Origin of the sequence: Sphingomonas gei (assembly GCF_004792685.1) — a bacterium.
Taxonomy (GTDB): domain Bacteria; phylum Pseudomonadota; class Alphaproteobacteria; order Sphingomonadales; family Sphingomonadaceae; genus Sphingomonas; species Sphingomonas gei.
The window spans coordinates 55,801-108,575 of record NZ_SRXT01000007.1; the positions used below are offsets into that span (position 1 = coordinate 55,801).

At 65.9% G+C, this 52,775-nt stretch carries 66 protein-coding genes and 1 riboswitch (2 of these 67 only partly in view); of the genes, 44 read left to right on the forward strand and 22 right to left on the reverse strand.

What is annotated here, in order from left to right; translation table 11 throughout:
- From E5A73_RS17160 to queE, 3 genes are all read left to right on the forward strand, one after another.
- On the forward strand, positions 1–341 hold the 3' portion of the coding sequence (locus tag E5A73_RS17160) for a DUF3617 domain-containing protein (protein WP_135965079.1). Its footprint begins 64 nt before the window's first position; the window shows 341 of its 405 coding nt (coding positions 65–405); its start codon lies beyond the left edge, outside the window; its stop codon occupies positions 339–341.
- Between the two features lie 150 nt (positions 342–491).
- On the forward strand, positions 492–1,175 hold the full coding sequence (gene queC / locus E5A73_RS17165) for a 7-cyano-7-deazaguanine synthase QueC (protein ID WP_135965080.1): 684 nt from the start codon (positions 492–494) through the stop codon (positions 1,173–1,175).
- Positions 1,172–1,804 (forward strand): 7-carboxy-7-deazaguanine synthase, encoded by a 633-nt coding sequence (queE, locus tag E5A73_RS17170; protein WP_135965081.1) that lies wholly within the window; start codon positions 1,172–1,174, stop codon positions 1,802–1,804. Before queC ends, queE begins: the two co-directional genes overlap by 4 nt.
- A gap of 39 nt (positions 1,805–1,843) precedes the next feature.
- Here queE and E5A73_RS17175 read toward each other — a convergent pair whose 3' ends face one another.
- The 3 genes from E5A73_RS17175 to lipB form a co-directional block, all read right to left on the reverse strand.
- Complete coding sequence (locus E5A73_RS17175; protein ID WP_135965082.1) at positions 1,844–2,530, reverse strand: hypothetical protein; 687 nt, start codon at positions 2,528–2,530, stop codon at positions 1,844–1,846.
- Between the two features lie 157 nt (positions 2,531–2,687).
- Positions 2,688–2,951, reverse strand: coding sequence for a hypothetical protein (locus E5A73_RS17180; RefSeq protein WP_240700238.1), 264 nt, complete (start codon positions 2,949–2,951; stop codon positions 2,688–2,690).
- A gap of 108 nt (positions 2,952–3,059) precedes the next feature.
- Entirely contained in the window at positions 3,060–3,704 is a 645-nt protein-coding gene (gene lipB / locus E5A73_RS17185) for a lipoyl(octanoyl) transferase LipB (RefSeq protein ID WP_135965083.1), read from the reverse strand.
- A 97-nt stretch (positions 3,705–3,801) separates the two neighbouring features.
- Between lipB and E5A73_RS17190 the strand changes: the two genes are divergently transcribed.
- A complete protein-coding gene (locus E5A73_RS17190; RefSeq protein WP_135965084.1) occupies positions 3,802–4,638 on the forward strand; it encodes a DUF7847 domain-containing protein in 837 nt (278 codons plus the stop codon).
- Positions 4,635–5,369 (forward strand): hypothetical protein, encoded by a 735-nt coding sequence (locus E5A73_RS17195; protein ID WP_135965085.1) that lies wholly within the window; start codon positions 4,635–4,637, stop codon positions 5,367–5,369. The genes E5A73_RS17190 and E5A73_RS17195 overlap by 4 nt, the downstream gene beginning before the upstream one ends.
- On the opposite strand, the gene E5A73_RS17200 is transcribed toward E5A73_RS17195, so the two are convergent.
- Genes E5A73_RS17200 through E5A73_RS17210 form a run of 3 tightly spaced genes read right to left on the reverse strand, consistent with a single transcriptional unit; the run spans position 5,336 to position 7,268 of the window.
- Positions 5,336–5,932 (reverse strand): GNAT family N-acetyltransferase, encoded by a 597-nt coding sequence (locus E5A73_RS17200; RefSeq protein ID WP_135965086.1) that lies wholly within the window; start codon positions 5,930–5,932, stop codon positions 5,336–5,338. The genes E5A73_RS17195 and E5A73_RS17200 overlap by 34 nt on opposite strands.
- Positions 5,923–6,765 (reverse strand): oxygen-dependent coproporphyrinogen oxidase, encoded by an 843-nt coding sequence (hemF, locus tag E5A73_RS17205; RefSeq protein WP_135965087.1) that lies wholly within the window; start codon positions 6,763–6,765, stop codon positions 5,923–5,925. The genes E5A73_RS17200 and hemF overlap by 10 nt, the downstream gene beginning before the upstream one ends.
- A 53-nt stretch (positions 6,766–6,818) precedes the next feature.
- Positions 6,819–7,268, reverse strand: coding sequence for a tRNA (cytidine(34)-2'-O)-methyltransferase (locus E5A73_RS17210; protein ID WP_135965088.1), 450 nt, complete (start codon positions 7,266–7,268; stop codon positions 6,819–6,821).
- 178 nt (positions 7,269–7,446) lie between these two features.
- On the opposite strand from E5A73_RS17210, the gene E5A73_RS17215 reads away from it, so the two are divergent.
- From E5A73_RS17215 to E5A73_RS17240, 6 genes are all read left to right on the forward strand, one after another.
- A complete protein-coding gene (locus E5A73_RS17215; protein WP_135965089.1) occupies positions 7,447–8,193 on the forward strand; it encodes a hypothetical protein in 747 nt (248 codons plus the stop codon).
- Between the two features lie 224 nt (positions 8,194–8,417).
- The gene (gene petA, locus E5A73_RS17220; RefSeq protein ID WP_135965090.1) at positions 8,418–9,002 is read left to right on the forward strand and encodes a ubiquinol-cytochrome c reductase iron-sulfur subunit; all 585 of its coding nucleotides are present in this window, start codon (positions 8,418–8,420) and stop codon (positions 9,000–9,002) included.
- 12 nt (positions 9,003–9,014) lie between these two features.
- The gene (locus E5A73_RS17225) at positions 9,015–10,304 is read left to right on the forward strand and encodes a cytochrome b (RefSeq protein ID WP_135965091.1); all 1,290 of its coding nucleotides are present in this window, start codon (positions 9,015–9,017) and stop codon (positions 10,302–10,304) included.
- 15 nt (positions 10,305–10,319) lie between these two features.
- Positions 10,320–11,153 (forward strand): cytochrome c1, encoded by an 834-nt coding sequence (locus E5A73_RS17230; protein ID WP_135965092.1) that lies wholly within the window; start codon positions 10,320–10,322, stop codon positions 11,151–11,153.
- Between the two features lie 81 nt (positions 11,154–11,234).
- Entirely contained in the window at positions 11,235–11,774 is a 540-nt protein-coding gene (locus tag E5A73_RS17235; protein ID WP_135965093.1) for an adenine phosphoribosyltransferase, read from the forward strand.
- Between the two features lie 65 nt (positions 11,775–11,839).
- Complete coding sequence (locus E5A73_RS17240; RefSeq protein ID WP_135965094.1) at positions 11,840–12,364, forward strand: hypothetical protein; 525 nt, start codon at positions 11,840–11,842, stop codon at positions 12,362–12,364.
- A gap of 110 nt (positions 12,365–12,474) precedes the next feature.
- Here the strand turns inward: E5A73_RS17240 and E5A73_RS17245 are convergent, their stop codons facing one another.
- A complete protein-coding gene (locus tag E5A73_RS17245) occupies positions 12,475–12,924 on the reverse strand; it encodes a MaoC family dehydratase (RefSeq protein ID WP_135965095.1) in 450 nt (149 codons plus the stop codon).
- 226 nt (positions 12,925–13,150) lie between these two features.
- On the opposite strand from E5A73_RS17245, the gene E5A73_RS17250 reads away from it, so the two are divergent.
- From E5A73_RS17250 to E5A73_RS17270, 5 genes are all read left to right on the forward strand, one after another.
- Positions 13,151–14,710 (forward strand): putative bifunctional diguanylate cyclase/phosphodiesterase, encoded by a 1,560-nt coding sequence (locus E5A73_RS17250; RefSeq protein ID WP_168355970.1) that lies wholly within the window; start codon positions 13,151–13,153, stop codon positions 14,708–14,710.
- A complete protein-coding gene (locus tag E5A73_RS17255) occupies positions 14,707–15,441 on the forward strand; it encodes a LysM peptidoglycan-binding domain-containing protein (RefSeq protein WP_135965097.1) in 735 nt (244 codons plus the stop codon). Before E5A73_RS17250 ends, E5A73_RS17255 begins: the two co-directional genes overlap by 4 nt.
- Before the next feature lie 57 nt (positions 15,442–15,498).
- Positions 15,499–17,157, forward strand: coding sequence for a serine/threonine-protein kinase (locus E5A73_RS17260; protein ID WP_135965098.1), 1,659 nt, complete (start codon positions 15,499–15,501; stop codon positions 17,155–17,157).
- 8 nt (positions 17,158–17,165) lie between these two features.
- Positions 17,166–18,152, forward strand: a complete 987-nt coding sequence (locus E5A73_RS17265) for a type VI secretion system-associated FHA domain protein (protein ID WP_240700239.1) — start codon at positions 17,166–17,168, stop codon at positions 18,150–18,152.
- Between the two features lie 71 nt (positions 18,153–18,223).
- The gene (locus tag E5A73_RS17270) at positions 18,224–18,883 is read left to right on the forward strand and encodes a PP2C family protein-serine/threonine phosphatase (RefSeq protein ID WP_240700240.1); all 660 of its coding nucleotides are present in this window, start codon (positions 18,224–18,226) and stop codon (positions 18,881–18,883) included.
- 42 nt (positions 18,884–18,925) lie between these two features.
- On the opposite strand, the gene E5A73_RS17275 is transcribed toward E5A73_RS17270, so the two are convergent.
- From E5A73_RS17275 to E5A73_RS17335, 13 genes are all read right to left on the reverse strand, one after another.
- Entirely contained in the window at positions 18,926–19,846 is a 921-nt protein-coding gene (locus E5A73_RS17275; RefSeq protein WP_135965101.1) for a right-handed parallel beta-helix repeat-containing protein, read from the reverse strand.
- Between the two features lie 46 nt (positions 19,847–19,892).
- Positions 19,893–20,771 (reverse strand): 3-hydroxyisobutyrate dehydrogenase, encoded by an 879-nt coding sequence (mmsB, locus tag E5A73_RS17280; RefSeq protein WP_135965102.1) that lies wholly within the window; start codon positions 20,769–20,771, stop codon positions 19,893–19,895.
- 110 nt (positions 20,772–20,881) lie between these two features.
- Positions 20,882–21,655 (reverse strand): enoyl-CoA hydratase, encoded by a 774-nt coding sequence (locus tag E5A73_RS17285; protein ID WP_135965103.1) that lies wholly within the window; start codon positions 21,653–21,655, stop codon positions 20,882–20,884.
- A 13-nt stretch (positions 21,656–21,668) separates the two neighbouring features.
- Entirely contained in the window at positions 21,669–22,712 is a 1,044-nt protein-coding gene (locus E5A73_RS17290) for an enoyl-CoA hydratase/isomerase family protein (RefSeq protein ID WP_135965104.1), read from the reverse strand.
- A 97-nt stretch (positions 22,713–22,809) separates the two neighbouring features.
- Positions 22,810–23,955 (reverse strand): acyl-CoA dehydrogenase family protein, encoded by a 1,146-nt coding sequence (locus E5A73_RS17295; RefSeq protein WP_135965105.1) that lies wholly within the window; start codon positions 23,953–23,955, stop codon positions 22,810–22,812.
- 34 nt (positions 23,956–23,989) lie between these two features.
- Positions 23,990–24,427 carry a hypothetical protein gene (locus tag E5A73_RS17300; protein WP_135965106.1) on the reverse strand — a complete coding sequence of 146 codons (438 nt, stop codon included), beginning with the start codon at positions 24,425–24,427 and terminating at the stop codon, positions 23,990–23,992.
- Entirely contained in the window at positions 24,424–25,356 is a 933-nt protein-coding gene (locus tag E5A73_RS17305) for a polysaccharide deacetylase family protein (RefSeq protein ID WP_240700241.1), read from the reverse strand. The genes E5A73_RS17300 and E5A73_RS17305 overlap by 4 nt, the downstream gene beginning before the upstream one ends.
- 4 nt (positions 25,357–25,360) lie before the next feature.
- Positions 25,361–25,744, reverse strand: a complete 384-nt coding sequence (locus E5A73_RS17310) for a RidA family protein (protein ID WP_135965107.1) — start codon at positions 25,742–25,744, stop codon at positions 25,361–25,363.
- Positions 25,745–25,748: 4 nt separating this feature from the next.
- Entirely contained in the window at positions 25,749–27,278 is a 1,530-nt protein-coding gene (locus E5A73_RS17315; protein ID WP_135965108.1) for a CoA-acylating methylmalonate-semialdehyde dehydrogenase, read from the reverse strand.
- A gap of 210 nt (positions 27,279–27,488) precedes the next feature.
- Positions 27,489–28,265, reverse strand: coding sequence for an ABC transporter ATP-binding protein (locus tag E5A73_RS17320; RefSeq protein WP_135965109.1), 777 nt, complete (start codon positions 28,263–28,265; stop codon positions 27,489–27,491).
- Positions 28,256–29,227: a FecCD family ABC transporter permease gene (locus E5A73_RS17325; protein ID WP_135965110.1), complete on the reverse strand. Its 972-nt coding sequence runs from the start codon at positions 29,225–29,227 to the stop codon at positions 28,256–28,258. Before E5A73_RS17325 ends, E5A73_RS17320 begins: the two co-directional genes overlap by 10 nt.
- A gap of 115 nt (positions 29,228–29,342) precedes the next feature.
- The gene (locus E5A73_RS17330) at positions 29,343–30,167 is read right to left on the reverse strand and encodes an ABC transporter substrate-binding protein (protein ID WP_135965111.1); all 825 of its coding nucleotides are present in this window, start codon (positions 30,165–30,167) and stop codon (positions 29,343–29,345) included.
- Positions 30,167–32,056 carry a TonB-dependent receptor plug domain-containing protein gene (locus E5A73_RS17335; RefSeq protein ID WP_135965112.1) on the reverse strand — a complete coding sequence of 630 codons (1,890 nt, stop codon included), beginning with the start codon at positions 32,054–32,056 and terminating at the stop codon, positions 30,167–30,169. Before E5A73_RS17335 ends, E5A73_RS17330 begins: the two co-directional genes overlap by 1 nt.
- A gap of 118 nt (positions 32,057–32,174) precedes the next feature.
- Positions 32,175–32,359, reverse strand: a riboswitch (cobalamin riboswitch).
- A gap of 102 nt (positions 32,360–32,461) precedes the next feature.
- On the opposite strand from E5A73_RS17335, the gene E5A73_RS17340 reads away from it, so the two are divergent.
- Together E5A73_RS17340 and E5A73_RS17345 are read left to right on the forward strand one after the other, a co-directional pair.
- Complete coding sequence (locus E5A73_RS17340) at positions 32,462–33,775, forward strand: methyl-accepting chemotaxis protein (RefSeq protein ID WP_135965113.1); 1,314 nt, start codon at positions 32,462–32,464, stop codon at positions 33,773–33,775.
- 71 nt (positions 33,776–33,846) lie between these two features.
- Positions 33,847–34,443, forward strand: a complete 597-nt coding sequence (locus E5A73_RS17345) for a DUF4142 domain-containing protein (RefSeq protein ID WP_135965114.1) — start codon at positions 33,847–33,849, stop codon at positions 34,441–34,443.
- A 201-nt stretch (positions 34,444–34,644) separates the two neighbouring features.
- Here E5A73_RS17345 and E5A73_RS17350 read toward each other — a convergent pair whose 3' ends face one another.
- Entirely contained in the window at positions 34,645–35,010 is a 366-nt protein-coding gene (locus tag E5A73_RS17350; protein ID WP_135965115.1) for a bactofilin family protein, read from the reverse strand.
- Between the two features lie 73 nt (positions 35,011–35,083).
- Entirely contained in the window at positions 35,084–35,689 is a 606-nt protein-coding gene (locus E5A73_RS17355; protein WP_135965116.1) for a hypothetical protein, read from the reverse strand.
- Between the two features lie 258 nt (positions 35,690–35,947).
- On the opposite strand from E5A73_RS17355, the gene rpsL reads away from it, so the two are divergent.
- The 26 genes from rpsL to secY all read left to right on the forward strand — a co-directional run.
- Entirely contained in the window at positions 35,948–36,319 is a 372-nt protein-coding gene (gene rpsL, locus E5A73_RS17360; RefSeq protein ID WP_029936467.1) for a 30S ribosomal protein S12, read from the forward strand.
- A 134-nt stretch (positions 36,320–36,453) separates the two neighbouring features.
- Complete coding sequence (gene rpsG, locus E5A73_RS17365; protein WP_044333405.1) at positions 36,454–36,924, forward strand: 30S ribosomal protein S7; 471 nt, start codon at positions 36,454–36,456, stop codon at positions 36,922–36,924.
- A 64-nt stretch (positions 36,925–36,988) separates the two neighbouring features.
- Entirely contained in the window at positions 36,989–39,085 is a 2,097-nt protein-coding gene (gene fusA, locus E5A73_RS17370) for an elongation factor G (RefSeq protein WP_135965117.1), read from the forward strand.
- Between the two features lie 78 nt (positions 39,086–39,163).
- Positions 39,164–40,357 (forward strand): elongation factor Tu, encoded by a 1,194-nt coding sequence (gene tuf / locus E5A73_RS17375; RefSeq protein ID WP_135965118.1) that lies wholly within the window; start codon positions 39,164–39,166, stop codon positions 40,355–40,357.
- Between the two features lie 155 nt (positions 40,358–40,512).
- Positions 40,513–40,824, forward strand: a complete 312-nt coding sequence (gene rpsJ, locus E5A73_RS17380; RefSeq protein WP_010545719.1) for a 30S ribosomal protein S10 — start codon at positions 40,513–40,515, stop codon at positions 40,822–40,824.
- A gap of 312 nt (positions 40,825–41,136) precedes the next feature.
- On the forward strand, positions 41,137–41,994 hold the full coding sequence (gene rplC, locus E5A73_RS17385) for a 50S ribosomal protein L3 (RefSeq protein ID WP_135965119.1): 858 nt from the start codon (positions 41,137–41,139) through the stop codon (positions 41,992–41,994).
- Between the two features lie 2 nt (positions 41,995–41,996).
- Positions 41,997–42,623 carry a 50S ribosomal protein L4 gene (gene rplD, locus E5A73_RS17390; RefSeq protein WP_135965120.1) on the forward strand — a complete coding sequence of 209 codons (627 nt, stop codon included), beginning with the start codon at positions 41,997–41,999 and terminating at the stop codon, positions 42,621–42,623.
- Positions 42,616–42,936, forward strand: a complete 321-nt coding sequence (locus E5A73_RS17395) for a 50S ribosomal protein L23 (protein WP_135965121.1) — start codon at positions 42,616–42,618, stop codon at positions 42,934–42,936. Before rplD ends, E5A73_RS17395 begins: the two co-directional genes overlap by 8 nt.
- Entirely contained in the window at positions 42,936–43,787 is an 852-nt protein-coding gene (gene rplB, locus E5A73_RS17400) for a 50S ribosomal protein L2 (protein ID WP_135965122.1), read from the forward strand. The genes E5A73_RS17395 and rplB overlap by 1 nt, the downstream gene beginning before the upstream one ends.
- 1 nt (position 43,788) lies before the next feature.
- Positions 43,789–44,064 carry a 30S ribosomal protein S19 gene (gene rpsS, locus E5A73_RS17405; RefSeq protein WP_077511491.1) on the forward strand — a complete coding sequence of 92 codons (276 nt, stop codon included), beginning with the start codon at positions 43,789–43,791 and terminating at the stop codon, positions 44,062–44,064.
- Positions 44,064–44,441, forward strand: a complete 378-nt coding sequence (rplV, locus tag E5A73_RS17410) for a 50S ribosomal protein L22 (RefSeq protein WP_135965123.1) — start codon at positions 44,064–44,066, stop codon at positions 44,439–44,441. Before rpsS ends, rplV begins: the two co-directional genes overlap by 1 nt.
- Positions 44,441–45,148: a 30S ribosomal protein S3 gene (gene rpsC, locus E5A73_RS17415; protein ID WP_100283864.1), complete on the forward strand. Its 708-nt coding sequence runs from the start codon at positions 44,441–44,443 to the stop codon at positions 45,146–45,148. The genes rplV and rpsC overlap by 1 nt, the downstream gene beginning before the upstream one ends.
- A gap of 12 nt (positions 45,149–45,160) precedes the next feature.
- On the forward strand, positions 45,161–45,592 hold the full coding sequence (rplP, locus tag E5A73_RS17420) for a 50S ribosomal protein L16 (protein ID WP_135965124.1): 432 nt from the start codon (positions 45,161–45,163) through the stop codon (positions 45,590–45,592).
- A 5-nt stretch (positions 45,593–45,597) separates the two neighbouring features.
- Entirely contained in the window at positions 45,598–45,801 is a 204-nt protein-coding gene (gene rpmC, locus E5A73_RS17425) for a 50S ribosomal protein L29 (protein WP_135965125.1), read from the forward strand.
- Positions 45,802–45,811: 10 nt separating this feature from the next.
- The gene (rpsQ, locus tag E5A73_RS17430) at positions 45,812–46,081 is read left to right on the forward strand and encodes a 30S ribosomal protein S17 (protein ID WP_135965126.1); all 270 of its coding nucleotides are present in this window, start codon (positions 45,812–45,814) and stop codon (positions 46,079–46,081) included.
- Positions 46,082–46,245: 164 nt separating this feature from the next.
- On the forward strand, positions 46,246–46,614 hold the full coding sequence (gene rplN / locus E5A73_RS17435; protein ID WP_100283867.1) for a 50S ribosomal protein L14: 369 nt from the start codon (positions 46,246–46,248) through the stop codon (positions 46,612–46,614).
- The gene (rplX, locus tag E5A73_RS17440) at positions 46,614–46,931 is read left to right on the forward strand and encodes a 50S ribosomal protein L24 (RefSeq protein ID WP_135965127.1); all 318 of its coding nucleotides are present in this window, start codon (positions 46,614–46,616) and stop codon (positions 46,929–46,931) included. Before rplN ends, rplX begins: the two co-directional genes overlap by 1 nt.
- A complete protein-coding gene (rplE, locus tag E5A73_RS17445; RefSeq protein ID WP_135965128.1) occupies positions 46,924–47,508 on the forward strand; it encodes a 50S ribosomal protein L5 in 585 nt (194 codons plus the stop codon). Before rplX ends, rplE begins: the two co-directional genes overlap by 8 nt.
- A 15-nt stretch (positions 47,509–47,523) precedes the next feature.
- On the forward strand, positions 47,524–47,829 hold the full coding sequence (rpsN, locus tag E5A73_RS17450) for a 30S ribosomal protein S14 (protein WP_100283870.1): 306 nt from the start codon (positions 47,524–47,526) through the stop codon (positions 47,827–47,829).
- A gap of 10 nt (positions 47,830–47,839) precedes the next feature.
- Positions 47,840–48,235 carry a 30S ribosomal protein S8 gene (gene rpsH / locus E5A73_RS17455; protein WP_100283871.1) on the forward strand — a complete coding sequence of 132 codons (396 nt, stop codon included), beginning with the start codon at positions 47,840–47,842 and terminating at the stop codon, positions 48,233–48,235.
- A 1-nt stretch (position 48,236) separates the two neighbouring features.
- A complete protein-coding gene (gene rplF / locus E5A73_RS17460; RefSeq protein WP_135965129.1) occupies positions 48,237–48,770 on the forward strand; it encodes a 50S ribosomal protein L6 in 534 nt (177 codons plus the stop codon).
- Positions 48,770–49,129, forward strand: coding sequence for a 50S ribosomal protein L18 (rplR, locus tag E5A73_RS17465; protein ID WP_206366541.1), 360 nt, complete (start codon positions 48,770–48,772; stop codon positions 49,127–49,129). The genes rplF and rplR overlap by 1 nt, the downstream gene beginning before the upstream one ends.
- A gap of 2 nt (positions 49,130–49,131) precedes the next feature.
- Positions 49,132–49,923 (forward strand): 30S ribosomal protein S5, encoded by a 792-nt coding sequence (gene rpsE, locus E5A73_RS17470; RefSeq protein WP_135965131.1) that lies wholly within the window; start codon positions 49,132–49,134, stop codon positions 49,921–49,923.
- Between the two features lie 6 nt (positions 49,924–49,929).
- On the forward strand, positions 49,930–50,109 hold the full coding sequence (gene rpmD / locus E5A73_RS17475) for a 50S ribosomal protein L30 (RefSeq protein ID WP_135965132.1): 180 nt from the start codon (positions 49,930–49,932) through the stop codon (positions 50,107–50,109).
- 1,293 nt (positions 50,110–51,402) lie between these two features.
- On the forward strand, positions 51,403–51,942 hold the full coding sequence (rplO, locus tag E5A73_RS17480; protein ID WP_135965133.1) for a 50S ribosomal protein L15: 540 nt from the start codon (positions 51,403–51,405) through the stop codon (positions 51,940–51,942).
- 155 nt (positions 51,943–52,097) lie between these two features.
- Positions 52,098–52,775: the beginning of a preprotein translocase subunit SecY gene (gene secY / locus E5A73_RS17485; RefSeq protein ID WP_135965134.1), read on the forward strand. It continues 684 nt past the right edge of the window; the window shows 678 of its 1,362 coding nt (coding positions 1–678); the start codon lies at positions 52,098–52,100; the stop codon falls past the right edge of the window.

The window sequence follows — 52,775 nt, forward strand, 5'->3', positions numbered from 1 at the left end:
GCGCACCCGCCCAACGTAGCGCCGCGCCGAATGCGCTCGGTGGGCTCGAGCATGGCCAATGGCAGCTCAAGAGCGGCGAGGGCGAAGTGCGGCGGCTTTGCCTGGGCAATCCGGCGACGCTCATCCAGATCATGCACGGCAACAGCCAGTGCGAGCATTTCGTGATGGAGAACACGCATCGCTCGGCGACGGTTCGTTATACCTGCCCCAGCCACGGCCATGGCCGGACGACGATCTCGCTGGATACGCCGCGCGTGGTCAATATCGAGACTCAGGGCGTCGCCAACGGCGCGCCATTCTCCGAGCGGTTCGAGGGCCGGCGGATCGGTGCCTGCAGCTGAGGCAATGCGGTTACGCTTCGTTAACCTTGCTCGTTTAGAAGTGTCCTCGCTCCTTCGTGGAGCATTTCCTCTCTGGCAATCTTTCCTAACTGGGCCGCTTCACCGCGGCCCATTTTGCGTTGCAGCGCGAAACCGGCTAGCGGCGGGGTCATGACCGACAGCGTAGCAGTTGCCCTGATTTCGGGCGGGTTGGATTCGATGGTCTCGGCCGCGCTGGCACGCGAGGCCGGACATCGGCTGCTTGCGCTTTCGATCGACTATAACCAGCGCCACCATGTCGAGCTCGCCGCCGCGCGCCGGATCGCGCAGGTGCTCGGCGCCGAACGCCACGTCGTGCTGCCGCTCGACTTGCGGGCGTTCGGTGGCTCGGCGCTGACGGCGGAGATCGATGTGCCGAAGGACGGCGTGGGCGACGACATTCCGGTGACCTATGTACCCGCGCGCAACACGATCTTCCTGAGCCTCGCGCTCGGCTGGGCCGAGGCGGCGGGTGCACGCGACCTGTATATCGGAGTCAATGCGCTGGATTATTCGGGCTATCCCGATTGCCGGCCCGAATTCATTGCCGGGTTCGAGAAGCTCGCCGAGCTGGCGACCAAGGCCGGGGTCGAAGGCGAGCCCTTCCACATCCGCGCGCCGCTGCAGGACATGACGAAGGCCGATATCGTCCGCGAGGGCATGCGGCTGGGGCTCGATCTGGGGATGAGCTGGTCGTGCTACGATCCCGCCCCGGGCAGCGTGCATTGCGGATTGTGCGACAGCTGCCGGCTGCGCGCGAAAGGCTTCGAAGAGGCCGGCGTTCCCGATCCGACGGGCTACGCGACCGCACCATGAGCTACGCCGTCAAGGAGATGTTCCTCACGCTCCAGGGCGAGGGCGTGAACGCCGGCGCACGTGCGGTGTTCGTGCGGTTCGCCGGGTGCAACCTCTGGTCGGGACGTGAGCAGGATCGCGCGGCGGCGGTGTGCCGCTTCTGCGACACCGATTTCGTCGGGACCGATGGGCTGGGCGGCGGCAAGTTCGCCGATGCGGATGCGCTAGCCGACGCGGTCGTCGGGCATTGGGGGGCGGATCCTGAGCGGCGCTTCGTGGTGCTCACCGGGGGGGAACCGATGCTCCAGGTCGACGATGCACTGGTCGACGCGCTCCACGCCCGCGGATTTCGCATCGCCATCGAGAGCAACGGCACCTTGCCCACGCATCCGGGCATCGACTGGGTGTGCATCAGCCCGAAGGCCGGCAGCGTGGTGGTGCAGCGCTCGGGTGACGAGTTGAAGCTGGTCTGGCCGCAGGCGGGGAGCGATCTGGACGCGATCGAAGGCTGGGATTTCGCCCATTTTCTCGTTCAGCCGATGGACGATGCCGCGGGAGAAGCCAATATCCGCGCCGCGGTGGCGCTGGTGATGGCGCGGCCGCGCTGGCGACTGTCGCTGCAGACGCACAAGCTGCTGGGATTGCGGTAATTCAACTCCCTCTCCTGATGGGAGAGGGAGTTTCGATCGCTACCGGGTCGCCACTTGCAGTGCGCCGCATTTTTTCGCCTGGTAGCTGCCCTTGCGCCAGCATTTGTTGTTGCCGAACGGCGGCAACAGCGGCGTGACGTTCAGCGCCGCATAGTTGACGCTGCGGCGAAACTGTTCGCCCCACGGCGAAAGGCTGTCGCGGAGTTCGCGCATACGGTTCTGGGCGAGATCGCCAAGCGCGCCGCGACGCGTGAACAACGCATCATGACCGATTGTGGCAGACGTCTGGCAAAATGTCAGCTGGCCCGAGACAGTAGAAAAACCCGAATAGACACGCGTTCCAAACCGATCGAGTTCGGTTTGGCCTGCCTTCTTGTTCTTGTACGCGCGTGTGAAATATTTCTCGAGCGTAACGTATGATTCACGCAGTTCGACTTCGTGATCTTTAAGGATCGCATTGTAATTGCCCAACGTCAGCAGCGTCGGCTCGAACTGACATTGCAAGGCAGCGACGTTGAGCGCGGCGCGCAGATTCCATACCAGGGCGGCGCGAAGCTCGGCCGGCGTGGCATCGGGAAGCGCGGGGCCGGTCATGCCGGGTTCGGCACCCGTCACCCGCGCGCCCGCGAAATCTCGCGATTTGAGGAAGAATTGCGCCGATGCGGGAGCAGCGGCGAACAGGCAGGCCCCTAGGGCCATGGTCGATACAATACGCGGAACGAGCATCACGCCCTCTTTTTAGCTGGTTCCACGCGTGGTTAAGGATTTTTGACTCCGCGCCCAAGCTCTTTTTTCGAGAGCCGCCGCGCGCCGGGGCGGCGCCCAACGAAAAGGGCCGCCCGGTTGCCCGGACGGCCCCTTCAAACACGCCGAAGCGCGATGATTACATCGCGTTCCCGGTGGTCGTCGTGGTATTCTCGGTGGTGGTCATCGAGGTCGAGTTTGCCTCGGCGCCCATGTTGTCCATCGGAGCAGCCGCGTCGATGTTCGTGACCATCGTGTCGGTCGTGGTGACGTTCTCGGTCGGCACGACTTCGGTGGTGTTGGTGATGTTGGTCGACGATTCGTTGCTGGTGCACGCCGAGGCCAGAAGGGCCGCGCCGGCGATCATCGAACCTGCAACGATCTTGGAAAGGACTGCACGCATGTAATAGCTCCCTAGATAGTGGATTTGGACAGCGGATGCGCCATTAATACCCAAACCGAACTCGACATTAGTCGGTTTAGGGCACGCCCTCAAGACACGATTTGGCCTTCAGGCATTCAGGGCGTTCAAAAAAGGCGAAAATGTGACGTGAAGCGCGGAATCGAACGCGGAGGCGGAGATGCTTTTCCCCAGCGCAGCGGCGCTCGTGACGGGGAATTCGGCGATGCCGCAGGGCACGATGCCGGCAAAGTGATTGAGATCGGGCGAGAGGTTCACCGCGAAGCCGTGGAGCGTGACCCATTGCCGGATGCGCACGCCGATCGCGCCGATCTTGGCCTCCTGGCCGGCCTGGTCGAGCGTCCAGATGCCGATCCGGCCGGATGCGCGAAACGCCTCGATGCCGCATTCGCCCAGCGCGGCGATCACCCAGCCTTCGAGCGCGTGGACATAGCAGCGCACGTCGCGGCGCCGCTCGCGCAGATCGAGCACGACATAGCCGATGCGTTGGCCAGGGCCGTGATAGGTATAACGCCCGCCGCGGCCGGTCTTGTGCACGGGGAAGCGCGCGTCGAGCAATTCGGCGGCGTCGGTGGCGCTGGTGCCGGCGGTGTAGACCGGCGGGTGTTCGAGCAGCCACACCAGCTCGCGTGCTTCGTGGCGCGTGACCGCGGCGGCGCGCGCTTCCATCTCGGCCAATGCCTCGGCATAGTCGATCCGGCCGGGCTCGACCCGCCATTCGATATCGGATGTCATTGCCGCCGATAGCGCCCGGCGCCAGCTTTTCGCAAGCATTGGCAACGCCCCGGCGCGGGGCTAACACGGCGGCAGTGCGGCGAAGGAACGGGACGACATGGTGAAGATGGGAACCGTCTGGGATCGGACGGCCGAATTCCTGAGCGACAATATTGCCGCCATCCTGCCGATCGCCTTGCTCACTTTTTTTGTGCCTGCGTCGATCGAAGGCAATTTCGAAGCGGCGCGGACCGGCGCAGGCGCGGGTTTCACGGCGCTGCTTTATGGCTTGCAGCTCCTGTTCGCTCTGGTGTCGCTCTGGGGTGGGCTGGCGATCACGGCGATGGCGCTCGATATCGCGTCGGAGCGCAGCGCCTCGAATATCGCGACCCGGCGCTTCCTTCCGGTGCTGGTCGTCTCGATCGTGATATTCGGCGGCGCCTGCGTGCTGGCGCTGCCGATTCCCGGAGTGCTGGTGGCGAACGGCTATGACATGGCGACGCTCGCCCGCGGCGGCGATCCCACCGCGATCAGCATGCAGATGGCCGGCTTCATCGCGCTCTATGCGCTCGCGCTGCTGATCCTCGGCCTGTGGCTGGCGGCGCGGCTGATGGTCACGACGCCGGTGGTGGTGCGGGAAAACCGGATGCTGAGCGCGCTCGGCCAGTCCTGGGCGCTGACCCGCGGGGCGGCGCTTCGCATCGTCGGCGTCGTCATCCTCTTCGTGATCGTCAGCTGGGTAGCCGAGCTGGCGGCGAAGACCGTGTTCGGCAGCATCTTCGCATTGGTCGCGAGCAATGACGGCGACGGCGTGACGCTGGCCACGGTGATGACGTCGATCGTCGTCGCAGCGGTCCAGTCGGCCTTCATGGTGATCCCGCCGGCCTTCACTGCCAAGCTCTACCTCGCTTTGACTGCGCAGGCGGGCCTCCGTCACACCGAAGCCGGCGCATGACTTTGTCCCTCGCCGGCGTGCTCGCCGATGCCCGCGCTCTCTGGCGCAGCGAACGCGAATTGCTCCTGCCGATCGCCGGCATGTTCTTCGTCGTGCCGATGCTGGGCATCGTCCTGCTGCTCGCCGGCAGCGGCTTCGCCGAAGTCGCGCCGGACAAATTGCGCGACGCGGTGATGGCGTTCTACGTTGCCAATCTGCTGCCGATCCTGCTCGCGAACCTCGCGATCGATTTCGGCACTTTCGCCGTGCTCAATCTCTATCTCCAGGGCGGCGGGCGGACGCTGGGCGAAGTGCTGCTGCTGACCTTGCGGCGCTTCCTGCCCTTTCTGGTGATCGACATCGTCGCCGCCTTGCTGTTCAGCCTCGGCTCGTCGCTGTTCCTGCTGCCGGGGCTGTTCGCGTTCGCGCGGACCTGGCTGGCCGGGCCCGCCTTCGCCGCGGCGCCCGAACGCGGCGTGATCGAGGCTTTCCGGCAGGGTTGGCGGCGCAGCAGCGGGTTCGGCTGGATCGTGCTGCTCGCCGCGGCGGGGGTGACGTTCCTCGTCGCGATGATGCTGATCGTGGTGTCGAGCGGATTGTTCGGCGGGCTCGCTACCCTGGTCGGCGACGAACGGGTGGGCGTGGTGACCGGCTATGTCGTCGCGGCGCTGATCGGCGGGGTTGCCTGGTCGGCACTCGGCGTGCTGCGCGTCGCCGCCTATCGCCGGAGCGAGCCCAGACAGGGAATGTGAGGCGCGGCGTCGGGTGCGAGGATCCCGGCGATCCGCGGATCGGCAAAGCTCTCGACGGTGCGCTTGCACGCGACGAAGCCGTGGCGGCGATAGAAGCCCAAGGCGGCGGGATGATCGAGCGTGCAGGTGTGCAGCCAGACGCGCGCGACGCCCTTGCGCCAGGCGAGGCCCAGCGCCTGCGCCATCAGCCAATTGCCGTGTCCCTTGCCGGTGAGCTCGGGAACCAGCGCGAAATAGGAAAGCTCGCAAATGCCTTCGACGCGGAAGTCGAGCTCGACCATGCCGAGCTCGACTCCGGCGCGGTCGGTGGCGGCATAGACTTCGACCCGCGCGTCATCGAGGATCCGGCGCAGCGCTGCTTCGGGGATCACCAGCCGCGAGAACCACAGCCAGGGCTCGCCGACCCGGCGGAACAGGGCCTTGTATTTCTCGCTCGCCGGCGCCGGCCAATGGGTAAGGCGCAGCGGCGAGGGCGGGGCGGGGCGTAGCGGCGGCTTGGTCCGCATCTCGAGCGACGTGACGATCGTGGCGATCTGGTCGTTGGGGACCGGGGTCAGCCCCATGTCGCCATCGGCGGCAGGCTCATCAGGATCGCGTCGACATTGCCGCCGGTCTTGAGTCCGAACAAGGTGCCGCGATCGTAGATCAGGTTGAACTCGGCATAGCGGCCGCGCCATTCGAGCTGCTGCGCGGTGTCGTCCTCGGTGAATTGCTGGTCCATCCGTCGGCGGACGATGCGCGGAAACGCGTCGAGGAACGCGCGGCCGACATCCTGGGTGAACGCGAAGTTCGCGTCCCAATCGCCTTCGAGATGATCGTAGAAGATCCCGCCGACGCCGCGATGGACCTTGCGGTGGGGGATGTAGAAATAGTCGTCGGCCCATTGCTTGAACCGCGGATAATGCGCTGGGTCGTGCGCGTCGCAGGCCGCCTGCAGCACCGCGTGGAATTCGGCGGTGTCATCCGCCACCGGGATCGGCGGGTTGAGATCGGCGCCGCCGCCGAACCAGCGCTTGGTGGTGACCAGGAAGCGCGTGTTCATATGCACCGCGGGGACGTGCGGGTTGGCCATGTGCGCGACGAGGCTGATCCCGGTGGCGAAGAAGCCGGGATCCTCGGCGGCGCCGTGGATCGTCTTGGCGAACTCGCCTTCGAAGCTTCCGCCGACGGTCGAGACATTGACCCCGACCTTCTCGAAGACCTTGCCCTTCATCACCCCGCGCACCCCGCCGCCGCCGGGTTCGCCCGAGGGATCGGTGCGATCCCAGGCGAGATAGTCGAACGTCGCATTCGAGCCGGCCTCGGCCTCGATCGCCTCGAATTCGGCGCAGATCGATGTGCGCAGGCTTTCGAACCAGGTCCGGGCGGCTTGCTGCTGGGGGTCGAGCTCTTGCATGGCGGCCTGATAGGCGGGGGCAGGGAAGCGTGTCGAGAGGACAGAATGTCCGCTCAGTCGGGCCAGCCATTGGTCTGGCGGAGCGCCTCGCCCAGCGCGATGCCCGCTGCGACCGAGAGGTTGAGCGAGCGGAGCCCGGCGGCGAGCGGAATGCGCACCGAGAGATCGGCGGCGCGATGGACGAAGTCGGGCGCGCCGGCGCTCTCCGACCCGAGCAGTAACGTGTCGTCGGGCTGGAAGGCTGCGTCGGGCAGCCGCGTGCCGCCTTGGGTGGTGAGCAAGATCAGCCGGCCGGGCACGCACGCCCTGAACGCATCGAAATCGGCGTGGCGGGTGACCTGGACCTTGTCGTCATAGTCCATCGCCGATCGCTTGCGGGCCTTGTCACTCCATGGGAAGCCCATCGGCTCGACGATGTGGATAGGGACCTGGAAACAGGCGCCGAGGCGAAGCACGGCACCGACATTGCCGGCGATTTCGGGCTGGAAGAGGGCGAGGCGCATGCTGGGGGAGGATAGCGGCCCGCATCGCGCCCGTCATCCAGATTGCTGCGCCTGGCGGCCATAGGGCGAATGGCGAGCGTTGGTGGTTAGCGGTCATTCCCAGCTCGGGCTCCTGCGAAGCAGGAGCCCAGGATGATGGAGGACCGCATGACCTGGGCTCTTGCCTTCGCTGGAGCACTTGAGGGCTGAAACGAGGCGTAGCCGACTGGCTGCCTTCCGTTTCGAAACCCGCCGTTGTCCCTTAGGCGTCGAGAAACGCTGGCATTTCGAGCGGCGGCAAGATGTGGATTTGCCACATTGCTCCGCTGGCGCCAAAATCGTGAGAGCGGAGGGCCCGCCCGTAAAGCACAGGCGCGATCGCATCGCCTGCGTTCGGATATTAGCGAGTGGAAAAGAGGCGATGGTCGGTATTTTCAAAAGGCTGTTTGGCGCCCAAAATGATCAGGCCGGGCACGCGTCGGCAATGCGACCGGCCAACGGGCAGGGCGGTATGCCGGATGGCATGCCCGCAAGCATCGAGCAGGGAATGGAATGGCAAGCTGCCGATTTCGTAAACGCGTTCTCGCCCGCCGGCTCGCCAATCGACGGGAGCAAGCTCGATTATAGCGAGGCATCGCTCGAATTGGTCGATCGGGTCCTGGACGATTTCTACCGCAAGGAAGCGCCCCTTCCGGACGATCTCCACTTTCTGATATCGGCTTATGTCTTCGAAGTCGCCCGCCGCGCATTTGGTGGGCGGTATCTGCGCGGCGATGAGGAGAACCCCTTCGTGCTCGTGATCGGCGAAAAGCCGGCAGAAGTCGGAGTCTGCGTCATGTCGAAGGTGCACGGCCGTGCGCTGAACGGACCGGAGGACGGCATTCCGTTCTTCTACGCCGGGATCGCACCGCTCGTTTCGGCCGGGACTTCGGCGACGCTGATTTGACGGTCCGCGGGGCGGGGGCGTCCCGATCGCCCCGCGCGTCCGACACCCGCGGCGCGGCAGCCGGCCGGTGCGGGACAAAATCCTTGTTGGCAAAGCCGCTTCGCCACGTCTATCAGGCCGGCCAAGCCACCGGGGGCAACCGGGCGGCTCCGGGCGTGCATGCGCCCGCGTCCCGTTACCCCGCGCGGTCGTCGCGGTTTGTTCTGAAGTGCAAGGGCTGAAGCATGGCAACGCTTGAAGACGGTGTTTCCCCGACCCAGACCGTGGTCCCCACGGGCGATGTGATCGAGAACCCGCGTCGCCGCGACTATCTGAAGGTTGCCGCGGTTTCCTTTGCGGGCGTCGGCGCCGCGGTGACCGTGTTGCCGCTGATCAATTCGATGAATCCCTCGGCCGACGTGCTCGCGCAATCGACCACCGAGATCGACGTCACCGCGATCGAGCCGGGGCAGGCGATCAAGACCAGCTTCCGCAAGCAGCCCTTGTTCGTGCGCAACCTCACTCCCGCGGAGATCGCCGCCGCCGACGCGGTTCCCGTGTCGAGCCTGCGCGATCCGCAGACGCTGGCCCAGCGCACCAGGGAAGGTCATGGCAATTGGCTGATCACCCTGGGCGTGTGCACGCATCTCGGCTGCGTCCCGCTGGGCGCGGGCGAGGGCGAGAATCGCGGACCGTTCGGGGGCTATTTCTGCCCGTGCCACGGCTCGGCCTATGACACTGCCGGCCGCATCCGCCAGGGTCCGGCACCGAAGAACCTCGAGGTTCCGAACTATGAATTCACGTCGCCCACTGTCGTCGTGGTCGGTTGAGGATAGAGAAGCATGAGCTTTCCCTGGGCACGCCATTACGAACCCAAGAACGCGCTGACGCAGTGGATCGACAGCCGTCTTCCGCTGCCGCGCTTCGTCTATAACGCGGTCGGCGCCGGCTATCCGGTGCCGCGCAACCTGAATTACTTCTGGAATTTCGGCGTGCTCGCCGGGGTGTGCCTGGTCATCCAGATCGTCACCGGCATCGTCCTCGCGATGCATTTCCACTCGTCGGCGGCGGGCGCGTTCGAATCGATCAACGGTACGATCATGCGCGACGTCAACGCCGGCTGGTTCCTGCGCTTCGCGCACGCCAACGGCGCGAGCATGTTCCTGGCCGTGGTGTATATCCACATCTTCCGCGGGCTTTATTACGGCTCGTACAAGGCGCCGCGCGAGATGGTGTGGCTGATCGGCGTGGTCATCTTCCTGCTGATCATGGCCACTGCGTTCATGGGCTATGTGCTCCCCTGGGGTCAGATGAGCTTCTGGGGCGCGCAGGTGATCACGGGCTTCTTCTCGGCGATCCCGGTGGTCGGCGAATGGATCCGCGTCTGGCTGCTCGGCGGCTATGCGCCCGACGATGCCGCGCTCAACCGCTTCTTCTCGCTCCACTATCTGCTGCCGTTCGTGATCGCCGGCGCAGTGATCCTCCACATCTGGGCGCTCCACATCCCCGGCTCGGGCAATCCGACCGGCGTCGAAGTGAAGGGCGAGCAGGACACCGTGCCGTTCCACCCATATTATACTGCGAAGGACGGCTTCGGCGTCGGGGTGTTCATGATCATCTTCGCGATCCTGATCTTCTTCCTGCCGGATTATCTGGGCCATCCGGACAACTATATCCCGGCCAACCCGCTCTCGACTCCGGCGCACATCGTCCCCGAATGGTATTTCTGGCCGTTCTACGCGATTCTGCGCGCCTTCACCGCCGACTTCATCATTCCGGCGAAATTGTGGGGCGTGGTCGCGATGTTCGGCTCGATCCTGCTGCTGTTCTTCCTGCCCTGGCTCGACAAGTCGCCGGTGCGCTCGGCGAACTTCCGTCCGATGTACCGCATCGCCTTCTGGGTGCTGGTGCTCGACGTGCTCGTGCTCGGCTATTGCGGCGGCTCGGCGGCGACTCCTGCGGTCGTCATCGCCAGCCAGCTCACCGCCGCTTATTATTTCGCGCACTTCCTCATCATCGTGCCGATCATCTCGCGCCTCGAGCGTCCGAAGCCGCTGCCCAACTCGATCACCGAGGCAGTGCTGGGCGACCATGGCGGCTCGCGGATGAGCGAAACGGCGCTGAGCGCGTAAAGGGGAAACGAGAAAATGCTTCCGCTGTTCATGCGCTCGATCAAGTTCATCGTCGGTCTCGGCTTCGTCTTCGTCCTGTTCCTCGCGTTGATCGGGACGATTACCGGCCTGATCAAGGAACCCCCGCAGGCGACCGCCGAGGAGGAATTCCATCACCATCCGAAGGAGCTCGCGCTCAAGTCGGACGGCCTGCTCGGCAAGTTCGACAACCAGCAGCTGCAGCGCGGCTTCCTGGTTTACGAAAAGGTCTGCGCGAGCTGTCATTCGCTGAGCCTCGTCTCGTTCCGCGACCTCCGGCAGATCGGCTATAGCGAAGCCGAAGTGAAGAAGATCGCCAAGGACTGGCCGATGAAGCAGCCGGCGCAGGACCCCAAGGCGGGCACCTGGGGCGAGCGCGACAATTTGCCGTCCGACCGCTTCCCGAAGGTCTATTATCCCGGCACCGGCACCCCGCCGGACCTCAGCCTGATGACCAAGGCGCGCCATGGCGGCCCGGCCTATGTCTATTCGCTGCTGACCGGTTACGAGGAAAAGCAGCCGGCCGAATTGCTCGCGAGGTTCCCGGGCGCCAAGACCCCCGAGGGTTCGCACTTCAATCCGTATTTCGCCAACCTCAACATCGCGATGCCGCCGCCGCTGACCAGCGAGAATCAGGTCACCTATTCGGACGGCACGCGCGCGACGGTCGACCAGATGGCCAAGGACGTCTCGGCGTTCCTCGTCTGGACCGCGGAGCCGACGATGCAGACGCGCCACCAGGCGGGTCTCGCGGTGGTGCTGTTCCTGCTGATCGCGACGGGACTCGCTTATGGCGCGTACCTGACCGTATGGCGGGGCGTGAAGCACTGAGGCGGCGGCCTGATCGCATCGCTGCACTAACGGGACCCGCCGGAGCATCGCTCGGCGGGTTCCTCTTTTGAGGGTCCGGCTATGGCGAACGACAATGACGATATCCGGCGGCGCATCCGGACGATCCCAGATTTCCCCAAGCCGGGGATCATGTTCCGCGACATCACCACGCTGCTGCTCGACGCCGAGGGGCTGAAGCTGACGATCGACCGCATGGCCGGGCAGGTCGAAGGCAAGGTCGATCTGGTCGCCGGGATCGAGGCGCGCGGCTTCCTGTTCGGCGCGGCATTGGCCGTCAAGCTCGGCACCGGCGTGCTGCTGGTCCGCAAGGACGGCAAGCTCCCCGGCGCAACGATCGCCGAGGACTATGCGCTCGAATACGGCACCGACCGGATCGCCATCCATGCCGATGCCTGCACGCCCGGCGCGCGCGTGCTGCTGGTCGACGATCTGATCGCCACCGGCGGGACGGCACGCGCCGCGGTGCGGCTGCTGCGCAAGGCGGGTGCGGTGGTGACTCAGGCCGGGTTCGTCGTCGACCTGCCCGAGCTCGGCGGCGCGGCGGCGTTGCGTGGCGACGGGATCGAAGTGAACGCGCTGGTGGCATTCGAGGGCCACTGAGGCCCCTGCGGAACCCCGCTTTCGCCGCAGACGTTCTCAGGCAATACGCTCGAGAGGATTGTCCCATGTGGATTCGCCGCATCTCCACCATCGGCCTGCTGGCCGCGCTCGGCCTCGGCACGGCTGCCTGCACCGACGGCTATGGCTATTCCGGGGTGTCGCTCGGCTATTCGAGCGCCGGCTATTATGACGACGATTATTACGGCGGCGGCTACGGCAATGGCTATGGCGGCGGCTACGGCAACGGCTTCGCCAGTTCTTATTATGGCTGGTACGGCGACTATTATTATCCGGGCTCGGGCTATTACGTCTACGATCGCGACCGCCGCCCGCATCGCTGGAACGGTGGCCAGCGGCGTTATTGGGAGACCCGCCGCAACAATTGGCGCGGCGACCGAGGCGGAATCCGCGAGAATTGGGGCGGGTTTCGTGGCGAGCGGGGCGACGACAGGCAGGGCTATCGCAGCGACGATCGCCGCACCTACCGGCAGGATCAGACGACACGTCCGGAACGACGCGAGCGCGGAGATTGGAACCGCGGCGAGCGGCGCGGCGGGGATCGCTCGAGGCGCAGTTCCCGGCGCGATTGAGCATCATAGAGCTCCTGCGAAAGCAGGAGCCCAGGGCCACGAACGAGTCGCGCGTTACCCTAGGCTCCTGCTTTCGCAGGAGCCCGGATAGCGAGGGTGCGGGACTCGTATCAGGCCACTGGGCGCCGCCGCATCAGCGCCAGCGCAGTGAAGCGCAGCACTGGCTCGTCATGCTGGTTGAACGTCGTCATGCTGTTGCGCACGCTGCCCATTTCGGGGCGGCTCTGTGACGGTCGCACTTCGAGCACTTCGCTTTTGCAACGCAGCACATCGCCCGGATAGACCGGCTTGAGCCAGCGCAACTCGTCGACCCCGGCGGCGCCGAGGCTCGCTTGCGGGTGCTTCTTCATGTGCGCGACGAACATTGCCATCGTCATCGCGCAGGTATGCCAGCCGCTTGCCGCCAGACGGCCGAAATGCGTCTCGGCGGCGGCTTCGTCCGAGAGATGGAAGGGCTGCGGATCGTATTTTTCGGCGAAGGCGAGCACTTCGTCGCGGGTCACCTCATAGCCGCCGAAGCTGCGCTTCATGCCGACTTCGATATCGTCCAGATAGAGCATGCGGTGAGTTTCGTAGAGAAACCGAAATTTGGCAAGCCTCGACGGATCCCGAGATCGGCAGCGGACCGGGCATGCGTTTTCCCTGTCGCGCCGCGCAAAAGCGATACTCTGACCGCGCCTTCCTTAACCCCTTCGTATGAGTCGCGGCGTTAGCAAGCTCCTCATGCGGCGTGTTTATTTGCCCGACGGTAGCGGCTCGAGCCGGTTTTTGCGTGCCAGTGGCTCCATGCTGGTGGGCGCCGCAGTCGTCGCGGCCGCCTTCTGGGGTTATCCGGTGATTGCGTTCGCCGCGCTGGCGACGGTGTCGTTGGGCGCGATTCTGTCGATGCGATGGCGCGTTGGGGTGCTCGCAGCCCGGCTTGCGGAGCTGGCCAGGGTCGATCCGCGCACGTCCCGCTGGCAAACGCTGGATGACGCGATCGGCCTCCTCGAAGATCGCATCCGGAGCAGCGAGGATCGGCTCGATCAGCGCCACGCGCTGACGGGCCTGCCCACCCGCGAACCGCTGCTGGCGCGGATGGCAAGCGAAGGCGCCGGGACGCTGGGGCTGATCGCGCTCGGCGATTTCGATCGACTCTGCGCATTCGATCCGGCGCTTGCCGATCGCGCGCTCAAGCATTTTGCCGAGCGGATCACCCGGATGGTCGGCGACGGCCGGATGGTCGCGCACGTCGATCGCTCGCATTTCGCCTTGTGGCTCGGCGCGAGCGTGTCGAGCGAGGACGCCGAGCGCCAGCTCGTCGCGATCAGCTATGCGCTGGGTGACGTGATGCACGAGGAGGGGCGCGAACTGGTGCCCGAGGTGCGCGTGCATCACACTGCCTGGGCGGCGCCGCAGGAAGCCGCCACGGCGACGCTCGCGCGCCTGATCGCGGCATGCGCCGCCGGGCCCGAGGGACCGCTGCACGTCCAGCGAGTCGACGCGGCGTCGGCGGCGGCCGAGCGGGATCGCTATGCGCTCGAGCAGGATCTGCGCGGGGCGCTGCACAATGGAGAATTCGCGCTGCGCTATCAGCCGCAGGTCGATGCCGCGAGCGGGCAGGTGATCGGTGCCGAGGCATTGCTGCGCTGGCACAACCCGGCGCGCGGGATGGTCTCGCCGACCCTGTTCATTCCGATACTCGAGAGCGCCGGGATGATCGAGGAAGTCGGGCTGTGGGTGCTCAACGCTGCCTGCCGCGAGGCGCGGGCATGGCACCGGCTGGGGCAGGGGCCGCTGACGGTGGCAGTCAACGTTTCGGCGCACCAGCTCGATCGCCCCGACATCCATACCCTGATCAAGCGGACGCTCGAGCGCCATTCGCTGCGTGCCGGCCTGCTCGAGATCGAGCTGACCGAGAGCGCCGCGGCGGCGGACGTCGGCCGCGCCGAACGCTTGTTCGAAGCATTGCACGGGCTCGGCATCCATATCGCGATCGACGATTTCGGCACGGGCTTTTCGAGCCTTTCGGCGCTGCGCGCGCTCGCCTTCGACAAGATCAAGATCGATCGGCAGTTCGTCACCGAAGTCGAGCGTCGCCGCGACAGCCAGGCGATTTGCCAGAGCATCATCGCGCTCGCCCGTGGCCTGGGGATCCGCGTGCTCGCCGAGGGCGTTGAGCGCCAGGAGGAATATCTGTGGCTGCGCCGCCATGGCTGTTCCGAGTTCCAGGGTTATTATTTCTCGCCGCCGCTGGGCGGTGCCGAGTTCCAGGCTTTCGTCCGCAACCCCGCCCCGCTTCGCGACCGGCTCGTGCTCGACGCGCGGCAAGTCCAGACAACCCTCTCCCAAAGGCTCGCCCGATGAACCACCGCTCGTTCCTGCGCCTGGCCGCGCTTGCCAGCCTCGCAGCGCTCGCCGCCTGCGCCAAGGGGCCGGCACCGCAGCCCGTCGCAGTCGCCGCGCCGCTGGCCGAGAGCGAGATCGAAGGCGTCCAGGCGCTGCTGATGCGCGGCGACCCCAAGGGCGCCGAGAAAAGCCTCAAGCCGCTGCTGAAGCGCGCGCCGATGAATCCGAAACTGCAATTGCTCCGCGATTCGATCGCAGGCGATCCCAAGGTGCTGCTGGGGCCGGCCAGCTATCCCTATACGGTGCGTGCGGGCGAGACGATCGAGCAGCTCGCCGAGCGTCTGCTCGGCAATCGCCTCAAGGCCTATCAGCTCGCGCGTTACAACGACCTCGCCAATCCCTCGGCACTCGCCGCGGGTCAGATCCTCCGGATTCCCGGATCGCCGCCGAGGCCCAAGCCACAGCCCGCTCCGGAGCGCCCGTCACGGCCGGCGCCTGCCGCTGCTACTCGCCCCAAACCGGCGGCACCGGCGCCTGTACCGGCCGCGCCAGCCACCAAGCCCGCGGCCAATCCGGCGGCGGCGCAGCGCGCGCGTTCCGCCGGGCTGGCCGCGCTCAATCGCGGTGCGGTCCAGCAGGCAGTGGGCTTGCTGCAGCGCGCGCATGCGCTCGATCCGGGCAACGCGGTGATCTTCCGCGACTTGCAGCGGGCACAGCGCATCGCCGCGACGGTGCGCGCCCGCCAATAGGAAGAAATCCTTAAGTTCCCGCCGCTAAGCTGAGTCTCTCAGCGAGTGGAAGACGTGATGGACAGGCTGGGCCGGTACAGGATCGAAGCGCGGATCGGCGAGGGCGCGATGGCCGACGTGTTTCGCGCGCACGATCCCGATATCGGCCGCGTCGTCGCGATCAAGGTGCTCAAGCCTGACTACCGCCGCGATCCCGAACTCGGCGCCCGCTTCCTGCGCGAAGCGCGCGCGGCGGGGGCGCTCAATCATCCCAATATCGCGACGATCTACGATGTCGGCGAGGCGGACGGCGTTCCCTATATCGCGATGGAACTGATCGAAGGCCGGCCGCTCGACATGGTGCTCCAGGCGCAGGGCCGAATGCCGTTCGAGCGCGTCCTCGCGCTCGGCGCCCAGCTCGCCGACGCATTGTCCTGGGCGCATGCGCAGGGCGTCGTCCACCGCGACGTCAAGCCATCGAACATCCTGCTCTCGTCGGACGGCAAGACCGCCAAATTGCTCGATTTCGGCGTGGCCCGGATCGGCGAGAGCGACGGCCATCTGGCACGCACCCAGGCCGGGCAGATGATCGGCACGCCGCGCTATATGAGCCCCGAACAGGCGCTCGGTCTGCCGGTCGATCCGCGCTCCGACCTGTTCTCGCTCGGCGCGGTGCTGTACGAGATGGTCACCGGAAAGGTGGCGTTCGATGCGACCGGACTTGCCACGCTCGCGCTGCAGATCGCGCAGGCGAAAGTTGCGCCGGTCGAGCGCTCGGCAGCGGACTGTCCGCCGGGCCTGCGCCAGATCATCGACAAGTTGCTCGCAAAGAAGCCCGACCAGCGCTTCGCCGATGGCGCGCAGCTATTGCAGGCGCTGCGCCGCGAGTCCGCGGCACTGACCACCGAAGACAGCGTGACGCGCCGCGGGCTTTCGCTGCGCTTCAAGCTGCCGCTGGCGCTGGTCAGCATTACCTTGATCGCTTTGGTGCTCAGCATCTCGACGATCCTGACCCGCCAGCAGCACGCGCTCGAGCATATGGCGATCGCGTCGGGCGAGACGATCGCCACCTTCGTGACCAAGAACGCGGCGGTCTCGCTTGCCGACAATGCCGGGCTGCCGCCCGACCAGCAGGACTGGACCCCGCTCCAGGCGTTCGTCGCCGCCGCCAGCCAGGACGGCGGCGTCCGCGGCATTGCCGTGGTCGACGCCGGCGGCACGATCCGCGCGGCCAGCGACGGCCGGCGCGTGGGGCAGCGTTATGCGGCGCCGACAGGCGAGCAAAGGCTCGACGCCGGCGGCCTTGCGGTGACCAATGCGGCGGATGGCAAGGGAGGCGCGCTGCGCTTCGTGCGGCCGATCCGCTATGCCGGTGCCGATTTCGGCTCGGTCGATATCCTGTTGCCGCGAACTTCGCTCGATGCGGCGATGGCCAATGCGCGCACGCTGATGATCGCATTGGCCTCGATCATCATGCTCGTCGTGCTGGCGATCGGCTATATGAGCGGCGCAATGGTGGTGCGGCCGCTGCGCCGGCTCGAGCAGAGCTTCGACGAAGCGCGCGCACACGGCTTCGCGTTGCGCATCTCGCATCGCCGCCGCGACGAGATCGGCGCATTGTTCGACGGGTTCAACCGGCTCGCGGCCGAGATCGAGCCGCGGCTGCACGGCACCGCCACCGAAGCGCCTGCGCTCGACGCCACGTGCATCCAGATCGTGCCGAAACGAGCCGCATAGACATGTACATGCTCCAGCTCTTCGACATGGACGATACGGTCCAGCCGATCGACGCGCGGCTGCTGCGCGACGGTGCGATCAGCATCGGTCGCGACACCAAATGCGACTGGCCGATCGCCGATCCCGACCGCGCGCTTTCGCGCGAGCATTGCGAGATCGCGGCATCGACCGACGGGCTGATCATCCGCCCGATCGGCACCAACGGGGTGTTCGACGATTCTACGGGGGATCGGCTTCCCGATCTGGTCGATGTTCCGGTCGGGGTGCCGTTCACGCTGCGCATGGGGCGCTTCCGGATCGCCGCGACGCGCGCGCCGCTCGACGACGAAGTCACCGATACGTCGCGCACGATGGTGCTGACGCCGCCGCTCGGCGCGTCGATCGAGATTCCCACCGACTGGGTCGATGCGCAGCCAATTGCCAATTCGGGGGGCGAATCGCTGCTCGAGGCGTTTTGCCGCGGAGCCGGGCTCGATGCGTCGCTGTTGTCGAGCGAAGAGCCGGTCGAAGTGATGGAGCGCGCCGGCGCGGTCTATCGCCAGATGGTGCTCGGCATCGCCGATCTGATGGTCGAGCGCAATCGCGCGCGCGGCCGCTACAATCTCACCCGCACGACGATCGGCGGCTCGGGCAACAATCCGTTCAAATGGGCGCCTACCCAGCGTCTTGCGATCGACTTGCTCCTCTCCGGCGTCGGTGGCTTCCTGTCCGGGCCCACTGCGATCAGCAGCTCGCTGCAGGATGTGAAGCGGCATCTGATCGCAACCTTTGCCGGGCTCCAAGCCTCGCTTCTCCAGGCAGTGACGACGTTCGACCCGCGCGAAATCGACGCTGCCGTTTCCAGGAACAGCTCGCTGCTCAAGAGCAAGCATGCGCTCCAGACCCAGGAAATCGAGTCGCGGCACGCCGACCTGGCGAAGCAGCTCGACGGTGCCGAGGGCACGCTGGATCGGGCGTTCGTCCAGGCCTATGCCGCTGCCGAGCAGGGCAAGTGAAGGCGACCCTGGCGCGATCGGGCGCTTCTCCGCTTGCATTCCTCTCGGTATCGCGAAGCCATGTCGGACGGGTGCGCAAGGTCAATGAGGACCGCGTTCTCGACCGCCCGGATCGGAGCTTGTGGGCCGTGGCCGACGGCATGGGCGGGCACCGCGGTGGCGACATCGCCGCCGATCTGGCGATCGCCGCGCTCCGCGGCCTGGCCGACGCACCAGCCCCGATCACGCGAGCGGTCATCCTCGCGGCGCTCGATCAAGCGAACGCCGAAATTCTCGCGCGTGGCGCGGAGGCCGGCGGCGTCATCGGCTCGACGATCGTGGTGCTGCACGTCGCCGACGGGGAGGCGCAGATCTTCTGGGCAGGCGACAGCCGCGCCTATCGCGCGCGAAACGCCGCCTGGGAACAGCTCACCAGCGATCACAGCCTGGTCCAGCAACTGCTCGATCAGGGGCTGATTGATCGCGCGCAGGCGGCGCGACATCCGCAGGGCCATGTCATCACGCGCGCCCTGGGGGTCGAGAGCGTGGTGGAAGTGGAGGCGATGTCGTTCGCCGCGGAGGCCGGGGATATCCTGCTCCTCTGCTCGGACGGATTGAGTCGGTCGCTTCGCTGGGAAATCCCCCGGGAGCTCGACCTGATCGATCCGCGCGCGGCGGATCGGATCCTTGCAGAAGCGCTGGAAAATGATGGCAGCGACAATATCAGCTTCGTGATCGTTGCCGCGACTTGAGTCCGTCCTGCGACATCCCGCGGCCTGCGTGCCTACCTCTCGCTAGCGCCGTTCGAATGCGCGCATCCCGCTCAGCCGGTTGTTGGACAACTCGATCGTCGAGCCGCTGAGGTCGGCCACGAACGCCGGGTTCGGCGGCGCGCCGGGCGCCATGCTCGCGACATTGTCCTCGATGCGCAGGCCCGCGGAGGGATAGGTCCGGCCTTCGGCGGCGACGACGATCAGCCCCGAATGGTTGTCCTTGCTCTTGCCCTGGACGAAGGTGTTGCGCGCGATCAGCCCGGTGCCGCCTTCGGACAAGTCGATCATGTAATTGGTCTTCTTGCCGGCGCTGTCGTCGAAGCTCGAATCGGTGATGTTGACCCGGCGCGCGCGTAATTTGACGTAGTGCCCGCCGGTGCCGCGCTCGAAGCGCGAGCGGGTGACCGAAACCTCCCCGTCGACCGCGAGATAGATCGCATGGCTGCAATTCTCGGTCTCGCACTGGCCGAGCCCGGCGAAGGTGGTGCGATCGATACTGACTCGGCGGACGGTCTCATGGCCGCCGCCGAGAATGCCTTCCTGGCTGTCGAGGAACATCGAATTGGTTATGGTCAGGTCGCCCATCTCGTGGCGGATGCCGGCGCCGTTGCCGTCGGACACGGCGTAGCCGCGAAAGACCACGCCATCGATCGTCGAGCCGCGGCCGCGCAGCACGAAGCCGGCTTTGTCCTCGCACACGGTCTTTTCGAAGATCACGGTGCCGGGCTGCCGCGCCTTGAAGACGATCTTGCCGCCGGTCTGGACGGTGCATTGGCGATAGGTGCCCGGCGCGATCAGGATCGTCGCATCGTCGTCGCGGATCGCAGTGACCGCTTCGTCGATCGTGGCATAGCCCTGGCCGGTCTCGGCGACGACGAAGGGAGCGGGGCGCTCCTGCGCGGCGGCAGGGGCGGCGAGGGCGAGAAGTAGGATGGCGCGCATGCTGTTGTTATGCGCCCGACCGGCAAACACCGGGTTAATCCTCGTTTCAGCCCTTCAGCATCTTGATGATCCCCGAGAAATCGAGCGTCGCGCCTTCGCCGTTGGCGAACTTCTCGTAGAGTTCCTCCGCCCGCGCCGCCATCGGCGTCTCGGCATCGACGCTGGCGGCCGCCTCGAGCGCGAGCTTCAAGTCCTTGAGCATCAACGCCGCGGCGAACCCGCCCTGATAGTCGCGGTCGGCGGGGGTTTCGGGGCCGACCCCGGGGACCGGGCAATAGCTCGTGATCGACCAGCTTTGCCCCGAGCTCACCGAGGCGATATCGTAGAGCTTCTGCAAGTCGAGCCCGAGCTTTTCGGCGAGCGCGAAGCTCTCGCAGGTGGCGATCATCGTCGCGCCGAGCATCATGTTGTTGCAGATCTTGGCGCCCTGGCCCGCGCCGCTGGTGCCGGCGTGGATCACTGCCTTGCCCATGTCCGACAGGAAGGGCTCGGCGCGCGAGAATGCCGCCTCGCTGCCGCCGACCATGAAGGTGAGCGTGCCGGCATTGGCCGCCGCGATCCCGCCCGAGACCGGGGCGTCGACCGCGGCGAGGCCATGCGCGGCTGCGGCCTCGGCGACGCGGCGCGCGGTGGCGACGTCGATCGTCGAACAGTCGATCAGGACCGCGCCGGCATCGGCATGGTGGAGGATGGCGTCGGTATAGACCGCTTCGACATGGCGGCCGGCGGGGAGCATGGTGATCACGGCCTCGGCGCCGAGGATCGCGGTATTGGCGTCCTCGGCGGGGAGGCAACCGGCCTGCTTCGCCTTGTCGAGCGCGTCGGCGGAGAGATCGAAGGCGCGGACGTCGTGGCCGGCCTTGGCGAGGTTGGCGGCCATCCCGCCGCCCATATTGCCCAGCCCGATAAATGCGATGCGTGCCACTATCCCGTCCTCTTTCCTAATCCGTCATCCCGGCGAAAGCCGGGATCCAGAGCCGCTGGCGTCGCGCCGGTGACTCTGGGCCCCGGCTTTCGCCGGGGTGACGATGATAGTTACTTGCCCGTCCAATTCCCCGGGCGCTTCTCGACAAAGGCCGCCATGCCTTCCTTCTGGTCCGCCGTTCCAAACAGCGCGTGGAACAGACGGCGCTCGAACTGTACGCCCTGGGTCAACGTCGTCTCGTACGCCGCGTTGACCATTTCCTTGTTCGCCAGCACCGCGAGCGGTGCCATGCCGGCGATCGCCGCCGCGGTCTTCACGGCCTCTTCGACCAGTTCCGCGGCGGGGACGATCCGCGCGACGAGCCCGGCGCGCTCGGCCTCCGCTGCGTCGATCATCCGTCCGGTGAGGCACATCTCCATCGCCTTGGCCTTGCCGACCGCGCGGGTGAGGCGTTGCGACCCGCCCATGCCGGGCGAGACCGCGAGCTTGATCTCGGGCTGGCCGAACCTGGCATTGTCCGCGGCGAGGATGAAGTCGCACATCATCGCCAGCTCGCAGCCGCCGCCGAGTGCATAGCCGGCGACCGCGGCGATGATCGGTTTGCGGGTGCGGGTGAACGCGTCCCAGCCGGCGAAGAAATCATAGCCGTACATGTCGGCAAAGCCCTGCGCCTGCATCTCCTTGATGTCGGCGCCCGCGGCAAATGCCTTTTCGCTCCCGGTGATGACGGCGCAACCCTGGGAGGCGTCCTTGTCGAACGCGGCCATCGCTTCGAGCAGTTCGGACAACACTTGCCCGTTGAGTGCGTTGAGCGCCTGGGGGCGGTTGAGCGTGACCAAAGTAACGGCGCCGCGCTGTTCGACGAGGATGGTTTCGTACGACATTATTTCCTCCGGTTTACGCCGGCGCCCATGCCTGGTCGTCGGGCAAGGGCGCGAAGATCTGGTCGATGACGTGATCGGTGACGCCCTCGACGGTGGCGGGCTGCCAGCGCGGTGCGTTGTCCTTGTCGACGATCACGGCGCGGACGCCCTCGGCGAAATCGGGGCGCTGGACGACGCGGGTGGCGACGGCGAATTCCTGCCGCATCTCGTCCTCGAAGCTCGGCATATGGCGGCCCTGGCGGACGAGATGGAGCGAGACCTTCATCGCCTGCGGGGATTTGGTGGCAAGGATCGCCAACTGCTCCTTGGCCCATAGCCCGCTATCGGCGGCGAGCGCGGCGAGGATCTCCTCCAGCGTGTCGGCGGCGAACAGACGGTCGATATTCTCGAGATCGGCGAGGATCTTCGCTGCGTCCGGCGCTTCGCTGAGTGCGTCGAGGGCAGCGGTGATCGCCTGCGGGTCGCTGGCGACGTCCGCCTTGACCCGATCGAGGAGTTCGGCGGGAAGGTAATGCGTGGCGAGGCCGAGGGCCAGGCAATCGGCCCCGTCGAGCCGCGCCCCGGTCAGCGCGATATACTCGCCGAGATGGCCCGGAAGCCGCGACAGATGCCAGCCGCCGCCGACATCGGGGAACAGGCCGATCCCGGTCTCGGGCATGGCGAATTTGGTGTTCTCGGTCGCGACGCGGCACTTGGCCGGCATCGCGATGCCGACGCCGCCGCCCATCGTGATCCCGTCCATGAACGCGACCACCGGCTTGGCGAATGTGAACAGCGCGTGGTTGAGCTGATATTCGACACGGAAGAAATCGCGCGCCGCGGCGCCGTCGCTCGCGCCGCTGCTCGCGATCATGCGGATGTCGCCGCCGGCGCAGAAACCGCGGCCTTCCGCATGATCGATCAGCACCGCTTCGACCGCGGAATCGATGCGCCACGCAGTCAGCGCGTCGAGCATCGCCGCGCACATCGCGGTGTCGAGCGCGTGGATCGCCTTGGGCCGGTTGAGCCGGATGCGGCCGATGCGGCCTTCGACGAAGGTCAGGACCTCGGTGGTCATGCATTGTGCTCCTGCGAAAGCGGGAGCCCAAGGCGACAAGCGACGCGCCCGTGACCCGGGGTTCCTGCTTTCGCAGCAACCCGCGCGGTGGGTTTTCTCATTGCCGCGTCAGCTCGCGTCCGACGATCATCCGCATCACCTGATTGGTCCCTTCTAAAATCGAATGCACCCGCAAATCGCGCCAGAAGCGCTCGATCGGATAGTCCTGCAGATAGCCGTAGCCGCCATGGAGCTGGAGCGCGCGATCGACAACGCTCGATCCGGTATCGGTGGCGAGGCGTTTGGCCATCGCGGCGAAGCGAGTCTTGTCCGGCGCGCCGGCGGTTACCTTGGCGGCGGCGAGATAGAGCAAGGCGCGGGCGGCTTCCAGCTCGGTCGCCATGTCGGCGAGGGTGAACTGGGTGTTCTGGAAGTCGGCGATCGGCTTGCCGAATTGCTGGCGGTCCTTGGTATAGCGGATCGCCTCGTCGAGGCAGCGCTGCGCCCCGCCGAGCGAGCAGGCGCCGATGTTGAGCCGGCCGCCGTCCAATCCCATCATCGCGATTCGGAAACCGTCGCCCTCGCCGCCCACCAGATTTTCGGCGGGGACGCGCACTTGCTCGAGGATCACCGCCGCGGTCGGCTGCGAATGCCAGCCGAGCTTCTTTTCCTGCGCGCCGAAGCTCACTCCGGGCATGTCCTTCTCGATCACCAGGCACGAAATGCCCTTGGGGCCTTCCTCGCCGGTGCGGACCATAGTGACATAGATTTCGTTCTCGCCGCCGCCCGAGATGAACTGCTTGGTGCCGGTGACGATATAATCGTCGCCGTCCCTCACCGCGCGGGTCTTGAGCGCCGCTGCATCGGACCCCGACGAGGGTTCGGTGAGGCAATAGCTCGCCAGCCGGTCCATCGTGATGAGGCTTGGGAGATACTTGTCCTTGACCCCCGGCGAGCCGAACCGGTCGATCATCCAGCTCGCCATGTTGTGGATCGAGATGAATGCACTGGTCGACGGGCAGCCATAGGCCATCGCCTCCATGATCAGCGCCGATTCGAGCCGGCCGAGACCGATCCCGCCGCTCTCCTCGGAGACATAGATCGACGCGAAGCCGAGCTCGGCCGCGGCGCGGATCGTGTCGCGGGGGAAGATGTGCTTCTCGTCCCACTCGCCGGCATGCGGCGTGATGCGATCGGCAGTGAAGGCGCGCGCCATTTCCTGGATCTGGAGCTGCTCGTCGGTGAGGTCGAACTGGCTGGTCATTCTTTCATGCCTATGCTCTGCGGACGAGCCACGCTCATTCCCACGAAAAAATCGTCCTGAGTTTGCAACCCACGGGTTCCTCGCCTTCCTCGAACAAATCGACGCGGTCGATTGCAGCGAGCTGTTGGCGCGTGAGGCGGTGCGGCGTGCTGAAGTAGGCCACCCCGTTCCGGCCATTCCAGAGTGCTACGCGATAGCGACCGCGTTCGCGTCGGGGCGGGAAGAGCAGATGCCCCTTGGAGGTCCGCTTCGCCTTGCCGGCACTGTCGGGAGGGCTGGCCCAGCCGATGCCGATGACGTCGAGCTGGCCGAACGCGCCTTCCCAACGAAAGGTGCCGCTGTGAATGCCGCCTCCCAGCGTGACGACACGCTCGCCGGCGATCAGATCGATGATCGGCGCATAGCCGCAGAAGCGTCCGGGGCCTTCCAGGTCGCTGGCGGCGGCTAGGGCGAGTGCAACGGCGAGGCTCATGGCGCCGGCTTCTCGTGCAGTACGCGCTCGGCGAAGAATGCATTGGCGATCTTGAGGTCGTTGCGCGCATACCAGCGCGGTGCGAGGAGGCCCTTTTCCCAGGCGAGCAGCTCGGTGAGCGTGCCGTTGGCGCTTGGGACGTCGGGCGCGGCGGTCTTGAGCGGATCGGCGTAGGCTGTGTCGGCGGTGACGATCTCCCAGCCGTCGGCGCGCAATGCTCCGACGAGGTCGGCGATGTAAAGCGCCGCCAGGTCGGTCTCGTGGAGCAGCATGACGTGCGGCGGCGAGCGGCCGATCGCCTTGATCACCAGCGCGTCGGCGAAGTCGGCCGCCTCGACGTGGGTTTCGACATAGAGATCGCGCAAGCCGGCCATGTCGATGGTCTTGCCGGCCTTCTTCGCGTCGATCGTCAGCTGCTCGAGGTTCCAGTCCGAGCCTTCGGCGGTGACATAGCCGTTGGTCAATCCGCGCGCGGCGAGCCCGGCGCGGACCGCATCGCGCTTGGCCTTGTCGCTTCCACCTTCGTCGAGAAAGGGATAGCGGAACCACGGACGATAGCCGTGGCGCGGCTTGAGCCAGGCCTCGGCCTTGTCGATATCGGCGAGATAGGCGGCGACGCTGGACTGGTTGAGATGCGGATGGCTGAAGCCGTGATTGGCGATGACGTGGCCGGCCCGGACATAGCTTTCGACGAGCGCTTCGTCGGCGGTGGCGCGTACATTGCCGGGATTGACGAAGAACGCAGCCTGCGCGACGCGCGCCTTCTTCAATTCCGTGATCAGCCGTGCGCTGCGTTCCTGCTTGGTGAAGAACGCGCCGACACTGCGTGGGGTGTCATCAAAGGTGAGCGCGATACGCTTCTGCGCGCTCGCCGCGGGGGCGAGCGTCAGCAGCAAAAGCGCCATGATCGAGAGCAGCCCGCGCAACATCGCCTCAGCCTGCCGCCACGATTTCGAGCTCGACCAGCCAGTCGCTCTCCAGCGTCTGGACGACGATCGCCGTGGTGGGGATTCGGCGCTCGCCAAGCGCGACGTTGCGCGCCCGGGCATTGGCCTCGGCAAAGGCAGGGTCGCGCAGGTAGCTGGTCAGGCGGACGATATTGTCCGTCGTCATCCCCGCGCTGGCGAGGATCGCGCGTAGATTGTTCCAGACGCAGTCGAGCTGTCCCTCCAGCGTCGGCGGCGCCGTGAAGTCGGGCCTAAGGCCCATCGTCCCGCTGACGAACAGCAGCCGCTCGGCGCCGCGCACTTCCATGGCGTGGATCCAGTCGCCGGTCGCGTAGACGCCCTTGTCCGGATTGTGCGCGATCAATTGCATTGGCTCACCCCATCGTCGGGATGACGAACGCATCCTGGATACGCGAGGGACCGCCATCTTCGCTGCCGCCGGGTAGCGCCGAGCCGTCGGGCCAGCGCTGGGTGACGGTCTTGACCTTGGTCCAGAAGCGGACGCCCTCCATGCCGTGCTGGTTGACGTCGCCGAACGCCGACCGCTTCCAGCCGCCGAAGCTGTGATAGGCGACGGGGACGGGGATCGGCACGTTGATCCCGACCATCCCGACATTCACCCGCGCCGCGAACTCGCGCGCGGCATGGCCATTGCGGGTGAAGATCGCGACGCCGTTGCCATATTGATGCTCGCTGGGCAGGCGCAGCGCAGTCTCGAAATCGGGGGCGCGGACGATCTGGAGGACCGGACCGAAAATCTCTTCCTTGTAGGACTGCATCTCCGGCGTGACTCGGTCGAACAGCGACGGGCCGATGAAGAAGCCCTCTTCGTGCCCCTGCAGCTGGAAGCCGCGGCCGTCGACGACGAGCTCGGCGCCTTCGTCGACCCCGGTCTGGATCCAGTTCTCGACGCGCTGCCGGTGCGCGGCGTTCACCACCGGGCCGTAATGCGCATCGTTATCGGTCGAAACCCCGACGCGCAGCGAACGAATCGCAGGAAGCAGCTTTTCGCGCAGCGCATCGGCGGTCTTGTCGCCGACGGGGACGACCACCGGCAGCGCCATGCAGCGCTCGCCCGCACTGCCGAATGCCGCGCCCGACAGATCGGCGACGACCTGGTCGAGATCGGCATCGGGCATGACGATGCCATGGTTCTTGGCGCCGCCCATCGCCTGGACGCGCTTGCCGGCCTCGACGCCGCGGCGATAGACATAATGCGCGATGTCCGACGAGCCGACGAAGCTGACCGCAGAGATCGCAGGATGATCGAGGATCGCGTCGACCATTTCCTTGTCGCCATGGACGACCTGGAGGATGCCTTCGGGCAGCCCCGCCTCGAGCATCAGTTCGGCGAGGCGGACCGGGACCGACGGGTCGCGCTCGCTGGGCTTGAGCAGGAAGGCGTTGCCGCAGGCGATCGCCACGCCCGACATCCAGAGCGGGATCATCGCCGGGAAGTTGAACGGCGTGATGCCGGCACCGATGCCGAGCGGCTGGCGCATGCTGTAGACGTCGATGCCGGGGCCGGCGCCCTGGGTATATTCGCCCTTCAGGACGTGCGGGATGCCGCAGGCGAATTCGATCACTTCGAGCCCGCGCTGGATGTCGCCCTTCGAATCGGCGATGACCTTGCCGTGTTCGGAGGAGAGCAGATGCGCGAGCGAATCCATGTTCGCTTCGACCAGCTCCTTGAACTTGAACATCACGCGGGCGCGGCGCTGCGGATTGGTCGCCGCCCAGCCGGGCTGCGCGGCTTGCGCGGCAGCAATCGCGCGATCGAGATCGGCGCTGGTGCCGAGCGAGACGCGCGCCTGGACTTGCCCGGTATTGGGATCGAACACGTCCGACATGCGCAGCGCGCCGCCGCCTGCAGGACCCGCGATGAGATGGTCGATCGTGCGCATAAACTCTCCTGCGGCGGGCACGTTGGCCCGACTCGTCGTGTAATTTTATTGCGCAATGGCACAGGGGCGAGCGGTTCTCAATCCTCCCTAGCGAAGCGGGGGAGGTGGCGCCGAAGGCGACGCAGGGGGACTCTCAACAAGCGATGTCGCCCGCGGAGAGGCCTCCGCCAGGCTGCGCCTGCAACCTCCCCCGCTTCGCGAGGAGGGTTTTTAGCGGGTACGCCCGATCGGCACGGGTAGCAGGCGGCCCTGTTCGTCGGGGACGATCATCACTTCGACCCCAAACGCGTCGCGCAACGGTTGATGTGCCAGCGCCTGCGAGGCGGGGCCGAAGGCCACCACTTCGCCAGCCTTGAGCAGCAGCACATCGTCCGCGGCGCGCGCGGCCTGGATAAGGTCGTGGAGCACGATCACCACGCCCATGCCGGTGGCGGCGAGCGCGCGGAGCTGGTCGAGCAGCCCGAGCTGGTGAACGGGGTCGAGGCTGGCGAGCGGCTCGTCGGCGAGCAGCCATTGCGGTTCACCGGCAAGGACCCGCGCCAGCAGCACGCGGGCACGTTCGCCACCCGAAAGCTGGTCGGCGCCGCGATCGGCGAGAGCGTGCGTGTCGGTCGCGGCGAGCGCGGCGCCGATCGCCATTGCGTCGTCCTGCGATGCGCCGGCGAAGGGCGAGCGATGCGGCAGCCGGCCGAGCGCGACGAGATCGCGGACCGCGAGGTTCCAGTGGACGATCGGGTCCTGCGGCAGATAGCCGATCAGCCGGGCGCGCTCGCGCGGCTCGATCCGGGCAATGTGGCGGGTGCCAAGCTTGACGTGACCCGCATCGGCGTCGAGCAGCCCGGCGAGCGTCTTGACCAGAGTCGACTTGCCCGAACCGTTGGCACCGAGGATCGCAGTCACGCGGCCGGGCTGGAAGGCGGCAGTGACGTGGCTGAGCACCCGGCGATTGCCGAGGCTCACCGCCAGATCGCTGACGCTCAGCTCCATGCCGAACGCCGCATCTTGAGGAGCAGCAGGAAGAAGAATGGCGTGCCGAGCAGCGCCATCGCCACGCCGAGCCGGATTTCCGCCGCGCCCGGACCGAGCCGGACGAGGCTGTCGGCGGCAAGCACCAGCACCGCGCCGCCAAGCGCGCTGGGGAGGAGCAATGCCGAGGGCTTGGCGCCGGTGAGCGGGCGCAGCAGATGCGGGACGATCAGCCCGACAAAGCCGACGACGCCGGTCACCGCGACGCTGGCGCCGACCGCAAGCCCGGCGCCGAGCACGATGAGCAATTGGGTACGCGCGAGACGGACGCCGAGCGAGCGCGCCGCGGCCTCGCCGAGCGTGAGGGCGTCGAGCGCGCGGCCAGTGAACAGCAGGAGTGCGCAGCCGATCGCAATGAACGGCGAAGCGAGCTGGACCTCGGCGAAACTGCGGTCGGTGAGCGCGCCCATGATCCAGTCGATGATCTCTGCGGTCGCGAACGGGTTGGGCGCGATCGAGATCAGGAAGGCAGTGAGCGCGCCCGCCAGGCTGGCGAGTACGGTGCCGGCGAGGATGAAGGCGACCTGGCTGTCGGCGCGCCAGGCGAGCCCGGCGAGCAGCAGCATCGATCCGCACGCGGCGAGCATCGCGGCGCCGAAAATCACCAGCGGGGCGTTCGCCGCGAAGACGACGATCGCGGCGACCGCGCCGAGCGCGGCGGAGGAGGAGACCCCGACCACCGCCGGATCGGCGAGCGGGTTGCGCAGATAGCCCTGCAGCACGGCGCCGGTCAGGCCGAGCGCCGCGCCGATCGCGAGCCCGAGGATCGCGCGGGGCAGGCGCAGCTCGGCGACGATCCACCAGCGCGGGTCGCCGGTGAACCACACCGAAGGGGGCACCCAGATCTTGCCGGCGACCAGCGAGCCGGCGAACAGCAGCGCGACGAGGGCTGTCAGGAGGATTAGGAGGAGGGGGCGGTTCATTGAGGATCACCCTCACCCTTCCGGCGCTTCGCGCCTCCCTCCCTCTCCCAACGGGAGAGGGAAGGGGCCCGCCCGGCATAGCCGGGTGGGAAGGGTGAGGGTAATCCGATCTTGATCATTCGCCCACCTCGCGCCGCACTTCCGCAAGCCGCGTCATCGCCCGGGCAATCACCGGTCCGCCACAATTGACCAAGCTCCGATTGAACCGCGCCTGATCGACCTTGGCGCCCGAACGCGCGAGTGCCCAGCCGCGCATCTGCGCCGCGCGCGAGCCGGCATCGCGGCCGGCCTCGTCGGGAACCAGCATCACGCGCGGGGGATCGGCGACGACATGTTCGATCGGAAGATAGCCGGTGCCCTGGAGTCCATAGTGCGCAGCATGGTCGCTGAAGCCGGCCTTGACCATCATTTCGTCGAGCAGGGTGCCGCTGCCATTGACGGTGTTGCCGCCGATCCAGAGCAAGGCGGAGAGCGGTGGGCGGTCGGTGCGGGCGGCAGCGATAGCGCCGTCGATCCGCGCGACCATCGCGTCGCCCGCGGGCCGCGCGTTAAGCGCGGCGGCGAGTTCGCGGACCTGCTTCTTGCTGTCTTCGATCGTGCTCGCCCAGCCGAGCGTCAGCGTCTTCACGCCGGCGCGTGCGAGCGCTTCGCGAGTCGACACCGAAGCGAAGCTGTCGATGATCGCCAGATCGGGGCGAAGCGCGATGATCTCCTCGGCGGTGCCATTGTTGGTGCGATAGCGCGCCGCGACGTCCGGCGCGATCGATGAGGCGCCGGGATCGCGCGAATAATGGCTGATCGCCGCGATGCGCGCGGGCGGGACCAGTTCGACCAGCATCGCATCGGCGCACGGGTTGAGCGAGACGATCCCGCCGCCCTTCGCGGAGGGTTGCGCCGCGCATCCGGCCGCCAGCAGGCACAGGAGCGCGGCGCCTCGCATCAGTTGAAGCGCAGCCGCACGCCGGCATAGGCTGCGCGGCCGTACGTGCCGTAGCCGGAGACCACCTGATACTTCTCGTCGGTGACGTTCTCGACGCGGCCGTACACCGCGAAGCGGTCGCCGATCGGCATCTCGGCGCGGATGCTGCCGAGCGCGAAGCCGTCGAGCCGCGTGAAATTGCCTTGGTCGTTGAAGCTGTCGCCGACGATCGTCACCGTTCCTCCCAGCGCGAGCCCGAACGGCAGGCGGTAATCGGCCGAGAGGCTGGCGGTGTCCTGCGGACGCCGCGCCAGCTGGTTGCCTTCAAAGCCCGCCGAGCGGTTTTCGGTGTCGGTATAGGTGTAGTTGGCAGTGACGGTAAACGCCTCGACCGGCTTGAGCGCGAGTTCGACCTCGACACCCTCCGCGCGGGCGCGGGCGATATTGGCGTAGGTGCCGAAGGGACGGTCGAAGCAGATCGACGCGGGATTGGTGACGTCCGCCGTGGGGCACGAGAAGAAGTCGATCTGGTTGCGCGTGTCGCGGCGGAACCATGTCACGCCCAGCTTCGCCGCGCCGTTCAGCGCGCTCTGCTCGACGCCGACTTCCCAGCTCTTGGCGGTCTCCGGATTCAGCGACTTGGTGCCATAGTCCGAGAACAGCTGGTAGAGCGTCGGTGCCTTGAAGCCTTCACCATAGCTGGCGCGCAGCAGCGTGCCGTCGAACGGCCGGGCCGCGGCGCTGGCGCCCCAGGTGACGTGGCTGCCGAAGCGACTGTGGTCGTCATTGCGGATGCCGGCGGTGAGCGTCACCTGCTCGACCGGCGTGACGATCGCCTGGCCGTAGACGCTCGTGATGTCGGCGCGGTTGGTCTCGAATCCGTCGTAGAAGCGAGTGTTTTCCCGCTCCGCGCCGAAGGTCAGTCGAACCTGCTCGACCAGCTTCGCGTCGCCGCGATATTCGTAGCGCTCGCTGCGGCCGCGATAGAGATAATGCGGCGTGAAGGCGCCGGGCGCCGGATCATAGCCGTCGCGATTGATGTCGGCGATGGTGAAGGCGACGCGGTTCGACAGCGGCCCGAAATCGGCGAACAGCCCGGCATAGCCGTACAGCTCCTTCGCAGTCGAATATTCGTCGGTGTCGGCGAAGCTGTAGCCGGCCGACGCCGGGAAGCCGTCGAGTTCGAGCCGCGAATCGGCGTAATAGCCGCGCAGATCGATGCCGAAGCCCGGCGCGAACTCGGCGCGCAGCCGGCCGCTGGCATTATATTGGCGATAGCCGTCGGCCTCCGTGCCGACTGCCGCCTGCGACACGCCGTCGGTGGTAAAATAGCCGCCGGTCAGCGCGCCCTGGAAACGGTCATTGCCCGCGGCGATGGCGGCGTTTGCCGAGATCTGGTCGGCATAGCCATATTCGGCGTTGGCGCGCGCAGCCACGCCGTCGACCGGCGCCTGAGTTACGACATTGACGACGCCGCCGATCGCCTGGCTGCCCCAGATCACCGAATTGGGGCCGCGCAGGATCTCGACGCGCTCGATTGCGCCGGTCAGCAGATTGCCGAAATCGAACGCCCCACTGGTCGAGGACGGATCGTTGACGCGCACGCCGTCGATCAGGATCAGCGTCTGCCCATCCTCGGCGCCGCGGATGCGCACTGCGGTGAGGGCGCCGGGTCCACCGGTGCGAGTCGTGCTGACACCGGGCGTGGTGGCGAGCAAGTCGGAGAGCGAGACGGTCTGACGAGTCTCGATCGTCTCGCGGTTCAGCACGGTGATCGAGCGGCCGGTGGTGTCGGCCTCCTGCTCGACGCCCGAAGCGACGACGACGATCTGGTCATCGTCCGACTGGGCATGCGCGGCGGCCGGCAGCAAAGCGGCGGAAGCGTAGAGAAACAGCTTGAACTTGGTCACGGCAAAGACACCTTTGTCAGGGGTCGTCTCGCCGATGAAACTGGCGCGGCGACCCGGTTAACGGTGTCGCTCACGCGAGGGCACGCCCTCGTTCGCCCGGTGCACCCCGCCCGCGCAAAGGAATCGACTGTGACGGGCAGGTCTCCTGGCTCCCGGGTCATCACTTTCGCGCCGCCTTCCCGGATGTGCTCCAGTGGCATGATGGCGCGAACGCTCGCCGGTTACAGTTGCGGGGGCAGCCTCGGGTTTGAACCGAGTTCCCTTTTCATCCCTTGCGGGGACACCTGTCACGGCGGCGCCTCTACGCCGCGCATGCGTTCGCTGCAACTGCGAAAAACACGGTTTGTCACGCAGGTGTAACCAACGGTGAAGCTCCCCTTTACCAACTGCGCCTAGGGCAGGGGCATGAAGGTCGCACAACTTCCCCCGCGGTCGGACCCGAATCCGGGCTGGCTCACCGAAATCGAAGCCGATCCGCCGTGGCTGACGCTCGACGATTCGCTGTTCAAGGCAGTCGAGCAGTTCAACTCCGATATCGATCTGCGATTGATGCCGGTCGTGGACAGCGCGCATCGGCCGGTCGGCGCGATCTTCGAGAAGGACGTGCGGCGGCTGCTGCTCAATCCGTTCGGCCACGCGCTGCTGCGCAATCCCTATTTCGGGCACGGCGTGGCGCGCCACGTCCGGCCCTGCCCGGTGGCGGAGATCACCACCGATGTCGGCACGCTGATTTCCACCTATCGTGCCGCCAATGGCAGCGAGGGCATGATCCTCACTCGGGATGGCCGGCTGGCGGCAGTGATCGGCAATCGCCGGCTGCTCCATCTCGCCGCCGAATTCGAGCGCAGCACCGCCGCGATGCGAATCGCACGCGCCGAGCGGATCGAGCGCGCCAGCGAGCGCTTCGAAGGCGAAGTGGCGGCACTCGCCCGCGCTTTGGCCGCATTGTCGGCGCAGGTGCAGAGCAGTGCCGCGTCGAGCGCGGACCGCGCCGCCGAAGTGGGCAATCGTGCCGTCGCGGTCGCTTCGGCCGCGTCGCAGACCAGCGACAATATGCGCGAGATCGCCGCGCGCGGACGCGAGCTGGCGACCGCGCTCGAACGCGTCGAAGACAATACCGACGCGGCCGAGGCTGCGGCGGGCAGGGTGTCCGCGCTGGTTCGCGCCGGTGCCGCGCGGACTCGCGAGCTGCGCCGCGCGGCGCAGACGATCGATTCGGTGATCGGGCTGATCACCGACATCGCCGGGCAAGTGAATCTGCTCGCGCTCAACGCGACGATCGAAGCGGCGCGCGCGGGCGAGGCGGGGCGCGGCTTCACCGTGGTCGCCAACGAAGTGAAGCAACTGTCGAACCAGACTGGCGTCGCGGCGGGCAGGATCGCCACGCATGTCGACGAGATCCGTCGCGGGATCGACGAAGTCACGCTCGGCCACGAACAGGTCGAGGATGCGATCGCGGCGATGGTCGATCTGGCGGCGGGGGTGCAGGCAGCGGTCGCGGCGCAGGAGGATGCGACGCGAACGATCGCGTGGAATGTCGAGGAAGCAGTCGGGGCCAGCACGGCGATCCGCCACGAAGTCGAGGCGATCGGCGAGACGTCCGCGGTCGCGTCGGCAAGCGTGAGCGGAATGCGCGGCGTCGCGGCGCAGCTTCAGCAGGGCGCAGCGGCGCTTTCGGAGGAACTGCAGGGCTTTCTCGCCGAACTGCGCGCCGCCTGAGCCAACGCCTCGAGAATGCGGAACGCCGGCGCGTGGCTTGCGTTGTCGCTCCTCCAGAGGAGGATGCCTGCATGAAGAAGCTTCACTTGGTTCTGGGGCTTGCCCCGGCGCTCGCGCTCGCCGCCTGCGGCGGCAACGAGACGGCCAACACGACTACGGCCGACACCACCATCGACAACGGACTGCCCGCCGACGCCAATTACGCCGACGCCGCCGCGGACAATGTCGTAGCTGCCGATGCGGCCGCATCGCCGGCGCAGAAATTCGCCAACAATGTCGGCGCCAGCGACTATTACGAAGTCGAGGCAGGCAAGCTTGCGCAGGACAAGGCGCAGGCACAGGGTCTCAAGGACTTCGGCAAGCTGATGGTCGAGCATCACAATGCGTCGACCGAGAAGCTCAAGGCCGCGGGCGCGAAGGCGAGTCCGGCGATCGTGCCGAACCCGGCGCTCAGCGTCGAGCAGGAAGCCGGTCTCGAAGCACTGCGCAAGGCCGAGGGCGCGGCGTTCGACACTGCCTACAAGGCCCAGCAGGTGATGGCGCACGAGAAGGCGCTGACTCTGGTCAAGGACTATGCCGCCAGCGGCGACGTACCCGAGCTCAAGAAGTTCGCCGGCGAGGCCGAGAAGGTCGTCCAGGCGCATCTGACCAAGATCAAGGGGCTTTAAGCGGTATTGTACCGCTGATCTTTCTTCCTCTCCCTGTGGGAGAGGTAGCAGAGCTTGGCAGCTTGCTGCCTAGCGGCGCTAGGTGAGGGTTTCACGCTATCGATAGGGTGATCCCCTCACCCAGTTCCGACTAGGGCCCGCTGAAGAAAGCGGACCCAAGTATGCGCAACCCTCTCCCGACGGGGAGAGGGTTGTGTGTTCTCAGGCTGCCTGTTCCTGCCCGACATCGGGCACTGCGCGCGGCCCCGTCGCCGTTGCGGCTTCGCCGGTGCGCTTGAGCCGGCCGTCGACATGGCCACCATTTTCGATGGTGATGTCCTCATATTCGACATCGCCGATGATTCGCGCCGAGCGCTCGACGGTGAGGTGCTTGACCCGCACGCTGCCTTCGATCGAGCCTGCGATGCGCGCGGTATCGGCCGTGACGCCGCCGACGATCCGGCTCTCCGATCCCTGGACCAGATTGGCGCAGTGGACATCGCCTTCGATGCCGCCGTCGATGTGGAGATCGGCGCTCGCGCGGACGTCGCCGGTCACGGCCATGTCGGGCCCGATCACCGAAAACATGCCGCGTCCGCGGCTATTGCCCTGGCCCGCGGCCGGAGTTCGTTCGTCGCGACTCTTGTTACCGAACACACGCTCACTCCCTCAGGACGGGACTCGAAGTCCGCGCCGGCGGCATAGCACGAGGCGGGTGTGCGGGCCGACCCCCAAACAGGGTGAACGGTTCGTCGCGGCGGTTATCGTTCGCCGCCCGGCCCGATCGGCCGATCTCCACTGCGGCGGCGGCGAGCAGCGTCAGCGCGCCGGCGCCGTGCAGGGCAGGGTGGTGCAGCCCCGCGGCGATCAGTGCGATCGTCGTGCCGGCGAGGCCGGCCAATGCGGCGGGCCGCAGCGCGGGCAGACGAAGGGCCGCATGGGCCGAGAGCGCCAGCGGGACCAGCAACGCGGCCGATCCCAATCCGGGCAAGGCGCCGGCGAGCAGTGCGGCCGGGAGGGCGGCGGCCCAAGCAGTTGAACGATTGTTTGTCAGTGAGGCGAGATGGCAGGCGAGCAGGCCGGCGGCGCTCGCAAAGACCAGGCCGATCATTGGCAGCATCTCCGGCGATTCGAACCAGCGCCAGGACGGCGACCAGCGACTCTCGATCGTGCCGAGCAGCAGCGTGCCGGCCAGCGCGAGCAGCGCGCAGCCCAGCCGGGCGAGGATTGGCCGCGGGGCAGAGGGATATCGGGAGCATAGAAGCATCTGCCCGGCTTTAGCGCGCGATGGATTGACGCCCGGTTATCCTCCGGCGCCCATTGACCACCCATGCCTCCGCCGCTATAGGCGCCACCGTTCTGCGAGGGCTCCATGGGGCGCAAGACTCGCAGGACAAAGAGCTGAACGTTGCTGGAGACGCAATGGCCCGGGGGGTCGCAGACACCCGGGGCCTTTTCGTATTCTCTCGTTTTCCCAGCAAAGTAACCTCCGGATTTTCCGGGCAACACAAGGTGAAGGGCTTTCATGCCGACGATCAACCAGCTGGTCCGCAAGGGCCGCGAACCGCAGAAGGCCAAGTCCAAGGTCCCTGCGATGGAGCAGAACCCGCAGAAGCGCGGCGTCTGCACCCGTGTCTATACCACGACCCCGAAGAAGCCGAACTCGGCACTCCGCAAGGTTGCGAAGGTTCGCCTGACCAACCAGCGCGAAGTCATCAGCTACATTCCGGGCGAGGGCCATAACCTTCAGGAGCACTCGGTGGTCCTGATCCGCGGCGGTCGTGTCCGCGATCTTCCCGGTGTTCGCTACCACGTCCTGCGCGGCGTGCTCGATACACAGGGTGTGAAGGATCGTCGCCAGTCGCGTTCCAAGTACGGCGCAAAGCGTCCGAAGTGATCATGCCGGGGGCATGATCATCCCGGAAAGATCGCTCCGAGCGATCTTGTCCGGGATCCAGGCCCCCGACCAAAGCAAGGCACAGTAAGCCCCGGACGGGTTCCGGACCAGCTGAAGTACCAAAGGAATACAGAATGGCTCGTCGTCGTCGTCCCGAAAAGCGGGAAATCCTGCCTGATCCCGTTTACGGGGATGAGGTTCTCACCAAGTTCATGAATTCGGTCATGCTGGACGGCAAGAAGTCCGTGGCCGAGGGCATCGTCTATACGGCGCTCGAAACCGTCGAGCAGCGCGCCAAGCGCGAGCCGATCGGCGTGTTCCATGACGCACTCAACAACATCAAGCCGGGCATCGAGGTCCGGTCGCGCCGCGTCGGCGGTGCGACCTACCAGGTTCCCGTCGAGGTCCGTCCGGAGCGTGCCCAGGCACTCGCCATCCGCTGGCTGATCACGTCCGCACGTAATCGTTCGGAGCACACCATGTCGGCGCGCCTTTCGGGCGAGCTGATGGATGCCGCCAACAACCGCGGCAACGCCGTGAAGAAGCGCGAAGATACCCACCGTATGGCCGAAGCGAACCGCGCTTTCAGCCACTACCGCTGGTAACTTCTCCTACCTATATCGTGGGGAGCCGGACATCCGGCTCCCCACATCGCTAAGGACTAAGATCATGGCCCGCAGCCATCCGCTCGAGCGTTACCGCAATATCGGCATCATGGCGCACATCGACGCCGGCAAGACGACGACGACCGAGCGCATCCTCTATTACACCGGCAAGTCCTACAAGATCGGCGAAGTGCACGAAGGCACCGCGACGATGGACTGGATGGAGCAGGAGCAGGAGCGCGGGATCACGATCACGTCCGCCGCTACGACGTGCAAGTGGCGCGCCGCAGAGGGCAAGGGCGAAGAGCATCTGATCAACATCATCGACACCCCCGGGCACGTCGACTTCACCATCGAAGTCGAGCGTTCGCTGCGCGTGCTCGATGGCGCGGTCGCCTGCTTCGACGGCGTTGCCGGCGTCGAGCCGCAGTCCGAGACCGTGTGGCGTCAGGCCGACAAATACGGCGTGCCGCGGATGTGCTTCATCAACAAGCTCGACCGCACCGGCGCGGATTTCTACTTCTGCGTCAACTCGATCATCGAGCGTCTCGGCGCGCGTCCTGCCGTGCTGTATCTGCCGATCGGCATCGAAGGCGGCTTCAAGGGCCTGGTCGATCTGGTCGAGAACCGCGCGATCATCTGGCTGGAAGAGAGCCTTGGCGCGAAGTTCGAATATGCGGACATCCCCGAGGACATGGTCGAGAAGGCCGCCAAGTATCGCAGCGAGCTGATCGAAATGGCCGTCGAACTCGACGACGACCTGATGGAAAAGTATCTCGAAGGCAACGAGCCGAGCACCGCCGACCTCAAGAAGCTGATCCGCAAGGGTGCGCTCAGCATGGCGTTCGTGCCGGTGGTTTGCGGCTCGGCGTTCAAGAACAAGGGTGTCCAGCCCTTGCTCGACGCCGTCGTCGACTATCTGCCGAGCCCGCTCGACGTTCCCGCGATCCAGGGCCTCAAGCTCGACGGCGTCACGCCGGACGAGCGCCCGTCTTCGGACGACGTGCCGTTCTCGGCGCTGGCGTTCAAGATCATGAACGATCCGTTCGTCGGCACGCTGACCTTCGCGCGCATCTATTCGGGCAAGCTCGAGACTGCGTCGCAGGTGACCAACTCGGTCAAGGACAAGAAGGAGAAGGTCGGCCGCATGCTGCTGATGCATGCGAACGAGCGCGAGGACATCCAGATCGCTTATGCCGGCGATATCGTCGCGCTGGCGGGTCTCAAGGACACCACCACCGGCGACACGCTCTGCGCGATCAATGCGCCGATCATCCTCGAGCGGATGGAATTCCCCGAGCCGGTGATCGAGCTTTCGGTGGAGCCCAAGACCAAGGCCGACCAGGAGAAGATGGGCGTCGCGCTCAATCGTCTGGCACGCGAGGATCCGTCGTTCCGCGTGTCTTCGGACGCGGAGAGCGGCCAGACCATCATCAAGGGCATGGGCGAGCTCCATCTCGAGATCCTGGTCGATCGCATGAAGCGCGAATTCAAGGTCGAGGCCAATGTCGGCGCGCCGCAGGTTGCGTATCGCGAATATCTCGGCAAGCCGGTCGACGTGGACTACACGCACAAGAAGCAGTCGGGCGGTACCGGCCAGTTCGGCCGCGTGAAGGTCAAGGTCACGCCGGGCGAGCGCGGTTCGGGCATCATCTTCAAGGACGAGATCAAGGGCGGCAATATTCCCAAGGAATATATCCCCGCGATCGAGAAGGGCTTCCGCGAGACGGCGGCGACGGGTTCGCTGGTCGGCTTCCCGATCATCGACTTCGAGATCCTGCTGTATGACGGCGCCTACCATGACGTCGACTCGTCGGCGCTGGCGTTCGAAATCTGCGCCCGCGGCGCGATGCGCGAAGTGGCGCAGAAGGCCGGCATCAAGCTGCTCGAGCCGATCATGAAGGTCGAAGTCGTCACTCCGGAGGATTATCTGGGCGACGTCATCGGCGACATGAACTCGCGTCGTGGCCAGATCCAGGGCACCGACACGCGCGGCAACGCGCAGACGGTCGAGGCGATGGTCCCGCTGGCGAACATGTTCGGCTATGTGAACTCGCTCCGCTCGTTCACCCAGGGCCGCGCACAGTACAGCATGCAGTTCTCGCACTACGACGAAGTGCCCGCAAATGTGGCCGACGAAGTGAAGGCGAAGCTGGCGTAACCCAAAATGAGTCGCTAAGGGGCCCCGTTCGCGTGGCGCCCTGAAGGCCGCGAATCAGATTCCAGAAGGTAGGAAACAATGGCGAAGGCAAAATTCGAGCGGAACAAGCCGCATCTCAACATCGGCACCATCGGTCACGTCGACCATGGCAAGACGTCGCTGACCGCTGCGATCACCAAGATTCTGGCCGAGACCTCGGGCGGCGTCGCCGTCGATTTCGCCAACATCGACAAGGCGCCCGAAGAGCGCGAGCGCGGCATCACCATCTCGACCGCACACGTCGAGTATGAGACCGCGGCGCGTCACTATGCGCACGTCGATTGCCCGGGCCACGCCGATTATGTGAAGAACATGATCACCGGCGCGGCGCAGATGGACGGCGCGATCCTCGTGGTCGCTGCCACCGACGGCCCGATGCCGCAGACCAAGGAGCACATCCTGCTCGCCAAGCAGGTCGGCGTGCCGACGATGGTCGTTTTCCTCAACAAGGTCGATCTGGTCGACGACGAGGAAATCCTCGAGCTGGTCGAAATGGAAATCCGCGAGGAGCTCTCTAAGCGTGAATTCGACGGCGACAACATTCCGATCATCCGTGGCTCGGCGACCTGCGCGCTCTCGGGTTCGGACGAAAAGCTCGGCAAGGAAGCCATCCTCGCGCTGATGAAGGCGGTCGACGAGTCGATCCCGCAGCCCGAGCGTCCGCTCGACAAGCCGTTCATGATGCCGATCGAGGACGTGTTCTCGATCTCGGGCCGCGGTACGGTCGTCACCGGCCGCGTCGAGACCGGCATCGTCAAGGTCGGCGAGGAAGTCGAGATCGTCGGCATTCACCCGACCGTGCGCAAGACCGTCGTCACCGGCGTCGAGATGTTCCGCAAGCTGCTCGATCAGGGCCAGGCCGGCGACAATATCGGCGCGCTGATCCGCGGCGTCGGCCGTGAAGAAGTCGAGCGTGGCCAGGTGCTCTGCAAGCCCGGCTCGATCAAGCCGCACACCGACTTCCAGTCGGAAGTGTACGTGCTGTCGAAGGACGAGGGTGGCCGTCACACGCCGTTCTTCGCCAATTATCGTCCGCAATTCTACTTCCGTACGACCGACGTCACCGGCACGATCGAACTGCCTGAGGGCACCGAGATGGTGATGCCGGGCGACAACGTCGCGCTGGGCATCAAGCTCATCGCGCCGATCGCCATGGACGTCGGCCAGCGCTTCACGATCCGCGAAGGCGGCCGCACCGTCGGTGCCGGCGTCGTCGCCGAGATCCAGAAGTAAGCTAGCCTAAGGACAAACAGCCGCCCGGTGCCCTGAAAAAGGGGTGCCGGGCGGTTGCCTTTTTATGAGGGTGCCTGTAAGGGCCGCCCTCCAGTTTTGGGTTTAACAGCAAGAGCCTCGATTACGGGGCCCGCTCTTTCGCATCGGTAGGTACCATGGAAACGCAGAATATCCGCATTCGCCTCAAGGCGTTCGATCACCGGGTGCTCGACCAGGCTGCCGGCGACATCGCCGACACCGCGCGCCGCACCGGCGCCCTCATCCGTGGTCCGATCCCGTTGCCCACGCACATCGACAAGTTCACCGTCAACCGCGGCCCGCACATCGACAAGAAGTCGCGCGAGCAGTTCGAGACCCGCACCTACAAGCGCATGCTCGACATCGTCCAGCCGACCCCGCAGACGGTCGACGCACTGATGAAGCTGGACCTCGCCGCCGGCGTCGATGTCGAGATCAAACTCGCATAAGCCAGTTGTCCGCCCAGGGGTGGACAGGGAAGCGAAGCTGACGTAAAGGCCCGCCTCCACGAGATTCGCGAAGCCCCGCAGGGGACTCGCACAGTTCCCCGAAAGGGCCGGTTCCGGTCCGCGGGAACCAGAGAGCGCCACGGCGCACTCGCCTAGAGATAGGGATACCGCCGGGCTTGCCCGGGTCTGCGTCCCCCGTCCTCCCGCTTCGGCGGGGGCCCAGCCCAGACGGGGGCTCGCATCATATTTGGGGCTGAGGCACGCACCCGAGGGAATGGTCCCGCGGGTGCCTCTGTATGGGAGCATTTGATCATGCGCACTGGCGTGATCGCGAAGAAACTGGGGATGACCCGCCTGTTCCAGGACGACGGCCGCCACGTGCCGGTCACCGTCCTGAGCCTCGAAGGCCTGCAGGTTGTCTCGGTTCGCGAACAAGATCGTGACGGCTATACCGCCGTCCAGCTCGGCGCCGGCACGGCGAAGAGCAAGAACGTGTCGAAGCCGCAGCGTGGCCATTTCGGCAAGGCCGAAGTCGAGCCCAAGGCGGTTGTCCATGAATTCCGCGTCGACCAGGACGGTCTGCTCGAAGTGGGCGCCGAAATCTCGGCCGCGCACTACGTCGCTGGCCAGTTCGTCGACATCCAGGGCAAGACCCAGGGCAAGGGCTTCCAGGGCGGCATGAAGCGCTGGGGCTTCGGCGGTCTGCGCGCCACCCACGGCGTCTCGGTTTCGCACCGCTCGCTCGGTTCGACCGGTCAGCGCCAGGATCCGGGCAAGGTCTTCAAGAACAAGAAGATGGCCGGCCACATGGGTGACAAGTATCGCACCCAGCAGAACCTCGAGATCGTCGGCACCGACGTCGAGCGCGGTCTTCTCTTCGTCAAGGGCTCGGTCCCCGGCTCGAAGGGCGGCTGGCTGTTCGTCAAGGACGCCGTCAAGGTCGACCGTCATGCCGACGCGCCGTTCCCGGCCGGGATCCGCGACCCGCAGCATGCCGGCGAAGAGCATCACATCGCCGCCGTCGAAGAGGGTGCGGTCCACGAGATCGCCCCGCTGCCGAGCGCCGAAGAAGTAGCAGCCGGCGTCGCCGATGCCGACGCGCACGGCGCCGGTCAGAGCGATGCCGAGATCAGTGCGCCCCAGGGCGACACCACCGGCCAGGAGGGCTGAACGTGAAGATCAAGGTTCAAACCCTCGACGCCGCAGAGAATGGCGACATCGAGCTCAACGACGCGGTTTTCGCGATCGAGCCGCGTGCCGACATCCTGCACCGCGTCGTCACCTGGCAGCTCGAGAAGCGCCGCGAGACGGCACGTGGCACGCGTGAGCGCGCCGACGTCGCCCGCACCGGCAAGAAGTTCGGTCGCCAGAAGGGCGGCGGTACCGCCCGTCACGGCGATCGCCGCGCGCCGGTGTTCATCGGTGGTGGTAAGGCACACGGCGCCCGCGTCCGTGACTTCAATCCGTCGCTGAACAAGAAGATCCGCGCACTCGGCCTGAAGATGGCGCTCAGCAGCCATGCCAAGGCCGGCTCGCTGATCGTCATGGACAGCCTGGCGATTGCCGACGGCAAGACCAAGACGCTGCTCGGCAACATGGAGCAGCTGAACTTCGGCAAGAAGACGCTGGTGATCGACGGCGACGCGGTCGACAACAGCTTCGCGCTCGCGGCCGGCAACCTGCACACGGTCAACGTGCTGCCGGCGATGGGCGCCAACGTCTACGACATCCTGAAGAGCGACACGCTGGTCCTGACCCGCGCTGCCGTCGAGAAGCTGGAGGCGCGCTTCAATGGCTAAAAAGCAGAAGGCTGCGATCGACAATCGTCATTATGACGTGATCGTCGCGCCGCACATCACCGAAAAGTCGACGCTCGTCGCCGAGCACAACGCGGTTGTGTTCAAGGTCGCCGGCGACGCCACCAAGCCCGAGATCAAGGCCGCCGTCGAGGCGCTCTGGAATGTCAAGGTGACTGGCGTCAACACGATCGTCCAGAAGGGCAAGACCAAGCGCTGGAAGGGTGCTCCCTACAAGCGCTCCGACATGAAGAAGGCAATCGTGACGCTCGCCGACGGTGAGCAGATCGATGTGACCTCGGGGGTCAATTCGTAATGGCACTCAAGAATTATAATCCGACGTCGCCTGGCGTCCGCGGCCTGATCCTGATCGACCGTTCGGCCCTGTACAAGGGTCGTCCCGTCAAGTCCCTCACCGAGGGCAAGACCAAGACCGGCGGCCGCAACAACAAGGGCCATGTCACGTCGCGCGGCATCGCCGGCGGCCACAAGCAGCGCTATCGCATCGTCGATTTCAAGCGCCGCCTGTGGGACAAGGAAGGCACCGTCGAGCGGATCGAATATGATCCCAACCGCACCGCCTTCATCGCGCTCGTCAATTATGGCGAGATCGACGGCAAGGCGAGCGTCGCCTACATCATCGCCCCGCAGCGTCTCGCGGTCGGCGACAAGGTGATCGCCGGCAAGAAGACCGACGTGAAGCCGGGCAATGCCATGGAGCTGGGCTCGATGCCGGTCGGCACGATCGTCCACAACGTCGAGATGAAGCCGGGCAAGGGCGGCCAGATCGCCCGTTCGGCAGGCACCTATGTCCAGGTCGTCGGTCGTGACCGCGGCATGGTCATCGTCCGCCTCAACTCGGGCGAGCAGCGCTATATTCACGGCAATTGCATGGCGACGGTCGGCGCGGTCTCGAACCCCGACAACCAGAACCAGAATCTCGGCAAGGCCGGCCGCAATCGTTGGAAGGGCATCCGCCCGCTGACGCGCGGTGTCGCCAAGAACCCGGTCGACCATCCGCATGGCGGTGGTGAAGGCCGGACCTCGGGCGGCCGTCATCCGGTTACCCCGTGGGGCAAGCCGACCAAGGGTGCTCGCACTCGTCACAACAAGTCGACCGACAAGATGATCATCCGGTCGCGTCATTCGACGAAGAGGAAGGGCTAACATGGCTCGCTCAGTTTGGAAGGGTCCTTTCGTGGACCTCCACCTCCTGAAGAAGGCGCAGACTGCGCAGGAGACCAACGCGCGTTCGCCGATCAAGACCTGGTCGCGCCGCTCGACGATCCTGCCCGATTTCGTCGGCCTGACCTTCAGCGTCTATAACGGCCGCAAGTTCGTGCCGGTGTCGGTCAACGAGGACATGGTGGGCATGAAGCTCGGCGAGTTCGCGCCGACCCGCTTCTTCCCCGGCCATGCCGCGGACAAGAAGGGCAAGCGCTAATGTCTAAGCCAAAAGCACCCCGCCGCGTTGCGGACAACGAGGCTCTCTCGGTCGGCACGCAGATCCGCGGCTCGGCCCAGAAGCTCGGCCTCGTCGCCGCGCTCATTCGCGGCAAGAAGGTCGGCGACGCGCTGAACATCCTTCAGTTCTCCACGAAGGGCATGGCAGTCGATGCACGCAAGGTGCTCGCGTCGGCGATCGCCAACGCCGAGAACAACCACAACCTCGATGTCGACGCACTCGTCGTCGCCGAGGCTTCGGTCGGCAAGTCGATCGTGATGAAGCGCTTCGCGACTCGCGGCCGTGGCAAGTCCACCCGCATCCTGAAGCCGTTCAGCCGTCTTCGCATCGTCGTCCGCGAGCAGGAAGAAGCATAATGGGTCACAAGAGCAACCCGATCGGTCTGCGTCTTCAGATCAACCGCACCTGGGACAGCCGCTGGTTCGCGGAAGGCGCCGATTACGGCCGCCTCCTCATCGAGGACCTTCGGATCCGCCAGTACATCATGAAGACGCTGCCGCAGGCCGCGATCTCCAAGGTGGTGATCGAGCGTCCGGCCAAGCTTTGCCGCATCTCGATCTATGCTGCACGCCCCGGCGTGATCATCGGCAAGAAGGGCTCGGACATCGAGAAGCTGCGCAAGACGCTCGGCGCGATGACCAGCTCCGACGTGTCGCTGAACATCGTCGAGATCCGCAAGCCTGAAGTCGACGCCAAGCTCGTCGCGCAGGGCATCGCCGATCAGCTCGAGCGCCGCATCGCGTTCCGCCGTGCGATGAAGCGCGCCGTCCAGTCGGCGATGCGTCTCGGTGCCGACGGCATCCGCGTCGCTTGCGGCGGCCGTCTCGGCGGCGCCGAGATCGCCCGCAACGAAGGCTATCGCGAGGGTCGGGTGCCGCTGCACACGCTGCGCGCCAACCTGGACTATGCCGAGGCCACTGCCCACACCGCTTATGGCGTGTGCGGGGTCAAGGTGTGGATCTTCAAGGGCGAGATTCTCGGCCATGATCCGATGGCGCAGGACCGGCTCAACATGGAGGCTCAGACCTCCGGCGTGCGCCCTGCGCGCGACGACCGCCGCTAAGGACTAGAGAACATGCTGCAACCGAAGAAGTTCGCGCACCGCAAGCAGTTCAAGGGCCGCATCCATGGCGACGCCAAGGGCGGCACTTCGCTGAACTTCGGCTCCTATGGCCTGAAGGCAATGGAGCCCGAGCGGATCACTGCGCGCCAGATCGAGGCGGCTCGCCGCGCGATCACGCGTCACATCAAGCGCCAGGGTCGTCTCTGGATCCGCATCTTCCCGGACGTGCCGGTGTCGTCGAAGCCTGCGGAAGTCCGCATGGGCTCGGGCAAGGGCTCGCCGGAATTCTGGGTGGCTCGCGTCAAGCCCGGCCGCATCCTGTTCGAGCTCGACGGCGTTCCCGGCCCGCTCGCGGCGGAAGCGTTCGAGCGTGCGGCGATGAAGCTGCCGATCAAGGTCAAGGTCGTCGCCCGTCTCGGCGATACCTCGCACCTGGAGGGTTGATAGAAATGACCAAGCCTACCGATCTTCGTGCGAAGACCGACGACCAGCTGGGTGAAGAGCTCGGCAACCTGAAGCGCGAGGCATTCAACCTGCGCTTCCAGGCCGCGACCAGCCAGCTCGAAAAGCCGAGCCGGGTCAAGGAAGTCCGTCGCGACATCGCCCGCATCAAGACGCTGCAGTCCGAGCGTACGCGCTCGGAAGCAAAGTAAGGAAGAGACCATGCCGAAGCGCGTGCTGACCGGGAACATTGTCTCGGACAAGGGCGACAAGACGGTCGTCGTGTTGGTGGAGCGTAAGGTCAAGCACCCGCTCTACGGCAAGATCATCCGTCGTTCGAAGAAGTACCACGCCCATGACGAGGGCAACGAGTATCGCGAGGGCGAAACCGTGCGGATCGAAGAGATCGCGCCGATTTCGAAGCTCAAGACGTGGAAGGTCATCGAGCGGGTCAACACCCACGCGACTCCCGCCACGGCGGACGCCGCTTAATCGTCATCCCGGCGAAAGCCGGGATCCAGAGCCAGGAGCGGCATCGCCCGTGACCCTGGACCCCGGCTTCCGCCGGGGTGACGGAGAGTTCCGGGGCAACCCGGGAATTGTAACTGGAACCACCGGGCAAGTCCCGGCAGGCCGAACGAGAAGGAACCGGATCAATGATCCAGATGCAGTCCAATCTCGACGTCGCGGACAATAGCGGCGCGAAGCGGGTGCAGTGCATCAAGGTGCTGGGCGGGTCGAAGCGTCGCTTCGCCGGCGTCGGCGACGTCATCGTCGTCAGCATCAAGGAAGCAGCACCCCGCGGCAAGGTGAAGAAGGGTGACGTGCATCGTGCCGTCATCGTCCGCACCGCCAAGGATGTCCGTCGTACCGACGGCTCGGTGATCCGCTTCGACGGCAATGCCGCGGTGCTGGTCAACAAGAACGAGGAGCCGATCGGCACCCGTATCTTCGGGCCGGTGGTTCGCGAGCTGCGTTCGCGCGGCTTCATGAAGATCATTTCGCTCGCGCCAGAGGTGCTGTGATGGCTACTGCCAAGATCAAGAAAGGCGACCAGGTCATCGTCCTGTCCGGCAAGGACAAGGGACGGACCGGTGAAGTCGTCAAGTCGCTGCCCAAGGACGGCAAGGTCGTCGTTTCGGGCGTCAATGTCGCGGTCCGCCACACCAAGCCGAGCCAGGGCGATCCCCAGGGCGGGCTGAAGCGTTCGGAAGCGCCGATGCACATTTCGAAGGTCGCGCACGTGACCGCCGACGGCAAGGCGACCCGCGTTCGCTTCGAAGAGCGCGACGGCAAGAAGGTTCGCGTTGCGGTCAAGACCGGGGAGGTCATCAGTGGCTGATAAGTATACCCCGCGCCTCAAGGGCATGTACGACGAGACCATCGCCAAGGCGATGGTCGAGAAGTTCGGCTACAAGAACGCCATGGAAATTCCGCGGATCGACAAGATCGTGCTGAACATGGGCGTTGGCGAGGCCACCCAGGACAAGAAGAAGGTCGAGCAGGCTGCTGCGGAGATGGAACTCATCGCCGGCCAGAAGCCCGTCGTCGCCAAGGCGAAGAAGTCGATCGCGCAGTTCAAGCTGCGCGAAGGCATGCCGATCGGCTGCAAGGTCACCTTGCGCCGGGACCGGATGTACGAGTTCCTCGACCGCTTCATCACGATCGCGCTCCCGCGCGTTCGCGATTTCCGTGGGCTGAACCCGAAGAGCTTCGACGGACGCGGCAATTACGCCTGCGGCCTCAAGGAGCAGCTTGTGTTCCCCGAGATCAGCTATGACCGCATCGACAAGGTGCGCGGCATGGACGTGATCGTCACCACCACCGCCAAGACCGATGACGAGGCTCGCGAGCTTCTTCGTCTGTTCGGCTTCCCGTTCCCCATCGAGGCGGACGGCGAAGCGAAGCAAGCGGCGTAGGAAGGACTTAAGTCGATGGCGAAACTGAGTTCGATCAACAAGAATGAGCGTCGCAAGCTGCTCGTCAAGAAATATGCTGGCAAGTATGCGAAGCTGAAGGCGACCGCGAACGACGAGAGCTTGGACGATACCGAGCGTCTCATCGCGCGACTGAAGATGGCCGAGATTCCGCGGAACGGTAACCCGACCCGCATTCGCAACCGTTGCGAGCTGACCGGCCGCCCGCGCGCCTATTACCGCAAGTTCCGTCTCGCACGCGTCATGCTGCGGGATCTGGCCAACAAGGGCCTGATCCCCGGCGTCACGAAGTCGAGCTGGTAAGGACTACGAGATGGCTTTGACCGATCCACTGGGTGATATGCTCACCCGCATCCGCAACGGCCAGCGCGCGAAGAAGGACTCCGTCCTGACTCCCGCGTCGAAGCTGCGGGCACGCGTTCTCGATGTTCTCCAGCGCGAAGGCTACATCCGTGGCTATAGCGAGGAGCAGATGGGCCCCGCCGCGGGCATCCGCATCGAGCTGAAATATTTCGAGGGCCAGCCGGCGATCAAGCACGTCGCGCGCGTCTCGAAGCCCGGCCGCCGCGTCTATTCGGGTTCGCAGGAACTGCCCCGGATCCGCAACGGCCTCGGCATCACGATCGTCTCGACGCCTCGCGGCGTTCTGTCCGACGCGGAAGCGCGCGAGCAGAATGTCGGCGGCGAAGTGCTCGCGGAGGTGTTCTGATATGAGCCGCATCGGCAAGAAGCCGGTCTCCGTACCGGCAGGCGTCACTGCCTCGATCGACGGCAGCGTGCTGAACGTGAAGGGCCCCAAGGGCACCCTCTCGCTCACGCTGCGCGAAGAGATCAGCTACACCCTCGAGGACGACGGCATCCTGGTGAAGCCGGCGAACGAGACCAAGGCGGCGCGTGCCTTTTGGGGCATGCAGCGCACGATGGTGCAGAACCTCGTCACCGGCGTGACCGAGGGCTTCACCAAGAAGCTCCTGATCACCGGCGTCGGTTATCGCGCGGCATCGCAGGGCAAGGTGCTCAAGCTCCAGCTCGGCTATTCGCACGACGTGAACATCGACGTGCCGGAAGGCATCGAGATCAAGACCCCCGATCAGACCACGGTCGAGATCTCGGGGATCGACAAGCAGAAGGTCGGCCAGATTGCGGCCGAGATTCGTCGTTGGCGCAAGCCCGAGCCGTACAAGGGCAAGGGCATCAAGTATGACGGCGAATTCATCTTCCGTAAGGAAGGGAAGAAGAAGTGATCAGCACCAAGGGTCTTTCGCTTTTCGCAAAGCGCCGTCGTCGCAACCGTACCGCGCTGCGTAGCCGCGCTGGTGGCCGTCCCCGGCTTTCGATCCATCGCTCCGGGCGTCACATCTACGCCCAGGTGATCGACGATGCCCAGGGCAAGACGATCGCCTCGGCGTCGACGCTCGAGAAGGACGTGCGCGGCACGACCGGCGCGACCGTCGCAGCGGCACAGGATGTCGGCAAGCGCGTCGCCGAGGCAGCCAAGGCCGCCGGCGTGACGCAGGTCGTCTTCGATCGCGGTGGCTTCCTCTATCATGGCCGCGTCAAGGCGCTGGCGGATGCCGCTCGCGAGAGCGGACTGGAGTTCTAACAATGGCTGACGAGAACAACACGCCAGAAACTGGCGGCGCTCCCGCCGAAGCCAGCGCACCCGCGCCGGAGAGCACGGGCTATCAGGGTGGCGGCGGTGGCGGCGGTGGTCGTGGTCGCGGTGGTCCAGGCGGCGGTGGCGGCGGTGGCCGCGGTCGCGGCGGCCCGGGCGGCGGCAGCGGTGGTCGCGGCGGTCCTGGCGGCCGTGACGGCGGACGCGGTCGCGACAATCGCGGCGGTCCGCGCGGCGCTACCGATGACGGCGGCGAAGAGCTGATCGAGAAATTGGTCCACATCAACCGCGTCTCGAAGACGGTGAAGGGCGGCAAGCGCTTCGGCTTCGCAGCGCTCGTCGTCGTCGGCGACGGCAAGGGCAGGGTCGGCTTCGGCCACGGCAAGGCACGCGAAGTGCCGGAAGCCATCTCCAAGGCCACTGCGGCCGCGAAGAAGGCCATGGTCCGCGTTCCGCTCAAGGAAGGCCGCACGCTGCATCATGACGGTAACGGCCACTTCGGTGCCGGCCGCGTGACTTTGCGCACGGCGCCTGCCGGTACGGGGATCATCGCGGGTGGCCCGATGCGCGCCATCTTCGAGAGCCTGGGCGTTGCCGATGTGGTGACCAAGTCGGTCGGCACGTCGAACCCCTACAACATGATCCGCGCCACCTTCGAAGCGCTCGGCGAGCAGACCTCGCCCAAGAGCGTTGCGCAGCGTCGCGGCAAGAAGATCGCCGATCTGATCGGCCGCGGTGGTTCGCAGACCGCCGAGGCGGATGCAGCTGCGATCGCGGAGTAATCGATCATGGCAACCATCAAGATCAAGCAGACCGGTTCGCCGATCCGCCGCAAGTCCGACCAGCGCGCAACGCTGATCGGCCTGGGCCTCAACAAGATGCACCGCGTCTCGGAGCTGCAGGACAGCCCCGAAGTCCGCGGCATGATCCGCAAGGTGCAGCACATGGTCGAGGTCGTCGAGGGCTGAGCCTTCGCGTGACTCGAGCAAAATAGGGAAGGGGCGGTAGGCGACTACCGCCCCTTTTCGTTGGTGCGTGGCTTGGCGAATGTCCGCTACCGCCGCAGTTGCGGACATCGCGGGAAGCGTGCAGCTTCGCTGATATGAAAGCGGATGAAGTTCAAGCCCAGACGGTTGAGCGGCTAACGAAGGTCGCGAGGCACAAGCCCGCGCCGGAGAAGCCGGAGTGAAAGGGTGCCTGAGCGTTGGAGCTGCTATTGCTATTTTGGTAGCGATTGGCGCCTACTGCGCTTTCCCGCACCCAACCTATGATCAGGCGACACTAAAGGCTGTAAGAGCCGAATCTTTAATTTTAATGGCGGCTAAGCGCAACTATGCTGGCCCGGCCCTTCCGGAAGGTCAGTGGCCACCCGCCATCGCGGGTCTCCGGCCCAATTTCATAATCGTCTATCCGGACAGCATCGAAATAGTAACGAAGCCATTTTTTGATGGCGGCTGGGGGTATCATGTCTCACGCAACGAGCACGCCCGGCCAGAGCCTGCGGGGCGGTATTCGAAACTAGGCCAAGGCGTTTATTGGTTTCACCCGTACTGACTATGTGTTGCAAAAGACATAACCGCCCAAGATTTGGTCCACCGAGAAGGGCAGCTTTCCACCCATAGCGGCCATTCGCGTGTCGAAAGCGTAAGCCTTACGGTGCTTGACGTGCGCTAATGTCGGCAACCCGCGCATCAACGGCCGGTGGTTCGTGGACGTCCCTCTCCCGTCGGGAGAGAGTTGCGCCGACGTGGGTCCGCTTCTTCAGCGGGCCCTAGTCGGAGCTGGGTGAGGGATCACGCTCTCGATGGCACATTCCCTCATCCAACCTCCGCTAGACAGCAAGCTGCCAAGCTGCGGTATCCTTCTCCCTGGAGAAGGTTGGAAGACGCGCCAAATGTCGTCATTCGCCCCATGCTTGCAAAATAGGATTTCGCCTGCTTGGCTTGCCGGGCTCTTTGAACCGTCGATCCGTCTCCGCAGTGCGTCGTCCACGCCGCGCATCGCGTGCGATCCGGCGCGCCGCGATCCCGTCGCGTACCCGTAGCTTTTCCGCCGCGCGGGTGCCGCGTCCAAGGCGCGTCGCTGCGGCGCAAGTGCCGCGTGCGTGGCGGTGTTACGGGAGCGTCGGCGAAAAACCCCGCAAACGAGTCAAGCGAGTCAAGCAGATGTCCAAACATAACGGGTGACAAAGCCCGCCCCCCCCGCTATGCGCCCCGCTTCGATTTCCATCCGCGCGACAAAAGCGAAAGCGAGTGCACACCATGAAACTGAACGATCTCCGCGACAATCAGGGCGCACGCCCCTCCAAGATCCGCGTCGGACGCGGCATCGGCTCGGGCAAGGGCAAGACCGCCGGCCGCGGCCAGAAGGGCCAGAAGAGCCGCGAAGGCGTCTCGATCGCCGGCTTCGAAGGCGGCCAGATGCCGCTCCACATGCGGATCCCGAAGCGCGGCTTCAACAACATCTTCGCCAAGGATTATGCCGAGGTCAATCTCGGGGCGATCCAGAAGGCAATCGATTCGGGCAAGCTCACCGCGACCGACATCGACCAGGCAGCGCTCGACGCCGCCGGCCTGACCCGCGGCGGCAAGAACGGCGTCCGTCTGCTCGCCAAGGGCGAGCTGACCGCGAAGCTCAGCTTCACCGTCGCCGGCGCGTCGAAGAGCGCGATCGAAGCGGTCGAGAAGGCCGGTGGTTCGGTGACGATCCCCGAGATCGTTCCCGCCGCCGACAAGCACAAGGCGAAGCATCGCTCGGTGCAGAAGGTCATTGCCGCCAAGAAGGCCGGCAAGCAGGGCTGACGCATCCGGGAGTGGGACGATCGTCTCACTCCTGTTCGTGCAGGCGAACGGATCTGGGGCAGGCGCCGCATTGCCCTCAGAACGACAGGGCCTATATGAGCGGCGGGGGCGACAAACGCTCATCCGCCGCTTTTGTTTCCAGGACGAATCCGAACATGGCATCCGCAGCCGACCAACTCGCCTCCAGCCTCAATCTGTCGAAGTTCGGCAAGGCGACCGAACTCAAGAAGCGCCTGTGGTTCACCCTCGGCGCGCTGATCGTCTTCCGGCTGCTCAGCTATGTGCCGCTTCCCGGCGTCGACCCGACCCAGCTCAATCTGCTCGCGCAGCAGACCTCGGGCGGCGTGCTCGATTTCTTCAACAACTTCACCGGCGGCGCGCTCAACCGCATGTCGGTCGTCGCCCTCGGCGTGATGCCCTACATTACCGCGTCGATCGTGGTTCAGCTCGCGACCTCGCTGTCGCCGCAGCTCAACGCCATCAAGAAGGAAGGCGAGAGCGGCCGCAAGCGGCTCAACCAGTATACCCGCTACGGCACCGTCGGACTCACTGCGGTGCAGGGCTATTTCATCGCGGTCGGGCTCGAGAGCTTCGGCGCGAGCTCGGGCCTCCAGGCCGTGATCGAACCCGGCATGCTGTTCCGCGTCGGCGCAGTGATCAGCCTGGTCGGCGGAACCCTGTTCCTGATGTGGCTGGGTGAGCAGATCACCACCCGCGGCGTGGGCAACGGCATCTCGCTGATCATCATGGCCGGCATCGTCGCGCGCCTGCCGACCACGCTCGTCCAGCTGTTCGAGAGCGGCCGTACCGGCACGATCGATCCGCTGCGGCTG

Bases quoted from the DNA above. Each gene is read 5' to 3' on its own strand.
- E5A73_RS17320 (WP_135965109.1), bottom strand. From the start codon at position 28,265: ATGGAGCTGAGCGTCAGCGATCTGGCGGTGAGCCTCGGCAATCGCCGG.
- E5A73_RS17255 (WP_135965097.1), top strand. From the start codon at position 14,707: ATGAACCACCGCTCGTTCCTGCGCCTGGCCGCGCTTGCCAGCCTCGCA.
- E5A73_RS17340 (WP_135965113.1), top strand. From the start codon at position 32,462: ATGAAGGTCGCACAACTTCCCCCGCGGTCGGACCCGAATCCGGGCTGG.
- E5A73_RS17325 (WP_135965110.1), bottom strand. From the start codon at position 29,227: ATGAACCGCCCCCTCCTCCTAATCCTCCTGACAGCCCTCGTCGCGCTG.
- E5A73_RS17295 (WP_135965105.1), bottom strand. From the start codon at position 23,955: ATGACCAGCCAGTTCGACCTCACCGACGAGCAGCTCCAGATCCAGGAA.
- E5A73_RS17395 (WP_135965121.1), top strand. From the start codon at position 42,616: ATGGCTAAAAAGCAGAAGGCTGCGATCGACAATCGTCATTATGACGTG.
- rplO (WP_135965133.1), top strand. From the start codon at position 51,403: ATGAAACTGAACGATCTCCGCGACAATCAGGGCGCACGCCCCTCCAAG.
- E5A73_RS17180 (WP_240700238.1), bottom strand. From the start codon at position 2,951: ATGCGTGCAGTCCTTTCCAAGATCGTTGCAGGTTCGATGATCGCCGGC.
- queE (WP_135965081.1), top strand. From the start codon at position 1,172: ATGAGCTACGCCGTCAAGGAGATGTTCCTCACGCTCCAGGGCGAGGGC.
- E5A73_RS17315 (WP_135965108.1), bottom strand. From the start codon at position 27,278: ATGCGCACGATCGACCATCTCATCGCGGGTCCTGCAGGCGGCGGCGCG.
- rpsN (WP_100283870.1), top strand. From the start codon at position 47,524: ATGGCGAAACTGAGTTCGATCAACAAGAATGAGCGTCGCAAGCTGCTC.
- rplP (WP_135965124.1), top strand. From the start codon at position 45,161: ATGCTGCAACCGAAGAAGTTCGCGCACCGCAAGCAGTTCAAGGGCCGC.
- rpmC (WP_135965125.1), top strand. From the start codon at position 45,598: ATGACCAAGCCTACCGATCTTCGTGCGAAGACCGACGACCAGCTGGGT.
- E5A73_RS17240 (WP_135965094.1), top strand. From the start codon at position 11,840: ATGTGGATTCGCCGCATCTCCACCATCGGCCTGCTGGCCGCGCTCGGC.
- E5A73_RS17345 (WP_135965114.1), top strand. From the start codon at position 33,847: ATGAAGAAGCTTCACTTGGTTCTGGGGCTTGCCCCGGCGCTCGCGCTC.
- E5A73_RS17195 (WP_135965085.1), top strand. From the start codon at position 4,635: ATGACTTTGTCCCTCGCCGGCGTGCTCGCCGATGCCCGCGCTCTCTGG.
- rplF (WP_135965129.1), top strand. From the start codon at position 48,237: ATGAGCCGCATCGGCAAGAAGCCGGTCTCCGTACCGGCAGGCGTCACT.
- rplV (WP_135965123.1), top strand. From the start codon at position 44,064: ATGTCTAAGCCAAAAGCACCCCGCCGCGTTGCGGACAACGAGGCTCTC.
- E5A73_RS17190 (WP_135965084.1), top strand. From the start codon at position 3,802: ATGGTGAAGATGGGAACCGTCTGGGATCGGACGGCCGAATTCCTGAGC.
- E5A73_RS17265 (WP_240700239.1), top strand. From the start codon at position 17,166: ATGCTCCAGCTCTTCGACATGGACGATACGGTCCAGCCGATCGACGCG.
- rplB (WP_135965122.1), top strand. From the start codon at position 42,936: ATGGCACTCAAGAATTATAATCCGACGTCGCCTGGCGTCCGCGGCCTG.
- fusA (WP_135965117.1), top strand. From the start codon at position 36,989: ATGGCCCGCAGCCATCCGCTCGAGCGTTACCGCAATATCGGCATCATG.
- rpsG (WP_044333405.1), top strand. From the start codon at position 36,454: ATGGCTCGTCGTCGTCGTCCCGAAAAGCGGGAAATCCTGCCTGATCCC.
- E5A73_RS17310 (WP_135965107.1), bottom strand. From the start codon at position 25,744: ATGCAATTGATCGCGCACAATCCGGACAAGGGCGTCTACGCGACCGGC.
- E5A73_RS17225 (WP_135965091.1), top strand. From the start codon at position 9,015: ATGAGCTTTCCCTGGGCACGCCATTACGAACCCAAGAACGCGCTGACG.
- E5A73_RS17250 (WP_168355970.1), top strand. From the start codon at position 13,151: ATGCTGGTGGGCGCCGCAGTCGTCGCGGCCGCCTTCTGGGGTTATCCG.
- rpsS (WP_077511491.1), top strand. From the start codon at position 43,789: ATGGCTCGCTCAGTTTGGAAGGGTCCTTTCGTGGACCTCCACCTCCTG.
- rplX (WP_135965127.1), top strand. From the start codon at position 46,614: ATGGCTACTGCCAAGATCAAGAAAGGCGACCAGGTCATCGTCCTGTCC.
- E5A73_RS17350 (WP_135965115.1), bottom strand. From the start codon at position 35,010: ATGTTTTCGGTGATCGGGCCCGACATGGCCGTGACCGGCGACGTCCGC.
- tuf (WP_135965118.1), top strand. From the start codon at position 39,164: ATGGCGAAGGCAAAATTCGAGCGGAACAAGCCGCATCTCAACATCGGC.
- rpsQ (WP_135965126.1), top strand. From the start codon at position 45,812: ATGCCGAAGCGCGTGCTGACCGGGAACATTGTCTCGGACAAGGGCGAC.
- rpmD (WP_135965132.1), top strand. From the start codon at position 49,930: ATGGCAACCATCAAGATCAAGCAGACCGGTTCGCCGATCCGCCGCAAG.
- E5A73_RS17330 (WP_135965111.1), bottom strand. From the start codon at position 30,167: ATGCGAGGCGCCGCGCTCCTGTGCCTGCTGGCGGCCGGATGCGCGGCG.
- E5A73_RS17245 (WP_135965095.1), bottom strand. From the start codon at position 12,924: ATGCTCTATCTGGACGATATCGAAGTCGGCATGAAGCGCAGCTTCGGC.
- rpsE (WP_135965131.1), top strand. From the start codon at position 49,132: ATGGCTGACGAGAACAACACGCCAGAAACTGGCGGCGCTCCCGCCGAA.
- E5A73_RS17285 (WP_135965103.1), bottom strand. From the start codon at position 21,655: ATGTCGTACGAAACCATCCTCGTCGAACAGCGCGGCGCCGTTACTTTG.
- petA (WP_135965090.1), top strand. From the start codon at position 8,418: ATGGCAACGCTTGAAGACGGTGTTTCCCCGACCCAGACCGTGGTCCCC.
- E5A73_RS17230 (WP_135965092.1), top strand. From the start codon at position 10,320: ATGCTTCCGCTGTTCATGCGCTCGATCAAGTTCATCGTCGGTCTCGGC.
- rpsH (WP_100283871.1), top strand. From the start codon at position 47,840: ATGGCTTTGACCGATCCACTGGGTGATATGCTCACCCGCATCCGCAAC.
- rplN (WP_100283867.1), top strand. From the start codon at position 46,246: ATGATCCAGATGCAGTCCAATCTCGACGTCGCGGACAATAGCGGCGCG.
- rplC (WP_135965119.1), top strand. From the start codon at position 41,137: ATGCGCACTGGCGTGATCGCGAAGAAACTGGGGATGACCCGCCTGTTC.
- rpsJ (WP_010545719.1), top strand. From the start codon at position 40,513: ATGGAAACGCAGAATATCCGCATTCGCCTCAAGGCGTTCGATCACCGG.
- E5A73_RS17175 (WP_135965082.1), bottom strand. From the start codon at position 2,530: ATGCTCGTTCCGCGTATTGTATCGACCATGGCCCTAGGGGCCTGCCTG.
- lipB (WP_135965083.1), bottom strand. From the start codon at position 3,704: ATGACATCCGATATCGAATGGCGGGTCGAGCCCGGCCGGATCGACTAT.
- rpsL (WP_029936467.1), top strand. From the start codon at position 35,948: ATGCCGACGATCAACCAGCTGGTCCGCAAGGGCCGCGAACCGCAGAAG.
- E5A73_RS17210 (WP_135965088.1), bottom strand. From the start codon at position 7,268: ATGCGCCTCGCCCTCTTCCAGCCCGAAATCGCCGGCAATGTCGGTGCC.
- E5A73_RS17355 (WP_135965116.1), bottom strand. From the start codon at position 35,689: ATGCTTCTATGCTCCCGATATCCCTCTGCCCCGCGGCCAATCCTCGCC.
- E5A73_RS17290 (WP_135965104.1), bottom strand. From the start codon at position 22,712: ATGACCACCGAGGTCCTGACCTTCGTCGAAGGCCGCATCGGCCGCATC.
- hemF (WP_135965087.1), bottom strand. From the start codon at position 6,765: ATGCAAGAGCTCGACCCCCAGCAGCAAGCCGCCCGGACCTGGTTCGAA.
- E5A73_RS17300 (WP_135965106.1), bottom strand. From the start codon at position 24,427: ATGAGCCTCGCCGTTGCACTCGCCCTAGCCGCCGCCAGCGACCTGGAA.
- queC (WP_135965080.1), top strand. From the start codon at position 492: ATGACCGACAGCGTAGCAGTTGCCCTGATTTCGGGCGGGTTGGATTCG.
- E5A73_RS17235 (WP_135965093.1), top strand. From the start codon at position 11,235: ATGGCGAACGACAATGACGATATCCGGCGGCGCATCCGGACGATCCCA.
- rpsC (WP_100283864.1), top strand. From the start codon at position 44,441: ATGGGTCACAAGAGCAACCCGATCGGTCTGCGTCTTCAGATCAACCGC.
- E5A73_RS17260 (WP_135965098.1), top strand. From the start codon at position 15,499: ATGGACAGGCTGGGCCGGTACAGGATCGAAGCGCGGATCGGCGAGGGC.
- E5A73_RS17200 (WP_135965086.1), bottom strand. From the start codon at position 5,932: ATGGGGCTGACCCCGGTCCCCAACGACCAGATCGCCACGATCGTCACG.
- E5A73_RS17275 (WP_135965101.1), bottom strand. From the start codon at position 19,846: ATGCGCGCCATCCTACTTCTCGCCCTCGCCGCCCCTGCCGCCGCGCAG.
- E5A73_RS17305 (WP_240700241.1), bottom strand. From the start codon at position 25,356: ATGTTGCGCGGGCTGCTCTCGATCATGGCGCTTTTGCTGCTGACGCTC.